Genomic DNA, 57,671 nt, shown 5'->3' with positions numbered 1-57,671 from the left:
TTTCCATAAAGGATGTAGTAGTTATAACTTATTCTTCTATTACTTCAACGGAAAAATCATTTGTAAAGTTGTTCCTAGGTTTGTCGTTTCCCCATTGTATGTAGGATATAAAATACCGCAAGTTTCCACAAAACTAGAAGAGGTGAAAATACAACTAGCGCGGTATTTCATGCGAGAAAAGGATGAATTTATTCATAAAAAAACAGAGTAGGTATAGAAAACCTACTCTTTGATTACACCTTTATTTCGATAGTATACATCTTCTAATCCGATGTTATACTTCATGTTATTATCCGTCCACTCTGGACCCAGATTACCTGGCCATCCAGATGTATTTGCTATATATTTTAGTAATGCAAAATCAGTCAAACCTTTTTGCACCCCGCGCTTATACCCTTTCATTAAATGCGGCATTGCAATTTGTGCATTTGTACGCGGATCTTTCAACTCTTCATCAGTTAAATGATCTGGTGCAAGTCCGCCACCACGGTGCAATTGAAACAATCCGAATGAAGTTCCGTTATCTCCAACACTTCTTGGATTTAACCGGCTTTCATGTTCGGCAATTGTAAGAGGTATCCATTCTGGAAGATTGACTTTCTTTGCTTCCTCTATAATAATTTGTTTCACCTGCTTTGCTTCTTCTGAATCAACATAGCTTGCCTCATTCGCTAACTTGTCCATTCCCTCAGACTTTCCTTGGAAATATAAGTACACCCCAAGAACAACTAAAAATCCTACAAAGAATTTCTTCACTACCTCTACCTCTTTCTTCGCTGAAATTTGTCCCCTTTCAGCCTTCCCTTTACAATTACCTACACTTTAGCATTCTCTTACTCTTTCATCATAGCAAATAACTATACATATTATCATCATGCTTTAGACCGATTTTGTGAAAAAACAGCTGGTAAATACGTGTAAAAATGTAACCTTCATAGACTATAACTTGTTTCTTGTATATAATTGTAAATTGAACTCTACATATAGAATAGGAGAAAACAAAATGAAAAAGTGCATAATACTCTTGTTCAGTATTTTACTTCTTATCCCTATCCACACCTCTGCACAAACGTCATCAAAACCAAAAGTACTTGTTTTATATAGTACAAAAGACGATCAAATTACAAGTAATATTCAAATCCTTAATACTCAATTAGGCCATTTTACAAACGATATAACTACGAAAAGTTTGAAAAAGGCTAATGAAAGTATTAATTCATCTTCTTATACACATATTGTCTATATCGGTGAACAAAAGGCAGAGTTTCCTACTGAAGCAAAACAACTGATAGAAAATTTCTCAGGCCCAGTATTAGTTCTGGGACAAAATGTTGAACAATTATCTAATCGCTTTTCTTTCATTACTCTAAAGGATAATGAGATACAAGTTAATAAAATCGAATATCCAATTAATAAACTAAAAAATACTTTAGAAGAAGAACGATTGATTCAATCTTTTGATACAAACGGAACTGTTCTTGCTAACGCTGTAAGCTCAAATAGCAAAAACCCACTAATCGTTCAGCATGAAACAACTTATTACGTAGCAACGCCACATCTCTTTGATTGGATGTCTCATTACGTCGGTGAAATGTTATTTTCTTACTTCGGACAAAAGCCAACGACAAATAAAGTAGAGGCTTATTTACGTCTTGAGGACGTTCATCCGGCCGCAAATATAAATCAATTAAAAGAAATTGCTGAATTACTAAAAGAGAAAAAAATTCCTTACATGATCACTGTTATTCCTGTATATACCGATCCAGAGACAGGTAAAACACTGCATTTAAAAGATAAACCCGAACTAGTCGATCTTTTACGCTCTATGCAAAAGGATGGTGCAGCAATTGTTATGCACGGTTATACGCATCAATTTTATGATAGTGAAACTGGGGAAGGTTTTGAATTTTGGGACGTAAAAACAGATCAACCAATTCGTCAACCGAAGCATGAAAAACCAAAAACAAAAGATGACTTTCCTAATATCGAAGCATATAATGCATACGTAAAAAAAGGGAAAGAATTTGAAGAAAAATATACGACTGATCATATTGAAAAAGGTATTCAAGAACTCGTAGATGCCAAACTATATCCTGTCGCATTTGAAGCACCTCATTACACGATGTCTCAAAAAGGATATGAAATATTATCAAGGTACTTTTCGACTTATGTAGGACAACTACAGTTAAGTGATACAACTTGGAAATCCATGCACTCTCCAGCATACAGAAGTACACCATCATTCTTACATGGAATGAAATTAATGCCTGAAACAGTTGGCTTTATTGAAGAAGATAAGCCACAAGCTATTGCAAAGATGAAAGCAAATGCTGTATCTGTTGCTAAATTATCCGATGGAGTTATTGGTGCATTCTATCATCCTTACTTAGGTGTGAAACCATTAAAAGAAGTATTAAAGGATCTAGAAAGCATTCCAAATATAGAATGGATTGATTTACAAAAAGAAACAAATGAAGTGAAAATGAAAGATATTCATATTACTACTAATACGGACGGCATTCACGTTGAAAAGCCAACAAGCGCAAGCGACGTAATGGATTATGTAAAACAATATGGATTCTTCCTTATACTTGGTTTCTTCATCCTTGTCTTTCTATTATTATTAAGACGTGCAAAAAAATTAGAATCCTAAAATAAAACCATCAAGCAAAATGCTTGGTGGTTTTTTTAACTTAAACCAAAACCCGGCATATAATAGCCCATTGATTATTATCATAAATTATAGAAAATATTAGAAAAAATATCCATAATAAAAAGGACAAGAGTAACACTCCTATCCTTTCAAATAAAATTGAATCGTATTTTCATATATCGTTTTTGCAACCTTATCAACAGACATGTTTTTTATAACACTGATTTCCTTAAGTACCTCTCCAATCATTCTCGGATGCGTCATAACATCTTCTTGAAATTCCCATGGTCCATCTGTTTCTACCATCATATATTCAAGTGGATAATACGAAACGATTTTTCTAATTTTCTCCTTATGTAAAACATCTGGCGTGATAGAAATGTAATAACCGTTCCTCATCATCCGTTTCATTGTTGCTTCACTTCCTTTAAACCAATGAAAGTGTGCACGTGAAACTTTATATTTCTCCAGTAAATCACATACAATATCAGCATCTTCATACACAGCATGCAATATAATTGGTAAATCATATTTACTAGCTAGTTCAACAAATCTTTGTAACACCGATATATACGAATTGATAGCAATGCACTCATCTTCTTTTCTTAAATAATACGGTAAGCCTACTTCACCAATCGCAACTATGTCCTCTACATGATCTTCAATTAATTTATAAATTTGCTCACATTCTTCTTTATAAATCAGTTGCTCTGGATGAAAACCGATTGCTGGATGTACAAAAGGATATCGCTTTGCTAAAGATAAAGTTTCTTTACATGATTGATAATTCATAGATACCGCAATAAGCCCCTTTATCTCTTTACTATTTTCCACATCTTTAAGTAATCTACTTCTCTCTTCATCCTTATATTGGTCAACATGTATATGGCTATCAATCCATTTCATATTTATTCCCCCATAAAAAAAACAAGAAAGGATCTCCCTTCTTGTTTTTTCATCTATATTATTTAACAATTAAGTTTGTTATGATATCAAATAATCCAATACATACTATGGCAACAGTAAAGTAGCTACAGAAATCTTTAATTGGAAACTTCACTACTTCTTCTTTACGCATCCCATTCTTCTCCCTTCTTACTATATCCCTAATTATTTTTATCTATTTGTATCTATTATGCAAAAAATATGACAAATTTACTATCGAATTAACTTACGTAAACCTTACAATGTTGTAAGGTTTACAAAAAGGGCCTCATCTACATACAGATGAGGCTATTAAAAAGTAGTTGGTTTTTCATTCTTCATTAACATTACAAACAGAAAGTAATACAGTGAGACTTTCTAATTACACTATATAAAACTCGTCATCTTTTAACTATCGAATTACATTACAGAAGACTTACATGTTTGTAAGCTATGTGTAATGTAATTCGATAGTTTCTCTTACTTACATCTCATACAATAAAGTTAGCAAGTAAGCCAAATAAGAAGAACACTCACATAACCAAATTACATTGCTAGTAGCTACTCTTCTTATACCTTTCACTCATGCTACTACAATGTACCCCCTTCCCCTTTATATAATAAAAAACCCTTAGTCCCTATAGACTAAGGGTTTTTTATGCACCTTAAAAATACCCATACCTAGTATTTTTGTTTTCGACAAAAAATAGGTAGGGGTATAATTCTCTATCTCATCGCTAAAAGTTTACTCTTTGCATTAATAGGAATATTTACTGCTTCAATTTCTTCAATTGCCTCGCCGTAACGTCCCTTTGCATACACCTTTAATGCTTCATCTCTCTTTAACATATGCTTAACAATCTTCTTTATTTTTTGTTCTCTTCCACGTTCGTCAAATGCAATAAATTCATATTCATACCATTCATCACCAATATGCTGACCAATTGTATTCACAACCGTATAGTATTCTTTCGTCTTATAAAGTGGATTATATTTATCGATAACCGGTCCAAGTTTCGTAGGCAGTAACATTACTACTATCACTATCATCGCTATTAGAGTAGTGATCATTTTTTTCTTCATAATAAACATTCCTCCTCTGCAGGATATATATACATCCATTTTAAAAAGAAGGAATAAAATCTACTATTGAATCTCATTACATTACACTTACATTTTTGTAAGAATTAAAAAAAGGTGAACGAATTTACTCGTTCACCTTTTAGCTCGCTTTAAAGCCACCACCAAGTACATCACGTACATCGTGAATAACAACGAAAGCATCTTCATCTACTCGACTAATAACTTGCTTTAACTTAACAAGCTCTTGTTTATTAATAACAACATATAAAACTTCTTTATTTTTACCAGTATATCCACCGCGTCCTTCTAATACAGTAACACCGCGCGTCATGTTTTTCGTAATAGCCTCACGTATTAAGTCTGGTTGATTCGAAATGATTGTAACAGCCGTTTTTGTATCCATTCCTTCTACAATGAAATCAATCACTTTTGCTCCGATGAATACTGCAACAAGTGTGTACATTGCTTTTTCTTGTCCTATTATAAATACAGAACCAGCAATTACAACAATATCAATAATAAGTACACCTTTACCAACGCTCCATCCTAAATATTGATTTGCTAACTGAGCTAAAATTGCCGATCCTCCTGATGTACCTCCAGCTTTGAACATACAACCTAATCCGACACCGACAAATAAACCAGCGAATAGAGCCGCCAATAACGTATCACTATTTACATGATACTCAATATGTTCCGTAACATATAAAAACAAGGATGTTTCTACAATCCCTAAAATTGTATAAACCATCGTTTTCTTATCAAAAAATTTATAACCAATAGCTAGTAAGATTGCATTTATAGCAAAGTTCACAATCCCCGGCGACCAATCAAATAAATAGTACGTAACAACCGTTACACCAATAATTCCACCCTCTGATAAACGGTTTGGAATTGCAAAGTAATTAATACCAATTGCGAATAATAATGAACCAATTGTAATTAGTGTTATTTCCTTTATACGTTGATTAACCATAGTTCATACCTCCCCCCATTTGACATTGTATCACTATCTTCTAGAGGTTTAGAAGTTGTTTTTATCGCGCATTTTTACCCTTAAAGATCGAGATATTATGTTTAAACAAAGGGGTGATTAATTATTCATATTTGCTCTAACTGTACGGACAAATCGCTCCACATTCCCCTTCTGAATATACTTAGCTCTAACCATTTCATGATTACAAGTACATTCGAAATGCGGACGAAAATCTATGCTATCTATATGCAAATATGAATAATCTTTAAATGTTGCGGGATAGTATGGAAATTTCCCATAAAAGAGAAGACGTCTAGTAGTAGCAGCAAAAATCCCATGTTGATACGATAGCGTAAAATTATCCTTTTCAAATATCCCTACGACAAAAGCCAAAACCTTTTCATCATCTTCTATATACTTTTTCATACTCGATAAAAGTTCATTCATGCATATCCGATACGATAAACTTAACTAAATCTATACAATTCAATCAAATTTATCTCGTTCAACTAAGGGCGCAATTCCTTAGCCAGTTCTCTTATGAACTTCTCATGTTTTCACATGAGCGCAGACTATATGTTTATCTCTTTAGAGATAGAGGATTTTCCCACCACCATAGGCTTGTGGTGTACTCTCGTCAGTTATACGAGATAGTCGTTGAACGTTCATCTTATCCATTTTGACTTAGATGATTCGAGGCGGAAGACCCATTGTTCTAGTGTTTAGGATTTAACCTTGCACGATCTGATTGATTTTTTCTGCTTTCGCGACATTCACGCTCACCATTTCTAGCCACGTTGTAGTTCAATCAGCTTTAGGGATTGCCCGCAGTTAACCCTCACTACTAGCCAATCACTTGACTAGCAGGGCTTACTGATATATTTAATTAACTTTCGTTATAATTGGTTAAATAAATCGTAACAGTTAGTTACCCTCCAAATACTATTTTTGAAAAGAATCCATGGATTATTACAGACCGGTGTAACTCCTTTATAAAGTATGAAACGCGTTTCCTGTCAAAGTTATTTCAAAAAAATAATCCGTTATGTGATTTACACATAACGGATTAAAACTAAACGGTAGAGCGTTCCACAAGTTCATATGGAATTTCCACCTTTTCCTGTTTAGAACTTTCATCACTTATTTGCCTGTAAAACATTTCAAAGGCCTTTTTACCTATTTCCTTTAAATTTTGATCAATGGTTGTAAGTTGTAACACTTGCGAAATAGGTTGATTATCAAAGCCAATAATCGCTAAATCCTCAGGAACTTGAATACCTAATTTTTCAGCTTCTGTCATAACCCCAATCGCAACTTCATCTCCCGCTACTATTAATGCTTCAGGAAGATGCTGCATCCCCTTTAATTTATGAGCCACTTTCACACCATCTTCTAATGTAAAACATTCTGTGAAAATCCATTCCTCATTCACTTCTTCATCTATAGATTGCAATTGCTGTTTATAAACATCAAAACGCTTTTGACTACTCGGTCCTAATTTCCTTCCCGTACAATAGCCAATTTTTTTATAGCCTTTCTCAATCAAATAATCCATTCCTAATTGAAAAGCTGCTGAGTGATTCGTATATACACTTGAAACATTTGAAATATCATTATCTTCACAAGCTACAATTGTCCCATAAGAAGCATACGGCTCTATCGTTTCCCATTCATTCGCACGAGAACAAATAATAAGACCATCCAATTGTTTTGTTTTTAACATATGTAAACTTTTCATTTCTTCTTTTTTATTATAATTCGTTTGGCAAAGTAGCACCCTGTAATTATGAGCTAACGCTACCTCCATCATCCCGCCCACCATCGCATCAAAACATGGATGATTAATATACGGTAAAATTACACCAACGATATTCGTTTTCCCTTTTGATAAATGAACGGCATTTGCGTTTTGTGAGTAATTCAACTTCTCAACTATCTCTATAACCGCTTTCCTTTTTTCTTCACTTACATACGGATGATCGTTCAATACTCTCGAAACAGTCGTAACTGAAACTCCCGCCATCTTTGCAATATCTTTAATATTAGCCATACACTCACCTCTACTCTTAAATTAATAAATCCCATGAACATATGTCAAATCCTCTCATCATTACACCTTCATTCGTTTTTCTTACAAAAGTGTAATTTTCCTGTAAGCTAATTCGATAGTTACTCCCCGCAATATTTCATACAATTAAGTCAGAAACAGGGCAACAATTATTCGAAAAGGAGCGGATTCATATGATGAACAAAGTAAAATCAAACAATTTTTTAAATACAATGGGCATGGTATTTTCTGCTCTAATCAACGCAAAATCTGTTGCTTCTACATTAAACAAGTAAGGAGAATTCATTATGAACAATATCACTTTTAACAAATTAGATTTTTTAGGACTAGCTAGCGGATCAGTTCTTCTTACTGCTTTTATTTACGCCGCTACGCTCGTATAAATTTCGTGTCCCCTTTCCCCTTTATTATAAATAGCAATAGAAAAGACGACCGTCTATGCCCGGTCGTCTTTTCTTATTTTTGATTTGATTGCAAAGTTTCCTTTAGCTCATCAAACTTCTCATTTAATTGATCTGTCATCATTTTCATAGCTGTCTTTCGATCTATTTGTTCTTCAGCATCAATTTGAATTGGGTCTCCAAAAATCAATTGTGCCTTTTTCCCTTTTATTAATTCTTTTAGACTTGATGGGCCAACATAAGCTGCCGGTACTAACGGGACATTAGAACGTAGCGCAATCGTAACAGCCCCAGCTTTTAATGAAACGTCTTCTGTTGATCGTGTCCCACTCGGAAAAATTCCTACTACTTTCCCTTCTTTTAATAGGCGTGACGGAATTTTGAGTGTACTCGGTCCTGGATTCGCACGATCTACAGGGAATGCATTCACATTTTTAAAGAACCAATTTTTGAACTTCCCTTCAAATAATTCTTTTTTCGCCATGTAATGAATTTGGGTCGGGTACATCCCTGTAGCTAACATTAATACATCCATAAAACTTGTATGTGTACACGCAACAACATATGGGCCACCTTCTGGTAACTTTTCTCTTCCTTGCACTTCTACTTTCCCAGCTGTTTTAAATATATATTTCAACAAAAATGTAATTGGTTTATACATTTGGTTCGTTCCTTTCTGAACATCCGAATTATAATCAGTCTCTTACAATGATTATAACACTAAGTTTTAGGAGTTGGTAATAATTTTAAGTATTAATTGTTAAATTTCAATTCTTACAAAAGTGTAATTTTCTTGTAAGCTAATTCGATAGTTACTCCCCCCAATATTTCATACAATTAAGTCAGAAAGAAACAACAACTATTCGAAAAGGAGCGGATCAATATGATGAACAAGATGAAAACGAACAATTTTTTAAATACAATGGGCATGGTATTTTCCGCTCTAATCGACGCAAAAGCTGTTGCTTCTACATTAAACAAGTAAGGAGAATTCATTATGAACAATATCACTTTTAACAAATTAGATTTTTTAGGATTAGCTAGCGGCTCTCTTCTTCTTACTGCTTTTATTTACGCTGCTACGCTTGTATAACTTTGTGTCCCCTTTCCCCTTTATATAGAAAAAGACGACCGTCTATGCCCGGTCGTCTTTTTAAATGTTTCTTTCTTTTAACTCTTTTAAAAGCTGTATCATTTCAGCTTGTTGTTTTATCTTCTTACGACCATTTCGGTTAATTGCTGCAAGCTCACAAGCAACTCCGACGGCAAAGAAAAACAATACACTTTCTAACATGTGAAATCCTCCAATTGCCTATTAAACAACTTGGCGTAATTGCTCTTCTTGTAAAATCTTCTTATTTATATTCTCTTCTTTTCTCTGACAAACGTTATTGCGAATGAGTGCTGCGATAACAAGTAAAGTCCCTACAATATCAAACATCATTATTTGATATCCTTGCATCATCATAATAATTAAAGTCGTAATAGGCACAAAGTTAATAAATAAAATACCATTAATAGATGATAAAATTTTCACACCGTAATTCCAAGCGAGTAACGCTACGATTCCCGGTAATGTCATCATAAACAATAAATCATATTTCACGATAGAAATCGTTCCCATGCTCGGAACCGATACATATCCAAGCGATGTAATGATTACAGTTATAATCCCTGTGACCGTCGTACCGAATACACACGTCAACGTAGAATAACGTAATGTTGACCAGTCGCTACACGTTTGACCACCCATCGTATAAATAACCCAACCTACAACTCCCACAAATATACACGCTAGTGAAAACATGTTATCTTTCAATGTTAAAAAGAAACTCATATCACCTTTTGTAATAACAAATACAGCTCCTACAAAAGCAATCATCATGCTCGTTATCATATACTTTTTCGGTTTCACATGCTTATATCCCCATAGAATACAAATAGAAATCATCGGCATAAGTGCTTCCATGATGGAGGCTACCATCACGCCCGGTTTTCCCATTAACATTTGACCTAAAAATATAAGTACATTATATACAGTAAACGCCATCGTTCCGAAAAAGACGAGTAACTTTCCTCTTCCCTCTAAACGAAATGCCTGTTTTCCTTCTTTCATTAACAACAATACAATCAGTACGATCGCTACCGCTCCATAGCGAATAAGCGAAAAATAAAATGGATCTATGTATTCTAACGCATGATCAGCAACCGGAAACATTGCTCCCCATGACATACTTGCAATTAAACATGCTAAAGCCCCTATTATCATTTGACCTTTTTTCACCACAATCCCCCACTTCTTTCTATTTGCACAAAGAGAATTGTAAAAGAAAAAATATATCACGTAAAATGATTCAAAATGATGTTAACTATCACTTATAATGATAGTTAACATCAAGGAGGAGCATACAATGGAATTAAGAGACTTACAAATCTTCCAAAGCGTTGCCGACCAAGGTAGTGTAAGCGGCGCCGCAAAGGAATTAAATTACGTACAGTCAAATGTAACTGCACGTATTAAACAACTAGAAAATGAGCTCAAAACACCGCTCTTTTATCGTCATAAACGAGGTATGACTTTAACAGCTGAAGGAAGAAAAATGCTCGTTTATGTTCATAAAATTTTGCAAGATGTTGATGAGCTAAAACAAGTATTTTTAGATAGTGAAACACCGTCTGGTATATTAAAAATCGGTACTGTCGAAACAGTAAGTACATTACCTACCATCTTATCTTCTTACTATAAACGCTATCCGAATGTCGACTTATCATTACAAGCAGGTCTAACAGAAGAATTGATTAGAGAAGTACTCGATCATCAACTAGATGGCGCTTTTATATCAGGGCCAATAAAACATCCACTAATCGAACAATACGATGTTAGTACCGAAAAATTAATGCTTATAACACAAAATAAAGCTTTTCATATTGAAGAATTTACAACCACGCCTCTACTCGTTTTTAACCAAGGATGTGGATACCGTTCCAAACTAGAACGATGGCTGAAAGATGAAGGTTTGCTACCAAAAAGAATTATGGAATTTAATATATTAGAGACAATATTAAATAGTGTCGCACTTGGCCTTGGAATTACGCTCGTACCACAGTCTGCTGTCCACCATCTTTCTAAAGCTGGTAAGGTGCATTGTCATGCAATCCCTGAAAAATATGGTAGTATTTCAACGGTTTTCATACGCCGTAAAGATAGCTATATGACGAATTCAATGCGTAGCTTTTTAAAAACAATTGAAGAGCATCATCATATCAATATGCTTTAAAAGACATTCTTACATGAATGTCTTTTTTTCTTACAAAAGTGTAAGCCTCCCGTAAGCTAATTCGATAGTTGCAGGCGATCATATTCCCTATAATTAAGGTATAAAGCAGGGCAACAACAATTCGAAAAGGAGCGGATACGCATGATGAACAAAATGAAATCAAACAAATTTTTAAATACAATGGGCATGGTGCTATCCGCACTTGTCGATGCAAAAGCTGTTGCAACTACATTAAACAAATAAGGAGAGATTATAATGAACAACATTACATTTAACAAATCAGACTTTATCGGACTTGCAAGTGGAGCGACTCTTCTTACAGCTTTCATTTACACACTTGCTCAAGGTCTTGTTTAATACTTTGTTTCCCCAAACCCCTTTATATATAGAAAAAGCTGCTTGTCTTATAGACAAGCAGCTTTTTAGTTTATTTCATATATAATTTGACCTGTTTTCGTCATATCATATCCGCCAATTGCTTTTAATTCATTATGAAATTCTTCCGATTGCAGAATATCTTTCACGACTTCGATCAGCCCTTCATTTTCTTTATTCTTCAAAATCACTAAATCATACTGTTCTTTCATGATTGGAACAAAGTCTACATTTACAATTTGTGAAAACTTTTCTGATCCTACTCCCACATCAGCTTTTCCATTCGCGACTTGTGTGGCAACACCAAGATGATTCGATTCTTCCCATTCATATCCACTAATACGTTCTTTATTTAAATTTTGAATGCGCAATTGTTCATCTACTAATACCCTAATGCCAGAGCCTTTTTCTCGATTTACAAATCGTATAGATGATTGGGATAAATCATCCCACGTTTTTATATTTTTAGGATTCCCCTTTTGCACATAAAACCCAACGTTCCTTGCTAATAAATTAATCATCGTACACGGTTGTCCAACTAAAATACGTTTTACGTAAGGAACATTATATGTACCCGTTTCGCCATCAAACAAATGCAAACTAACGATACTTCCTTCTCCTTGATACATTTTTATTAAACTCGTTAAACTACCTTGATATGCCCTTAATATATTTGAACTTGGCAGACGGTTTTCTATACGTTTTGCCAACATATCTAACGTTAGTTCTTGTCCACTAATAATACATGTATCCAAGCCTTTACTATCTTCGCTCTTTACAGAAGCGCCTTGTATCTTCCCTGTTTTCATTTGCTTTATATATTGTTCTAAATCCGTTGCATCAATGCGCATCTGTCTACCAATTCTATAAGAAGGCAGTTCTCCTTTTTTAATTAGATCGTATACCGTTAATTTTGATACTTTTAATCGCTTCGCTACTTCTTCCGTTGTGTAGGAATGATGATCCATAGACGATTCCTCACTTTCTTCCTTCATTGTAACAAAGAAAAGAATATTTCTCCTATATTAAAAAACAACTACATCGTTCAAATTATATTCAATTATAACTAGTTATATTTAGTTATAATTAGATATAATTAGATATAATTAAATATATCAAAACGAAAGGGGATTTTTTTATGAACAAGTTTACATTACGATCCATCGGAGCACTTATACTTTCTTTTCTTCTTATATTTAGCGTTGCATGCACAAGCGGAGATAAGAAAGGGAAATCAACTGCTAAAGAAGGAAAAACAGTAGAACTTACTATATCGGCTGCTGCAAGCTTACAAGATGCACTAAAAGAAATTGAAACAAAATATAAAGAAAAAGAACCTAATATTAAACTTTCTTTTAACTTCGGTGCTTCTGGTGCACTTCAACAACAAATTGAACAAGGTGCACCTGCTGACTTATTCTTCTCAGCAGCCGAAGATAAATTCCAAACTCTTGTTAAAAAAGGATTCATTAATGAAAAAGAAGGGAAAAATCTTCTTGGAAATGAACTCGTTCTAGTCGTCCCAAAAGATAGTTCCCTTTCAAAAATTCAAGATTTAAAAGATGAAAAAATTAAGAAAATCGCACTTGGTACACCTGAATCAGTACCTGCAGGAAAATACGCAAAGGCCTCTCTCACACACGAAAATCTATGGAATGACATTCAAAATAAAATCGTATTTACAAAAGATGTTCGCCAAGTGTTAACATATGTAGAAACAGGTAATGTCGATGCTGGTATTGTATACAAAACAGATGCTCTTATTTCAAACAAAGTAAAAATTGGCGAGACAGCGGCAGCTACTTCGCATGAGCCAATTCACTATCCTTTAGGTGTTATAAAAGAATCTAAGCATAAGAAAGAGGCGACTTCATTTTATGAGTATTTGCAGTCAAAAGATGCACAATCTATCTTTAAGAAATATGGATTTACAGTCCTATCCTAATTGCCATGAGCTTTGATGCTATTTTGTCACCAATCTTTCTATCTTTACGAGTAGCTGCATGTGCCACCATTATCGTTACCATTTTAGGAACTATAATCGGACGAGCGCTAGCACGTTCCTCCTGGAGATATAAAGTAATATTAGAAACTATTTTCTTATTACCAATGGTGCTTCCGCCAACTGTAATCGGCTTTTTTCTCATTATCATTTTTGGAAACAATAGTCCCATTGGAATGTGGATAGAATCATTGTTTCAGCAGTCTATTATGTTCACATCTACTGCTGCGATCATTGCTTCTGCAGTTGTTGCATTTCCGCTTATGTACCAATCAGCAAAAACAGGATTTTCTATCGCGAATGTACAAATTGAAGAAAGTGCTCGTGACCTTGGTGCAAGTGAGTATCAAGTTTTTCTACACGTCACACTTCCACTTGCATTTCCTGCCTTACTAAGCGGAATGATTTTGAGCTTCGTTCGTGCGCTCGGTGAGTTTGGTGCTACACTCATGTTTGCTGGGAACATTCCTGGTAAAACACAGACGATCCCAACTGCAATTTATATGGCGATTGATGCAAGTAATATGCAACTCGCTTGGACACTTGTAGTTATCACCATCAGTATGTCACTCCTATTTCTGCTATGTATCCAGCTTATCAATAAAAAAATTACCAACTCTTAAAGCAGCTTTTTTCGAAGCTGCTTATTTATTTCTTAGGAAATAAAATATACCCTCGGGAAATAACTGAATTTTACCTCTTATTTAAATATACATTTTATTTGAATTCACTTTCTAAAATAGGCAATTTCCTGTTATTATATGGAGGTGTTTCAAAAAATGAAGAAATGAAAACGCATTTATATCGTAAATTCTTCATCCTGTTTTAGCGATCGGTAATCTTCTACTCTATTAGTGGGGCATTACCGATCGTTAGAACGATATGTAATTATATTGGTATAGGAAATCGAAGGGAGTCTTGTAATGGACATTTTATTAGCGCTTCTTCCTGCAATTGCATGGGGAAACATCTTATTAGTAAGCGTAAAAATGGGCGGTGGTGCATATAGCCAAACGGTAGGTATGACAATCGGTGCTCTATTCTTCGCAACAATTATGTATGTATTTACTCAACCAGCTTTAACAATGACAGTCTTGATTGTTGGTTTTATTTCAGGTTTATTCTGGGCTTTAGGACAAGTAAACCAATTAAAAACAGTTGAAAAACTAGGTGTTTCAACTACTGTAACAATTTCTACTGGTATGCAACTTGTTGCAACTTCTATCTTTGGAGTTATCGCTTTCCGTGAGTGGACTACTACAACAACGATTGTTCTGGGAACGATTGCAATCCTATTAATCGTAGTTGGTGTTGTATTCACATCACTAGATGACAAAGAAAATGCACAACCGCCAGGACAATTGAAAAAAGGACTTCTTACTTTAATTGTTTCTACTTTCGGTTACCTTGTATATGTAATTATTATTCGTTGGTATAATATCGATGGTTGGTCTGCTATTTTACCACAAGCAGTTGGTATGTTTGTTGGTGCGGTTGTACTGACATCTAAACATAAGCCATTTAACAAATATGCAATCCGTAATGCTTTATCTGGTTTACTATGGGGAACTGGAAACTTATTCTTACTTCTTTCATTACCACGTGTCGGAGTAGCAACAAGCTTCCCATTATCTCAAACTGGAATCGTTATCTCAACATTCGGTGCCATTGTCTTCTTAGGTGAAAAGAAAACAAAACGTCAATTGATCTTTATTGCACTAGGTAGTGTTTTAATTATCGGCGGCGCTGTATTGTTAGGTATGACAAAAGCATAAACTTATAATCTATTAATCCCTGAAGCAGTTATGCTTCAGGGATTTTTTATTACAACTATTTTTTAAGTATAATATTTTTTATAACCTTATTTGTATTAACCCTCCCCCTCCATTTTCATCCTTTTCACGATAAGCCTTTTCCTTTTACAAAATTCTCTTAGAAATGGTATCGTTTTTTATAACATATCTTCACTAGAAAGGAATAAAGGATATGCTAACTAAACATCGAATTTTATTTATTGGTGCTGGTCGTATGGCAGAAGCTATATTTTCCGGATTACTTAAAACAAGCAAAGAATACATCGAAGAAATTATCGTTTCTAACCGAAGCAACGTAGAAAAGCTAAAGCAATTACAAGGGCGATATGATGTGTCTACTACAACAGATTGGAAGCAGCATGTTACATCTGTTGATACGATTGTTTTAGCAATGCCACCTTCTGCACATGAAGAATTATTAGCAGAATTATCTCCGTTACTATCGAATCAACTTGTCGTAACGGTAGCTGCTGGCATTGGTCCATCTTATTTAGAAGAAAGACTTCCCGTGGGGACACCTGTTGCTTGGATTATGCCAAATACAGCTGCTGAAGTTGGCAAGTCTATCTCCCTATATACAATGGGACAATCAGCAAACGAGATGCATCAGGAAACCTTGCAACTGCTTTTAAGAGGCATTGGTACTTCGCAACTTTGCACTGAGGAAGAAGTTCATCAGCTTACTGCCGTTACTGGAAGTGCACCAGCTTTCCTTTATTACTTTGCTGAAAGCTTAATTGAAGCAACAAAAAATTATGGAATCGATGAAGCAACTGCCAAACACCTTGTCATTCAAATGATTTCTGGCTCTGCTTCTATGCTTGAACAAACGCAAGATCCAGCTAACCTCCGCGAACAAGTAACAACACCAGGTGGTTCCACGGCTGAGGGTCTCAAAGCTTTATATGAATATAATTTTTCAGAGGGAATTCAAAAAGCAGTAGAAGCAACAAACAAAAAAGCTAGGGGGAAATAATATGAATTTAACAAGTTTAAAAGACTATACAACATTACATAACGGTGTAAAAATGCCTTGGTTCGGTTTAGGTGTTTTTAAAGTAGAAGATGGTTCAGAAGTAGTTGAATCTGTAAAAGCAGCAATTAAAAATGGCTACCGCAGCATTGATACTGCAGCAATTTATCAAAACGAAGAAGGCGTTGGACAAGCAATCCGTGAATCAGGTGTTTCACGTGAAGAATTATTTATTACATCAAAAGTATGGAATAGCGATCAAGGGTATGAAACGACACTTCAAGCATTTGAAACTACATTAGAGAAATTAGGTCTAGAATATTTAGATTTATATTTAGTACATTGGCCTGTAAAAGGGAAATATACTGAATCATGGAAAGCGTTAGAAAAGCTTTATAAAGACGGCCGTGTTCGTGCAATTGGCGTGAGTAATTTCCATATTCACCACTTACAAGACGTATTTGAAATTGCTGAAATTAAGCCAATGATCAACCAAGTGGAATACCACCCACGTTTAGCACAAGAAGAGCTACACACTTTCTGTAAAGAACATAACATCCAGCTTGAAGCTTGGTCACCATTAATGCAAGGCCAACTGCTAGACAACCCAATATTACAAGACATTGCAACAAAATATAATAAATCAACTGCACAAATTATTTTACGGTGGGATCTACAAAACGAAGTTGTAACAATCCCTAAATCTATTAAAGAGCATCGCATTATTGAAAATGCAAATATATTCGATTTTGAATTAAGTGCTGATGACATGAAAGCAATTCAAGCTCTAAATGAAGATCGTCGCGTTGGTCCAGATCCAGATAACTTTAACTTCTAATAGAAAAACCACTGCCATATGCAGTGGTTTTTCCATTAAAGAAAACTGAAAATTTAAACTATATACCATTCGGTTGACACTTCATTATCCAAGGTGTAAGATTTTGAATTATCAAAGAAACACAAAAATTAATAAAATTTATTCGTTTACTCATTGTATCAAGAGAGGTGGAGGGACTGGCCCTTTGAAACCTCGGCAACAGGTTCATTTTGAATACTGTGCCACTTCCTGCAAGCTTTATGCTTGAAAGATAGAATGAGGGACTTCGTTTATATACGGGTGCATAACTTGTACGTAAAAATCCCTCTTTCTCAATATGAAAAGAGGGATTTTTTATTTTTCATTTCCCTCATCATCATCCAAACTTAATTATTTAGGAGGAAAATCAAATGAAAAAGAAGTTTGTACCCGGTATTGCATCAGTTGTAGGAGTAAGTATTTTATTAACTGGTTGCGGTAGTTATAAAAACGAAGCAAGCGGAGCAAATGCAAAAGACGAGGCGCCTAGTAAGCAGGTTTTAAACTTATCTTCACCTACTGAAATACGAACAATGGATACAGCTCGTGCTACAGATACTGATTCTGGTCAAGTAATGAGAAACGTATTTGAAGGTTTGTATAATCTTGGTGAAGGTAACAAACCTGTTCCTGGTGTTGCAAAATCTCATGAAGTAAGTGGCGATAAGACGAAATACACATTCCACCTGCGAGATTCAAAATGGTCAAACGGCACTCCTGTTACAGCGAAAGACTTTGTCTTCGCTTGGCAAAGAGCTGTTGATCCAGCAACAGCCTCTGAATATGCATTTCTATTCTTTGATATTAAAAATGCATCAAAAATTAACAACAAAGAACTTCCATCCGATCAACTTGGTGTAAAAGCAATTGATGACCATACGTTTGAGGTAGAATTAGAACGCCCTGTTCCGTACTTTATTAGCTTAACAGCGTTCCCAACATTTCTACCAATTAACGAGGAATTCTTTAAAGCACAAGGTGATAAGTACGCTTTAGAAGACAATACAATCTTGTACAACGGAGCTTTTACACTAAGCGATTGGAAGCACGAACAAAGCTTTAAATTCAAGAAAAATCCTACCTATTGGGATAAAGATACTGTCAAACTGGAAGAAATCAATTTTAACGTCGTAAAAGAAAAATCTACAGAAGTAAATTTATTCGAGTCAAAACAATTAGACCGTATAAAACTAACATCTGACTTCGTTGATAAATATAAAAAAGATACCAACTTTAAAGAACGTCCGAACGTAGGGGTACAGTTTCTACGTATGAATCAACAAAATAAAGTACTTCAAAACGTTTCTGCACGCCAAGCAATCGATCAAACAATTGATCGAAAGTCCTTTGTAAATACATTATTAAATGACGGCTCTACACCTACCTCTAGTCTCGTGCCGAAAAACTTTGCAAAAGGACCTGACGGAACAGACTTCCGTGCTGCAAACGGCGATTTAACAAAGGTTGATACAAAATCTGCACAAGAATTATGGAAAAAGGCGAAACAAGAACTTGGATCTGAAAAAATAACGTTAGAACTATTAACAAGTGACGGTGACCTTGAGAAGAAAACTGGTGAATTCTTAAAAGGACAACTAGAAAAGAATTTAGATGGCTTAACAGTGACGATAAAACCGCAACCACGTAAACAACAAGTTTCACTTTTATTAAAAGGTGACTACGAAATTGGAATTGACGGCTGGAGCCCTGACTTTGCGGATCCAATTACATTCCTTGAGCTATTTACAACGAATAACCCTTATAACTTAGATCATTATTCTAATAAGGAGTTCGATGAAACAATAGCAAAAGTGAAAACAACTTTAGCCGGTGATGAAAAAGCTCGCTGGGAAGCATTACTAGCATCCGAGAAAATATTATTTAAAGACTCTGTTATCGCTCCTCTTTACCAAAAAGGCGAATCTTATTTAGAACGTTCTTATGTGAAAGGAATTGTGCAAGTAGACTTTGCAGGGCAATTAAACTTCAAGTGGGCAAAAATTGAAAAATAAAGTGAAACGTTAATCAGTGGGATCTTCTTCCCACACCGATTATTTTTTTAGAAAAACATATTAAAAGTAGGTTCCCCAACACGAGGGAATCTGCTTTTTTAATATATTATTCCAAGAAATTAACAATCTATTTTTATTATTGACATATAGTTCTTTCCAGTGTTAATATTCTAAATAATCAAAGAAACGAAATATTTAACCATCAAAATATAATGTCTTCTACGCTGAAACATATAACGATAGATTATAGTTCAGCATGTATATACATATAGAACACCTGATTACCTAAATGCACATATCTATAATAGGTTTTCTCTTCTTCTATAGTTACACTTCAAGACACGGACATTATGACGTTACGAACAACACATTTAGGGAGGAACGAACAATGAAGAAAAAAGTTGTACCTGTTGTTGCATCTGTTTTAGGGGCAAGTCTATTACTAACTGCTTGCGGGGGAAATAAGGATACTGCAAGCGGAGCGAAAGCAAATGATAAAGCACCTGATAAACAGGCAATTAATTTATCATTCGCTTCAGAAATTCCAACAATGGATGTTGCAAAAGCAACGGATGGGGAATCCATGAACGTAATGCGAAATGTTTTTGAAGGTTTATATGCAATGGGAGAAGATAATAAACCGATTCCTGGTGTTGCTGAGTCGGTTGACATTAGTCCCGATAAAACAAAATATACATTCCACCTGCGTGATTCAAAATGGTCAAACGGTACTCCTGTGACAGCAAAGGACTTCGTCTTCGCTTGGCAACGTGCCGTAAACCCTGATACAGCAGCTGAATATGCATTCTTATTCTTCGATATACAGAATGCGAAACAAATAAACCAAAAACAATCGCCAATTGATCAACTAGGGGTCAAAGCTCTTGATGATAAAACGTTAGAAGTACAACTAGACCGTCCTGTTCCCTACTTCTTAAGCTTAACGACATTCTCAACATTCTTACCAATTAATGAAGATTACTTAAAATCTCAAGGCAATAAATATGGTTTAGAAACAAATCATTTAATTTACAACGGTGCTTTCACATTGGATAACTGGAAACACGAGCAAAGCTTCCAATTGAAGAAGAATCCTAACTATTGGGATGCTAAAACTGTAAAATTAGAAGAAATCAACTTCAATGTCGTTAAAGATAAGTCTACAGAAGTTAACTTATATGATTCTGGACAAATTGATCGTGTTGCTTTAACTGCGGAGTTTGTTGATAAATATAAGGGCGATCCAAACTTCAAAGAACGCGCTGAAGTTGGCATTCAATTCTTACGACTCAATCAAAAAAATGAAACATTAAAAAATCAACATGCACGCCTTGCTATTAACGGAGCAATGAATAAAAAAGCATACGTAGAAACAATTTTAAATAACGGTGCTGTTCCAGCTGAAGGAATGGTTCCTGCGAAATTCGCAAAAAGTCCAGAAGGCAATGACTTCCGTAAAGAAAATGGAAACTTAGTCAAAGATGATGTGAAAACAGCGAAAGAGAACTGGAAAAAAGCGAAACAAGAACTCGGTACTGACAAAGTAACAATCGAGCTATTAACAAGTGATAATGCTTTAGCTAAAAAGACTGGGGAATATTTAAAGGGTGAACTAGAAAAGAATCTAGATGGATTAACAGTAAATCTAAAACCACAACCACGTAAACAACAGTTGAAACTGCTATTAAGTGGTGACTATGAAATCGGAATTGATGGCTGGGGCCCTGACTTCGCTGACCCAATTACATTCTTAGATTTATTTACAACAGATAGTGCTTATAACTTCGATAAATACTCTAACAAAGAGTACGATGAGCTAATCCATAAAGTGAAAACAGATTTAGCTGGCGATGAAAAGGCGCGCTTTGAAGCAATGAAGCAAGCTGAAAAAATCCTATTACAAGACGGTGCTGTCGCGCCTTTATACCAACAAGGTCGCTCTTACTTACAACGCTCTTTCATTAAAGGACTTGTAACAACTGACTTCGGCGGTGAATTTAACTACAAGTGGACAGAAGTTGCAAAATAATAAATAAAAAGGTATCCAATTGAAGGATACCTTTTTATTTTATGCTTCTTTAATTATAGAACTACTTCTCTTTACGATCCCTTTTATACATATGGTAATTCCTGCTACCAATTTTATAACTAGTACAATAAGTAATAATACGATAATATTTCTCTCTCCATTAACTTCACCAAATATTATTGTATGAGAACCTTTTGTTACGGGAAATAACCCCTAATCTAGTGATAAATATTTGCGTATCAATAATAAGAAGACAAACAAAACGATTATCAATTTTCTTCATAGCTCTCTTTTTGCATCGAACCAAAACTCATCATAAATATAAACATAAACATCAAATATGTTCTCCACGTCAAAGAAGGTATATGTCCTGACCAAAGATAGCTAATTAAATAATTAATTCCCATAATACAAGACGATATTACTAAACTAATACTTATTAGTTTCGCATATTTGAGCATATCTTTTCTCCTTACTTTTCTATCTCTTCAAATTGCAGATTTACCGGTTCTTCTAGTAGTGTTTCATAAAAGTTTTCAGCCAAATCTGTTGAAGGAATTTTTTCATCTACTTCATCAAATCGAATACTATCTAGCCACACACAGCCTTCTCCTGATAATAAAACACCAAATGCAATACCAAGCGCTCCTTCTTTTATATCTAATACAACCGAGTACGATTGCCAGTTATTCGTATTTTTAATTGGGCGATTTTGCATATTATCCATAGCGAGCGGTTCTGTATCGTTTCCGTCTACTCGCATCCACACCCCTGCCCAATCTCTTACGTTCTCACTCTTAACAAATGCTGTAAAACGTAATCTTTTACCTACATATTTATCGGCTCGGAAGATTTGCATTAATGTTGAAAATCCTCCATGCGTAACATTCTCTTTTGCTTTTATGTATGCAGATACTTTTCCTTGATGGACAACTTCATAATCTAACCCCATCTCATATTCAGCAGGATGACTTCCACTTAAGACCCACCCTTTCGGTATACCTTTTTGCATTGAAACACCCTCTCTTTCTATATAAAATGACTGGAAATACTTTCGATATTTCTTCGGTGGCAATTGAAACATTCTTTTAAAAGCTCTCGTAAATGCCTCTTGTGAGGAAAAACCGTATTGCACTGCAATATCAATAACAGCTCTCTCCGTTGACACTAAAACCTGTGCAGCATGAGTTAACCTTCTCTTTCGAATATAATCCGTTACACTCATCCCAATATACCTTTGAAAAATACGATGAAAATGGTACATCGATACCGCACTGTGAAATGCCACTCTGTCTGTTGTAAGCTCCTCATGTAAGTGATCCTCTATATACTCAATTGATTTTTTTATCATCTCTTTATATTCTTCATGCATTTTAGTACCTCCTCACAACCTTAATTTACCATATACATACAAATCAGTTTTGATTTAAATTGTGGATTAAGCTTTGTGGCTACAAGTTAATAATTTATTTTCAACACATACATAATTACATATTTTTTGGAAAAACTTGTATAGAACCAATTTACATAAGGAGGAATTTATAATGAGAATTTTACTATCAGTTTTATTAGCGCTTATGCTAGTGCCTGTATTAACAGGATGTAAAGCTCCTGCAAAAGAAGATACAACTTCTGATAAGAAAACGACTGAAGAAGCAAAAAATGAGGCTCCTGCAGATTTAAAACTTAACTTCAATGAATTTAGTTTAGATGCAGACTATCAAGATACGAAGAAAGACTATGAGGCTGATTATAAAAATGGAGCAGCTGATAAGAAAATGGAAGCAAAGCTTGAAGACCACAAATCAAATGCAAAGTTTACAGGTGACGAGGCTATTACAAAATTAAGCCCACTTCTACAAGAATTAAAATTTGATAAAGATACTCCTGACCAAGAAGTAATCGATCAAGTAGTAAACGTATTCAAACTTGATAAAGACTACCAAAAATTTGATTTAGAAGTTGTCTTCTCTGATGGAACGAAAAAAGAATATAAAAGAGAAATAAAATAAAGAAGTAGGCGATTGCCTACTTCTTTATTTTTGCATATCTTAAATCTGGTTTCGATCCAACATAATATTGAAGACCTGATACTGATCCTTTTTGTAAGTAAGAATCAGAAGGGAATATAATTGGAATTAATGGTGAATCTGTAAACATAATATCTTCTGCTTTATGCAATAAGTCAAAACGCTTATCTTCATTTTGTTCAACTTCTGCTTCTTTTACTAAAGCGTCAAACTCTTTATTATGCCATTTTGCATAGTTGTTTGGACCATCACCTGCATATAAATCTAGTTTAGTAATTGGGTCTAATAAAGAACCTCCCCATCCCATATAAGCTAATTGGAAATCACTTTGCTTATATGTATCAATGTAACTCTTCCACTCTTTATTTTCTAATTTAATATCTACACCAAGGTTTTTCTTAAACATTTCCTGCATTGCTTCTGCTACTTTTTTATGCTGTGTATCCGTTGTGAATTTTAATGTTACTTCAGGTAATGTAGACCAACCTTGTTCTTTCATACCCTCTTCTAATAATTTTTTCGCTTCTGCTGGATCAAATTTAACGTAACCACCTTTTTCTTTACGGAAATCACGACCACTTTGTGTTTTTGCTCCTTCTGGAACAAATGCATTTGCTTCTTGCGCATTGTTTTTATACAGTTTTTCAACGATAAACTTACGATCAACTGCTAATGAAAATGCTTTACGTACTTTCGCATTTGTAAATGGCTCTTTTTCTACGTTAAATGAGTAAATATAAGATGAGAATCCCGCAACACGTTTATACTCTTTATTCCCTTTTTCTTTCTCAATCATCTCTTGTGGTAAGCCACTTAATAAATCTAATTCTTTTGATTTGTACAATTGATACGCTGTTTTAGAGTCTGGAATAATACGAAACTCAATTTCTTTTAATGTTACCTTTTTATCATAGTATTCTTTATTTTTTTGTACTGTAATTGCTTGGTTATGCTTCCATTCTTTTAACGTGAATGGTCCATTTGTAATTAACTCTTTTGGATCTGTTTTTAATTTGTTGTTATCATCAATTGATTTTTTAGATAATGGAATAAATAATGAACTCGCTAATTTTTGTTTAATAGAAGCAACTGGGTGCTCAAGTGTTACCTTTAATGTTTGAGGATCAACAACTTGAATGCCCACTTGGCCTTCTTCACCTTTTCCAGTATTATATGCCTCTGCACCTTTAATGAAATACATTTCTGTCGCATTCATAGAGCCTGTTTTCGGATTTAATAATCGCTTCCATGCAAATTCAAAATCATTTGCTGTGATAGGAGAACCATCTGACCATTTAATATCTTTCTTTAAATGGATTGTATATTCAGTTCCATCCGCATTTACTTCTTCTTTCTCTGCTAATTCATTTTGATATTTCCCATCACTATCTTGCGTATATAAGCTTGAGAATAAATGCCCTATTACATAACCTGACGTGCTATCTGTTGCAATAGCGGAATCCAGTGTATATGGATCGCTACCAATATTCGTTACTAATCGATCTCCTTCTCCCTTACCAGCACTTGCTTTTTGCGTCTCTTTCTTACCACAAGCGACAGAAGTAATCGCTAAAACAGTCATAATGACAAACAGTAAAAACTTCTTCATCCTACATTCTCCTTTAACCCGAAATTTTTGGTGTTGATGCTAATAATGTTTTTGTATAAGAATGTTGTGGATTACGGAATACTTCGTCCGTATTTCCAAATTCAACAAGTTCTCCTTTATATAAGACAGCTACCTTTTCACATAAATAGTGAACCATCGGCAAATCATGTGCGATAAATAAATATGTATAGCCTTTCTCCTTTTGAATCTTTTGCAGTAAATGTACAACTTGAATTTGCAATGAAACATCTAATGCAGAAATTGGTTCATCAAGAATTAATACCTCGGGCTCACATAATAACGCCCTTGCAATAGCGATACGTTGACGTTGTCCTCCGCTAAATTCGTGCGGGTAACGATCAATATATCGCCTATCTAGTCCAACACGTTCTAGCGCATCACCTGCGACTTTATCCTTCAATCCTTTATCACCTAAACCGAATGAAATATATCCTTCCGTTACGCTATCACGTACTTTCCAGCGTGGATTTAATGCGGCTGTTGAATCTTGAAAAATGAACTGTACTTTCTGCAAGAAATCTCGCTTATGAGCTGACTTCAACTTGTGAACAACTTGACCGTTATAATCAATTTCACCAGACGTTGGGCTCTCGATCCCAGCTATGAGCTTACCGAGTGTCGTTTTCCCTGAACCACTTTCTCCAATAATGCCAAGTGTTGTTCCTTTCCGGATAGAAAGTGATATATCTTTTAACGCTGCAATTTCTTTCTTTTTACTTCCATACGTTTTCGTTACTTGCTTTACAGTAATTAAATCTGTTGTCATGAGGCATTCACCTTCTCTTTTGATTTCGCTTGGTTATGCTCTAGAACATGTTGCCAACAATGTGAACTGTGTTCTCCAGAATATGTTGTTCTCTCTGGAAAACGATGAATGCATTCTTGTATTGCTACTGGGCATCTATTTACAAATGGGCACCCAAAACTGTTCAATGTTTCAATTGATGGTGTTGTTCCCTCAATTGCTCTAAGTACCTTTTCAGCATCATCCATATTCGGAATAGCTTGCAATAAACTTTTCGTATACGGGTGCTTCGGTGAACCTATTACTTCTTGTATCGTCCCTTTTTCAACAACACGTCCCCCGTACATCACAACTACTCGATCTGCTACTTCACGTACAAGCGCCAAATCATGTGTAATTAATAAAATACTCGTATTTTGTTTTTCTTTTCGCTCTTTTAATAACCCCATAATTTGTTTTTGAATCGTTACATCTAATGCAGTTGTAGGCTCATCTGCAATAACGAGCTTTGGGTGACAAGCAAACGCAATTGCTAAACAAATACGTTGCCTCATACCTCCGCTTAATTGATGTGGGTACTGTTCAAAACGTTTCTCTGCTTCATGTATCCCTAAATCTGTTAATAAATTAATCGCAATTTCTTTTGCTTCTCTTTTCGACTTTTTCTCATGTTGCAAAATTACTTCTGTAATTTGTCTTCCTACCTTCATCGTCGGATTTAAGGAGGACAGAGGGTCTTGAAAGATAAAGGAAATATCTTTCCCTCGAATTTGATTCCACTCTGATTCTTGTAAACTTGTTAATCCTTGAGATTGGAAAGAGATACTTCCATCATCGATGTGAATAGAATCTTGATTTAGTCCGATAATAGATTGTGCTGTAACACTTTTTCCTGAACCACTCTCTCCTACAAGTGCAACGATTTCACCTTCATTAATGGAAAAGGAAACATGCTTCACAATTGCTTGCTTACTATTCTCTTTTTCAACGGCTAACGTTACGTTTTCTAAAGATAAAAGCTGTCCCATGTTTTTTCTCCTTTCGATTTCGTTTTACAATCTTCGGATCAATTGCATCTTGCAAACCATCACCAATTGCATTAAATGCAAACATAATGAGTGCAATCATGATTGCCGGGAAGAATAGCTGCCACCATTCTCCGCTCAATAATGTTCCGAGTGCATCGTTCGTCATCGTTCCCCAGCTAGCCGCTGGTGATTGCACTCCGAGTCCGATAAAGCTTAAAAATGATTCTGAGAAAATAGCTGCCGGAATTGTAAATGATAAATTTACGATAATAATACCTGTTAAATTTGGAATGATATGTCCGTATATAATCTTCATATGCGATGTACCTAATCGCTCTGCTGCAATAACAAATTCTCTTTGCTTTAAGGATAATACTTGTGCCCTAACGAGACGTGCCATGCCAATCCAGCCTGTTAATGCAAGGGCAATAATAATTGTAAAAAGCCCGGGTTTCATAACGATTAATAATAAAATAACAATTAATAAATATGGGATGCCGTATAACACTTCAATACCTCTTATAATCCACTCATCAATTAAGGTTCCAAGGCGACTACGTCCTCTCACGTATCCACTAAAACCACCGATTAGTACACCTATTCCTATATCAAGAGCCGCTGCCACTAATCCAACTGTTAGTGAAATTTTCCCACCAGCCCAAGTACGCGCCCATATGTCTCTTCCTAAATCATCGGTTCCGAACCAATGCTCGCTACTAGGAGGTAAATTAGTTGCTTCTTTCACTTGTTCACTCGCAGTAAATGACGTTAAACTTTCGCCAATTAGCGAGAAAATTATAATGAGTAATAACGTCACTGCGCCTAAAACTGCTATAGGGTTTGATATAAACTTGCGAAACACTTCCTTCTTTCGGCTAATTGTTTGCTGCTCTTTATTTATCGTTAATTCTTTTTTCTCTTCATTCGTTAATAACTGTTTATTAATTTCATAAGCTCCCATTTAAATATCCCCCCTCCTTATGTAATAGAACGAATACGCGGATCAACCATACGATGAATAATATCTGTAATGAAAATACAAGAAATTAATAATGCACTATAGAAAATCGTTGTTCCCATAATGACCGGATAATCTCGGTTAAAAATGCTATCTACAAAATATTTTCCTAGACCAGGAATGGAAAATATTTTTTCAATAACGAAAGTCCCTGTTAAAAGTCCAGCCATTAACGGTCCAACAAATGTAAGTACTGGCACAATCGCATTTCGAAGAGCATGTCTTATAATGATTTTCTTAATTGGGATACCTTTCGCTCTCGCTAGCTTAATATAATCACTCTGCAAAACTTCAATCATATTAGAGCGAACAAACCTTGTAATAACTGCGATTGGTCCTAACGCTAATGCAAAGGATGGCAATACCGTATGTTCGAATGTGCCCCAAGACGCTACAGGTAACAGTTCAAACTGTATAGCAAATACTTGTATAAATAATGGTGCTAAAATAAAACTTGGAATAGATATACCGAGAATCGCAAGTAAGCTCACACTATAATCAATTACTTTCCCATGATATAGGGCTGCAAATGTACCTGCTGCAATTCCGACTAATAATGAAATAATAAGTGCTTGTAAACCAATAATCGCTGACGGACCAAATCCTGTCGTTATAATTTCTGATACACTTTGACCTGTGGATTGAACAGATTCACCAAAATCAAAATGAACTACGCCATCTAAATAAGCGACATATTGATTCCATAACGGTTCATCGAGGTGATACTTCGCCCTCATATTTTGTATTACTTCCTCTGGAAAGATTTTTGCATCTGATGAAAATGGATCCCCAGGAATGATATGCATAATCAAAAATGTTACTGTCGTAATGACCCATAGCGTGAAAACCATAACCGATAGTTTTTTAATAACATACACTTCAATAACCCCCTAAACAAATGAATTTACTTTGTTTTATTGACATATTTGTTCCTATTACTTTTCCGCTTCTTAAAATACAAAAAGCCTTGATCTTAAAAAATAAGATCAAGGCTGAATAAACGAAGGCCCATCACTTATCTTTCAAGACTTGCTTGCTGGAATTAGCACGGTGTTCATCTTACAGAACCCGCTGCTGAGGTGTCATAGGGCCAGTCCCTCTACCTCTCTGGATAAGTAAATTGCTATATTATTATTTGGTTCAAATTGTATATTTCGAATTATAATTCTGAAAAAATGAAAAGTCAATCAAATTGGGTATATTTAGAAAAATCAGTTTTTAATCCTTTTATCGAAATTACAGTTTTCACTTATAATAAAAAGAAATACTGTTAAAGGAGTTATAAGATGGACCCCTTCCTTCTTGCTACTATAACCCTTAACAATCGTTATACTTGTCATCATCGGCTTCTATAAAGTGAAACTTTAATCAGTGGGGGGCATCCCCCACTGATTATTAGTTGAACCAATCGGGCTTTACGGGCAGTTGATCCCTACCTAACTTCTTTGCTTTCACTGAATTTTGAGGTGGGGGTCTTACTGCCCGTTAATGCGTGATAAACTCTTTATTAAAAAGAAACGTATCACTTCTTTTTATACTCCATTCGATAATATTACCGGTCAAACCATTTCTGAATTTCACGAAGAACAGAAAGTATTAGTATCCGAGGATGAAGACGGAGATGGTAAGAAGAAAAAATAACCTTGCGCGTACGCAAGGTTATTTTTTTGCCTCTGTTTGAAAACGCTTATAGTATGTTGATGCTGTTGAAAAATTAATTTCTATATCACGAATCAACGATGAGTCTTCTTCTTTAGCTAACTTTTGTAATTTTTTTATCGCTTGTTCTGCTTCATTTAAGAAACCAACATACATTTCATGTTCTTGTTCTTTCGACTTCGGTACACGAATTTCTTTACGTATATGATCTATATCTTCTAACATGCCTGTCGTTACCTTCTGCACGTCTTCTTTATATTTAGCATTCGTTATTTCCTTACCACCTTTTTCTTTTGCTACTTCCCATAACTGTAATGCTTTATTAATTTCTTTGTTCATCTTCATATCGTATTTTTCATGTACTGCAAGATATTCTTTCATCTCTTCTGTTTGTTCAGTAGATTGCTCTACCTTTTCCTTTGGTTCTTTCGTATCTTTATTTCCATTACATCCCGCTAGAAGGAGCATACCTCCCATTACGGCAATACCCAAAACCTTCTTCATCTCTTTTTCTCCTTTTATCTACAGCTACTACTCATTATAGTTTCTTTTATCTCCACTTGTTATTATACCGAGAACATCCTACTTTTTACACTTAAGACGATACCTTAATATACATGCCCACATTTTTGTCACATTATCGTCACTTTATGTAAATAACTTTTGCATCACCTTACGAAACTGTATGTGTTATTTCAAAGAAATGAAAAAAGAGCTGATTCAAAATATGTTTGAATCAGCTCTTTTTATGAATTAAGCCTCTACATTTTGTCTTTGTTGCAATTCAAACTGCTTCTCACTTCTTCTGGCCATAAATAGATAACATAATACAGCACCAATTTCACAAAGAGCGATCACAACGCCCATCGGTAATGCGGTGTTACTTCCACCAATGCCTACTAACGGTGCAACAAGTGCTCCTGAAATGAACTGTAATAAGCCTAATAAAGCTGATGCTGTTCCTGCAGCTTGTTTCTGGTTTCTCATCGCTAATGAGAAACCAGTTGTTGATACAACCCCAACACTTGATACAACAAGGAACAACGAACATAAAACACCAATTAAACCTATTCCTAGTACGATTGTCAGTAATAAAGATAGGCCACCAACAGCTGCGATAATAATACCACCAACAAATAATGTCTTCTCATTCACTTTCCCTGCTAAACGACCCGTAACCTGACTAGCAATAATAATACCGATACCGTTAATCGCAAAGAATAAGCTAAATTGCTGTGGTGATGCTCCGTATATGTTCTGCAACACAAATGGCGAGCCCGAAATGTATGCAAACATTGCCGCCGTTACTAGCCCTTGTGACAATGCATATCCCATAAACAGACGATCCTTTAACAGTTTTCCGTACGTCGCCAATGTCCCTGACAAACCACCTGTTTCTCTTTCTTCAGGAGGTAATGTTTCACGTAATACAAAAGTAGCTGATATTAACATGAATACACTAATTGCTCCAAGAACGATGAAGACACCGCGCCATGTTGTGAACTGTAGTAATTGTCCCCCGATAATCGGTGCCAAAATAGGCGCTGCTCCGTTTACTAACATAAGCAGTGAGAAAAACTTTGTCATTTCAGAACCTGAATACATATCACGTACCATTGCACGTGAAATAACAATCCCAGCCGATCCTGAAGCTCCTTGCAAGAAGCGCAATAACACTAAACTCCAAATAGATGGCGCAATAGCACAAAGTAAAGAAGAAGCAACATAAATAATAAGAGCAATAATAAGAGGTTTGCGCCTTCCATAAATATCACTAATTGAACCGACAAATAATTGCCCTACTGAAAGCCCAAGTAAACAAGCTGTCAATGTTAGCTGCGCTAGGGATGCCCCCGTTTGTAAATCGTCCGTTAATTTCGGTAAAGAAGGCAAATACATATCAATAGATAATGGCCCAATCGCCGTAAGTGTCCCTAGTACAAGAATCATCCATAACCTATTTGTCTTTACAGGCTTATATATTTCTTGATTAACTCCATTCACTTTTTCCGTTCACCCTTTCCTATAACTACTTAATCGTAACAATTATAGTTACAACATAAACATACGTCAAGTATAGTGCATTTTCCTGTTTCATACCGTAAAAAAAAGCGATAGAAATTCTATCGCTTTACTTTTTCAAATTGCTATTTGCAAATTTAGATACGGAAGACATCGCCTCTCCTGTATCTAAATACGTGATTTGAATTGGATCTCCCACTTCTGTAAACATGGCATATGGGAATTTCTTCGCTGGTACCATAAATACTTTTTGCTCATTCTCTAACAGTACGTACACAATCGTATTTTCGCCTGATTTTTCTTTATATACACGTTGTACAACGCCTTCTTTTTGTGCTTCTTTACCACTTGAAGTCGGTCTAAATGAATCCCCACTTCCACTCAGCGCATTTTTATAATTCTCAAGCGCTTCTTTTTGCGTCGAACCTGTTGCAAATATTTTCGCATTAGAAGCATAGATAACCGTATGAGCACGTACTAATCCTCCGTCATCAATAACAGGTACAATCCAAGAAGGTTTACCGTACACATTATAAATAACCGGCATTGTTCCGTGCCATTTCTCTCTCTTAAAGGAATTATCCACTACTTCTGTAGCAGCTGAACCATCCATAATTCCCTTTACTTCTTTTCCGTTATAGTAATACAACTTACCTGTACGCGCATCGATAAGCGAGTAACCTAACGCAGAATCTACTCCTTCTTTCGGAGAGGTGAAATCAGTAAAGTAATATAGCGTTCCATCCTTACCGAAGATTGGTGTAACTCCTTCTTTCGTTCCCCACTCAGTCGGAATCTTCATATCCGTTTGTGAGAATTTTGTATTCCAAAATCCGTGAATATATTTACCGAAATACGTATTTAATGTAGATGCGGTCTCGTGATTTAATACACCATCAACAAATTTAGGTGCCTTTCCTTTATCGTATCTTTTCACTTCACCTGTTTGTGCGTCTACTACTACAACGCCCTCTACCTCAAATCCAGATCTTCCTGAAATAAATTCACCATACGTCATTGTATAATATGGTTTCCCTTTATCATCAACTTCGAATTTAGGTTTCCCTTTAAAAATTAAATCCGGTTCTGCTTTTCGAACGACACGTTCTAATTTATTACCAAAAAACATGCTCGGCACATATTTCATTTTATAACCGAGGTGCAGTTTTGCTTCCGCATCGGGATTCGTACCTGACATCGTTACGTATCCTGGAATTGTTTCCGCTTTACGTGCTTTAAAAAACCCTGAAACTTCAATCGGTGCTACATATAAAGCCTCACCATTTACCATTTGTGGTGTTAATTCTCCTAGCTCAAAATAAGCTACTTTCGGAATATCCCCAAATACTTTTTTCATCTTATTCTCTGCTGTCTTTGGCGGCACTGTAAACGGCTGATCATTTTCAGTAAATGGCTCTGAAATATCTTTCTCTATCTTCACAACAGAATCATATTTCTTTTTCGTGATTACTATATCGTGTAAATAACCAAAGTAGCCGTAACTTGCGAGTAAAACAAACATGAGAAGTCCCTTTAACGTACCTTCTAATTTCCCTATTTGATTTTGTGAAAATAAAACAAGCCCAATTAAAACTGCTACTGCAACAGCATAATGAGTAAGAATTGAATCCGCTCGATCATCAATTAGCCAAAGATATTCATAGATTGCAATACCTATCCAAAATAAAACAGGAATAACTAAAATGGATGATTTCTTACCCTTTACAACCTTCTCATCCCCTTTCTTATCCACTGCTCGAAGTTTACTACCGCTTCTTGTCCATGGAATCAAAAACAAAGTGAGAATAGCTAAAATTAAAAATTTCATCAAAGGCAATGTCCCCTTTTCTTTTATTTTCCCTTTTAGTATAACAAATAAAGGGTATTCAGGTAAAAATGGGGATGATTATATTTTTTTACTACTTAATATGACTCCGCTTACTACATATAAGATAGATGCAATATAAAAAATGGTGCCAATCGTAAAGAAATCTACTAAATATCCCGTTGCAATAATTGCTACTGCTCCTCCAATCGATGTCCACACATGATATTTCCCAATCTCATAACCAGCATTTTCTTGCACAACTTTTCGTGCTAACGATGTCTTCTCCGTATTACGCTGCACAGCCCCTAAAATACCCATTAAAATTTGAAGAATGTATACATGCCATACTTCTGTTGCAATAGGAAAACAAAGCATTAATATAGCCATAGACCAGGCGTATATAATTAATAACTTTCTATCACCTACTCGATCGGACACCTTTCCTACTACCGGATATACAAGTGCTGAAGTTAAAGCAAATAAGCCATACGCCCAGCCAAATTGCGAGAAACTATTCCCAACGTTTCGAAGCAATAGTATATAAAAAGGAAATACCATACTTCCTGCCATCATAATTATGCTTTGTGAGGCTACAAATCTTCTATATGTCATTTCGTATACTCCCTATAAAATAAATTCACAAATCTCTCTTTTGGATCCGCCTCTTTTTTCTTCTGAAGAAATTCTTCTATACGAGGGTATGCTATCTTTAACTGCTCCTTCGTTGGATAAGAATAGTACGGTAAATAATAGCTACCATTATGTTTTAAAGTAACATCAATCATTTTCTGAATGACATCTTCTGTTTTCTTTATCTCACTCTCTGAGCGACCCTGGTTAATTAAAAGAACCAGCGCAAACATATCATCTTTCGCATAGGATAAAACTGCATTTTCATTCTTTTCCACATAACGAATCGTAATATTGAGCAAATTAAACTCTTCTTCATTTAATACGTTACGTAAATCATCTATGTATTCCGTGAAGAAATCTATAGGCACAAAGTATTCTTGTAACACTTCTGTTCTATTCGGATTTTCATATTCCATAAAGGCACTATCTGACCTCATAACATTATTTCGCGTCTCATACGTTCCATCTGTACGTTCAAAATAACCTCTTTGTATATCCCAAAATGTATTCTTTCCCCAATCGCTATAACGAGATAATCCGAGTAAAAATTTTGGCGCAGCTATAATATTTTCTTCTTTTAATTTACTGTACTCTCTCAACTTCTGCTGATCTTTTGCTAATACATAATCTGTCACATACATTTCTTTTAAAAATGAATGTGGGGCAACAGAAATACGCGCTAAATGCATACGTATATCCTCATCCCTTCGCACTTTATTCTTAAAATATGAAGAGTATTCCTTATAATCTAGTACCTTCGTATGCGTTTCATACAATTCATCGTTTGTTAACTTTAGCGTCACATCTAAAATGACACCAAATAACCCATAACCGCCAATGACATAGGAAAATAAATCGGCATTCTCTTCTCTACTTACATTGCGTACAGCGCCATCTGCCATTAGTAGTCGAAATGATTCGACTGTATCAATCAATGCTTCATGACGAATATCACGCCCATGTACATTTACACTTAATGAACCACCAACAGTAAAAATATTTTGAGATTGCATCACTTGAACCGCAAGACCATATGGATTGATTTTCTTTTGAATGTCATTCCATGTGACACCACTTTGCACCCTAATCCTCTTCTTCTCCGGATCAAATTCTAATATTTTATTATACCCCTTCATATCGAGCATCGTGCCGTTCGGATAATACGTCTGTCCTCCTTGGCTATGTTGCATACCTGCAATGGAAATTTTCTCTCCAGAAGCATTTGCATCTTGCACTAACTGTTTTAATGAACTTTCATCCTCAGCATTTTCAACACGTTTAATTTTCGTTGGAAGCAACTTTCCTACATCGCTCATAATAGGATGCTCCAGTTGCTCCTTGTATGTATATATAGAAGTCGCAAGTAACACTATATACGCTACAATGACAACTACTATCTTTCTTTTTTTCAAATGACACTCTCCTCTTCTATAATTCTTTCTCTTCATATTGTACCTATTTTCTTAAAAAGAAAGTATGAATAAAAAAGAGAGAAACCTTATTTTAGGCCCCTCTCTCATCAAAACTATCATTTTGCTGCTGGCAATTGTATCGGGTCAAACTTTTCATACGACGTATATTTTGCGTTCGTAATAATGTGTGCTTTATCCCCACCATTACCACCACTCATAATCATGTCTATCTTTGCTGATTCATATTTAAAATCTTTTGTAATGATATATTCTGCATCCACTTCTTCTATCTTCGCATTTTGTGCTTGTAACATTTTCTTCTGCGTTTCATCCATGCTAGTTAACATACTTTCTGTTTCTTGCCCTTTTAATGTAAATTTCAGTTTATATTTATCTCCGCTTTTCTCCATCTTCATTTTATCTAAAACTACTTCCGGTACTTCTAATTTATCTATAATATCTTGAGTCGCTTTCATTCCACCAGCGTTTAATTGCTCCTCTGGTACGGTTATAACTTCTCCTGTATTAGGGTTTTTCACCTCACCAGCAACTTTACCATCCACAGTATACACTACAACATCTGTACCAGAAATATTCATTTCAGAACGAGAATTCTTTGTCTTTGGCTCTAATTGCATCTTAGCCTTTAATATATCCATCTCTGTTCCTTCAGCTTTTACCCCTACATCATATGTCATCGTTACATGTTCTTCATTTTTAAAAGCGTCATTCGTTTTCTTGAAAACATCCTTCGCTGCTAATTCTTTTTCTTTCTGCACGGCTTCTTTTTTCGGTTCATCAGTCTTTGTTGTTTTCTCGTTACTACACCCTGCACCTAGACTGATTGCAAACACTAAACTTGAAATAAAAATAAATCTTTTCATAATGTCGCCCCCTTTCCAAAAATAATATCACCTCTTTTCCTATGAAATCTATATAATTTTTAATCTTTATTCGCTATATAGCGACATGTTTGATAAAGAGTTTAAATATGATGTAAATAACAACAACTCATTTCAGGAGGTCATTATGAAGGCGATCATTTGCACACGGTATGGACCACCTAACGTTCTCCAGCTTCAAAATATAGAGAAACCTACACCTAAAAAGAACGAAGTATTAATTAAAATTCACGCAACAAGTGTAACAACTGGAGATTGTAGAATGCGCGGCTTTAATAGCCCCCTTTTATTTTGGATTCCTATGCGGATTATATTAGGTTTTAAAAAACCAAGAAAACCTATACTCGGCGTGGAGCTAGCTGGTGAAATCGAAGAAATAGGAACAGATGTAACTCAATTTGAAAAAGGAGACCAAGTTTTTGCATTAACAGAGCTTAATGTCGGTGGTTATGCCGAGTACACATGCGTACATGAAAGTGGACTAATAACATTAAAACCTACCAATGTGACGTATGAAGAAGCGGCAGTTATTCCTTTTGGTGGAACTTCAGCATTGCATTTCCTGAGAAAGGGCCGTATAAAAAAAGGGCAACAAGTACTTATATATGGCGCATCTGGTTCAGTAGGAACAGCTGCTGTACAACTTGCTAAATATTTCGGTGCGACCGTTACGGCTGTTTGTAGTAATTCAAATCTCGAACTCGTTCAATCTTTAGGAGCTGATAAAGTAATTGATTATACGAAAGAAGATTTTACTAAGCGGTGCGAGCGCTACGATATTATATTTGATGCAGTTGGGAAGTATAAAAAATCCCTTTGTACAAATACATTAACACCCCATGGTAAATATGTATCTGTGAATGGAATGATGGCAAAGGTAAGTAAAGACGATATGATTCTATTAAAGAAACTAGTCGAAACGGAAAAACTAAAGCCCGTTATTGATAGAACTTACCGATTAGAAGAAATTGCTGAAGCCCATATATATGTGGAAAAGGGACATAAGAAGGGGAATGTTTCGATTACCTTAAAATAAAATATATTCAGAAAATAACATTGACAATTCTTTTTGTAAGATTTACTATTAGTACCATATTTAAAAACTACATACACATACTCTTATCAAGAGTGGCGGAGGGACTGGCCCGATGATGCCCGGCAACCGAGCTTATGACGTATAAGCTAAGGTGCTAATTCCTGCAAAACGAGTTTTCGTTTTGGAAGATAAGAGAGGAACCTATCTTGTCTATTCGGCACCTCTCTTATTTTTGAGAGGTGCTTTTTATTTTGGAACGTATATGAAGGGGGAATTATAGATGAAAAAAGTATTATTAAGCATTGTAAGTGGAGCAGTATTATTGTTAGGTGCATGTGGTGCTAATTCTGATAAAGAGGTAAAAGCATTAGATGATAAAAAGATTACTGTCGGCGTAACGGGTGGACCGCATGAACAAATTTTTGAAAAGGTAAAAGAAGTAGCAGCGAAAGAAGGTCTCGAAATTGATGTAAAAGTATTTAATGATTATGTAGCACCAAACGTATCTTTAGATGAAAAAAGCCTCGATGTAAATAGCTATCAAACGAAATCATATTTAGACGTATTTAAAGCGGAACGCAATATGAAATTAACAGAAGTATTTTCAACAGTGACATTCCCTATGGGCGTATATTCTAAAAGCTTAAAAGATGTAAAAGACTTAAAAGAGGGCGATGCGATTGCTGTGCCAAATGATCCAACGAATGAACTTCGAGCTTTAAAGCTATTTGAAAAAGCAGGAGTTTTAAAAGTAGATCCAAAGGCGACAGAAAAAGCGACTGCGAAAGATGTAATTGAAAATCCAAAAAACTTAAAGATTGTTGAATTAGAGGCATCTCAATTACCGACACAACTAAGTGAAGTGAAAGCAGCTGCAATTAATACAAACTTTGCATTAGGTGCAAAATTAAGCCCTGCGAAAGATTCTATCTTCCGTGAAGGAAAAGATTCACCATATGTGAACTGGGTCGTTGTTCGTACTGAAAATAAAGATGATGCTGTTGTAAATAAATTAAAGAAAGCGTATCAATCTAAAGAAATAAAAGAATTTATCGAGAAAAAATTTGATGGTTCTGTTTTACCGTCTTGGTAGGAGCTGACGATAATGATTGAATTAAAAAATGTATCCAAAGTATTCACAACAAAACAAGGGAATGTAGAAGCTCTTAAACCTACTTCCCTTCAGGTAAAAAAGGGCGAAGTATTTGGAATCATTGGATATAGCGGTGCTGGTAAAAGTACATTAATTCGATGTGTAAATTTATTAGAAAAACCAACGACAGGAAATATCATTGTAAACGACCAAGACTTAACAACTTTATCAGCAAAAGGACTCGCAAAAGCGAGACAAAAAATCGGGATGATTTTTCAAGGATTTAATTTACTTAAAACCGTTACAGTTTATGAAAATATCGCATTACCGTTACGTCTATCTGGTCTTCCCAAAAATGAAATTGAAAAAAGGGTAGAAAAGTATTTACGTATTGTCGATCTTTTTAATCGAAAAGATGCCTATCCGAGTGAACTTTCTGGTGGTCAGAAACAACGTGTTGCCATTGCACGTGCACTATCACATGAACCAGAAGTGTTATTAAGTGACGAAGCAACGAGCGCTTTAGACCCAGAAACAACGGAATCTATTCTTGATCTATTATTAAAGATTAACGAAGAAATCGGGATTACAATTTTATTAATTACACATGAAATGAATGTCATCCAGCGTATATGTGACCGAGTTGCTGTTATGGAATATGGAGCAGTAGTCGAAAGCGGGACTGTAAAGGATATCTTCACAAACCCACAACATGTAACAACGAAGAAATTCGTAAATAGTGCATTTGCAGCGAAGATTCCAGAAGACGTACAGAAAGAGCTACAAAGAACCGGAGAAATCGTAACACTTTCATTTATAGGAAACTCTTCTGGCGAACCAGCGTTAGCTATCGCTACAAAACGTTTTCAAGTGTATCCGAATATTTTATCCGGTAATATTACACAGTTAAAACATGAAGCATATGGGAAACTGATCATTCATATGCAAGGTGAAAAAACTGAAGTAGCCCGTGCTTTATCATTTTTACAAGATCAAGGGATCATCGTAGAAGGAGGTAGAACAGATTATGGGAAACAAGTCCTTTTTGGATGAATGGGGTAAAGTCATATGGGAAGCAACCATTCAAACATTTCAAATGACATCTATTTCACTATTCATCTCTATCCTTATTGCGCTACCACTTGGTGTCACACTTGTTTTAACGAGACCTGGTGGACAGCACGAAAATAAAATCATTTATCCAATTCTTAATACAATTATTAATATCATTCGCTCTCTTCCATTTATCATTCTATTATTCTTCATTTTACCTTTTACAAAGTTTCTAATGGGAACATCCATTGGCGTGCAAGGTGTTATCGTACCGCTTGTCGTATTCACAGCTCCTTATATCGCCCGATTAATGGAGACAGCTTTATTAGAAGTGGATCGTGGTGTTATTGAAGCTTACCAAGCAATGGGAGTTTCTACTATAAAAATTATTTGGCACGTTATGGTGAAAGAAGCTCGTCCCTCCCTTGTACTTGGCTTAACAATTGCAACAATCGGCCTAATTGGTGCAACAGCAATGGCTGGACTTGTAGGTGCTGGCGGTCTTGGTGATTTAGCATATCGATTCGGACATTTACGCTACGAACCTGAAGTCATGTATGCAACCGTCTTTATTTTAATTATCCTCGTTCAAGGGCTACAGTCTTTAGGCAACGGTGTTGCACGAAGATTGAAGAAAGATTAAAAAAGAAGGTATCTCACCAGGGTGAGATACCTTCTTTTTACCTTTTAAATCCACCTTCAGAATGAATAACTTGTCCCGTAATCCACTCTGCTTCTTCACTTACTAAAAACTTAATAAGTCTTGCTGCATCCTTTGGCTCACCAATTCTACCAAAAGGAAACATCGGCTTTAATCCTTGCTTTATCTCCTCGGTCATCCATCCTGTACTAGTTGGACCTGGATTAATTGCATTCACTGTTATTCCTAGATGAGCTACCTCAGCTGACAACGTACTAGTAAGAGCATCAATAGCTCCCTTCGTTGTTGCATACGCTAATTCTCCTGCCATAGGCCCTTTAAATTGTCCCGATGTCATATTCACAATTCTACCACCAGATTTCTTATCAAACCCTTGGGCAAATTGACTACTTAACAACGTAGTCGCACGAACATTTACCATGTAATGCTTATCTAATTCTTCAGCAGTCAAATTAGAGAAATCATTATTCGTAGAATACGCTGCATTATTAATTACTATATGAGGGTACCCTAATTGTTCAGTAACTTTATTTATAAGCTCTTTCGGTGCATCACTCTGAGTTAAATCTAACTCCATACTCGATACTTTCACACCGCTTTTTAGTAACTCTTCTTTTAATTGTATTTGTTCACTTTGATCAACGCCCCAAGGCATCTCTTTATCGTACGCTGTCCAATACGTAAAAAATATGTCGTATCCTGCTTCAGCTAATTCTTTACAAATCGCTGCACCTATACCATCTAGACGACTTACACCTGTAACAACTGCTATTTTATTTTTTAAGTGATTCATCATATACTCCTCCAGGTTTAAAGGACGCATACTTTATATAAGAGATATGAATTTCCCTACACATTATCCTTACAAAAGGGATGTACAAGCCAAATATGCAGTCCTTGCATGATTTACAGATAGCTAAATAAACCCTCACTTATGAGAGAAAAATTTATCTATCTAGTTTCTAATCATTATAAGCTCATCCACATATTAAGTCCTTGTCCCCTTTCCATATATCTCTATTTCTATCATACCAATATGATGTAATATTTCAAATAATAAAAAAATAAAACTCAATATTCCATGCCAACCTTCTACTAATTTTAATATATTACAATAACTAAATAATTAAAATAATTAGAAAATCACTGGTAAATACTGGCTTTATTTTTTATAATAAACTGTGGGGCTAATGTGAGAGTTATAAACGGTCTGATTATACAGACTCAACTAGTTTTAAACAAATAGGGGGAAAAAACATGTCAAAAAAGTTACTTTCTTTATTTTCTACAGTAATCGTAGCAGCGTTTGTAATAACTGGCTGTGGTCAAAGCGATACGACAAATAAAGAACAAAAAGAAAATACAACAAAAGAAAGCAAAACAGAAAAAACGGATACAACGAAAGAAAATAAACCTGAAGAAAAAAAATCCGAAGATAAAAAAAATGACGATAAAAAGCCTGAAAATACAGCTACTAGCTCAAGCGATTACTCTAAGCTGATTTCCTATATGGAAAAAGAAACAGGTGGTAAAACAAAAGTTCTTTTTGAAAATAAGGAACCACAAGTGTATAAAGCTGAAGATGTTTCAGTATCAATGAATAGCTATACATTAGTTGAATTAAATGGATTCCATACAAACTTCGACATCCCGTTTAACCGTCAAACAGAGGGCGGAGTTATTCTTGTGAACTACAGTGTAAAAAATAGTTCAGCTAAAGATATTTATTATATGCCAGCATTGGACATGTCATTTACTGGTGCGCAGAAAGCATATAGTAACTATAAAGATTTAATTCCAAAAGAAGATCAGCTACCAACTAAGCTCGCTCCAACGAATGATTACTTAGTAAAAGCAGGAGAAACTATTTCTGGTTATATCGCTTATCCATTCGGAAAAGATGATCTAGCCAAAATTTCAAGTCTCTCAACAGTCTCAGTCACAGTCCCAACTGCACAAGCTAATAAAGGAAAATTTGATGCTCCAATCGGAAGCCCTGGAAGCTTTTCATTAAGTTTAAACAAGCAAGGCGCTGAAAAGGTTGCAACAAATAACACTTTCTACCAAGATAAAGCTACAGCCAATAACATGGGCGATAAAAAAATGTTAAAAGAGAAATCAAGTATTAATAACAGCCAAGAATTAGGCTCTGTTAACGTTACATTAGACGGATACCAATTCACTCAATTTACACCAAATTCCGTCGAATCTCCACGCTTTGCAAATTTTAAAAACGGTCTTGTTCTGTTAACAGTAAAATTCAAGCTTGACAACAAAGATGCTCAAGACGTTTCACTATCTCCTATAAGCTCTACCTTAAGAGTAAATGATGGTACACAATATACGATTAATGAAGGTATGCTACTAAATTACGACTATAATGCTGCAGTTAAAACTGGAACATCTGGAGAGTTACTACAAGTCTATATATTAGATCAAGAGCAGTATGAAAAGATTTGGAAAGACAAAAGCTTTGAGATTGAGTTAGGACCTATGAGAAATAAAGAAGCTAAAGATATTTCACAAGGTAAAAAAGCTAAATTTGCATTACCGAAATAGATTACTAAATATATAATAGAAAAGGCATATAACATAGGATTGTTATATGCCTTTTCTATTTGTATAAAGGACAAAATTTTAATTTAAATGTATACATTTATCATTACCTATCCGTTGTATAAGTGTAGGGAGGAAAAGTGATGGGAAAAGAAAATATATTGACCTCCTATCTTATCAATTTAGGAGAGGAAGTGTTCAAACTACTACTAGCGAAAGGGGCTATAAAAGAAGATGCAGAAGACATCATCCAAAATACCTTCTATAAAGTATACACATTGCTAGATGATCTAACCGAGCGCAACATACGTCCATGGTTTTTCAGAGTCGCATTAAACGAATACATTGACTTGAAGAGAAAAAAGGAGCAACAAAACATCTATTTAACTGAAGAGATTTATTCAAAATTACAATATACAGACCGAGAACTGGATGCTGTTTTAAATAAATATGAGATTTTCTATCTATTAAAAGATATAAAACTAGAATATAAAGAAGCCTTCTTTTTAAAGTACTACTACAATTTTTCATATGAGGAAATCGCCCTAATACTAGATATTCAAGTAAACAGCGTTAAACAAAAATTACATCGCGCACGTAAAGCCATTCATTCAAAAATAGGAGGAAAATATTAATGGATACTTCTTTAAAAGGTGCATTAAAAAAAGCTAAAAGGAAACAGTTACTTAAAATCATCATTACTTCTATTATCGTTGTAATCATGCTTATCCCTATAATTTATAAAGTTGGCAATTACTTTGCAGCGAAAAGCTCTACGAAGCTTCATGAACGACTCTTTTTACATAACGCTATTGCAGAACCAAATGTACAAATTGATTCTCAAGTAACGAGTAATTCATCCATGTTTGGCGGCAATATTATATCAAATCGTTCTAAAAACATTAATGGTTATGTAGTCCCGTGGAATACATTAACAAGCTCCTATGGTTGGCTCCGTATCAATATCGATTCCAATGAATTAACGCCTGGTTTTTATTGGTCCGATACAGAGTTCTATGAGTACGATAAACAAACAAAGAAAAAATTTGCAACATTTTATAATCCCGCTATTAAAGAATATTTTGATGGTGTCCAAAATGAATTAGGGGAAGTTTCACAAATGAACAACTATGTTGCCGAAGTTGCTATCTCCTTCAACCAGCCCTACACACTACAAGAAATTAAAGAAAAAATTCCAGACAACTTAAACATTGTATGGCTATATATGATCTCACCAATTAGAGATGAAAGCAAAGGACCTGCTGGTATGCCCGTTTATGGATTTAATCCAGATAAGTCCCCTAAAGAAGCGTACAAAGAGTTCGTTGATTCACTTAACCAATACGATGACGATGGACATGACGAAACTATCCAGAAGTTTTTAAAATTAAACAAGGGCAAACCATTTGAACAAGTGAAAATTTCAGGTGTTATGCTAACAGGAAAAACAGAAAACTTTAAGGCATTAGAAAAACAAGACTTTATCCGCGGTGCTTCTGTAGGGGTTACTGCACAAGTTGTTCCTTATATAAAACCAGAGAAATAATAAGGAAAAGACAAGCTAAACTAATAGTAGCTAGTTAAAAGAACATACATGAAGGGAGCTACCTATTTTAGTGGAGAGCTCCCTTCATGTATTATTCACCCTCCAAACAATACATTTCCAAATACTTTATGTACAAATGAAAAATCACAATCTTTGTTCACACTTTATCCATTGTGAATCTTTTCACAATGGATATATAATAAACATGTAAATAACATATTGGAGGGATTTCAATGGTTATCAATTTTTTAAGAACTGATAAACGTGCTGCTTTCATATTATTATTTTTACGATTTTACATAGGATATGCATGGCTCGCTGCTGGGATAGGTAAAGTTTTCGGACAATCTTTTGATGCAAGTGGTTTTCTAAAGGGCGCTATTGCTCAGGCATCAGGTGACCACCCTGCCGTACAAACTTGGTGGGCAGATTTCCTTCAACACTTTGTTCTTCCAAACGCAGACCTATTTAGCTTTTTAGTTCAATGGGGAGAAATTTTAGTAGGTCTAGGTTTAATTTTAGGCGGATTAACAAAAACTGCTGCATTCTTTGGAATTATAATGAATCTTTCATTTTTACTAAGTGGAACTGTTAGTGTAAACCCAAATTTACTTATTTTAACTATGTTCATTTTAGTTGCAGGTCATAATGCTGGACGTATTGGATTAGATGGCTATGTTTTCCCTAAACTTTTCCGTAAAAACAACCATGAAGCATATAAATTAAGTAAAACTGCGTAGTAACAGTTTACTTTTAAAATATAAATAAGAAAAAGAGCCTACGTATAGGCTCTTTTTCTTATTTACTCCAAATTTAAACTCTTAACGAACCGCGAAATCCTCTAGCAGCATAGTATGAATCTGCTCCATTGTGGTACACAAAAACGTGTCCGAAGCGATAATCGCAAAATAGAGCACCTCCGAGTTCTCTAATATCTGAAGGCGTTTGTACCCAGCTTGATGATTTCATATCGAAATCCCCAAGCTGTTGCAACTCTCGATATTGTTCTTCCGTTAATAATTCAATACCCATAGCATTTGCTACATCAATAACGTTATTTTCTGGTTTATGTTTTTTTCTTGACTCTAACGCTTCAAGATCATAACAAAAACTTCTGCGACCTTTAGGACTCTCCTTTGAACAATCATAGAAAGTATACTCGTCCTTCTCTTCATCATAACCAACAACATCCGGCTCACCGCCAGTTACTTCCATTTCATGAATTGACCATAATTTTTCATTATTAGTAGCTAGCTTTGCTTCAACTTTAGCCCATTCAAGACCTTCATGGCGATTCATGTTTTTCTCAAAACGAGCTTGTAATACTTTTAATAGTTCTTCACGTTGTTCTACAGATAACTCATTTTTATTCGCTGTCATATTAGTCCTCCGAATTACGTTTCCTTATAATCATAATGGTTTGCATACAGTTTACAACAATCTGACCCGATTGCACAACGGAAAATCCCTGTACGAATATTCATTATATAGTACGAAAGCCCTCCATACTTTCTCCAAGAATATAGTGGGAAAACCACATCAAGTTCTGCTTCATAATAGCTACATTCATTCCTGGCTGATCAGAACTATATGCCATTCCTTTAAATATAATTAATTCTGTATCAACTTCCATATCTCTTAATCCTTCATATAGCTCATATGCATTTGTAATTGGAATTCTTACATCCTTTTCCCCATGTTGAATTAACGTAGGCGTACAGGCTGATTTAATATATGTCATTGGTGATGTTTTCTTATATATATCCGGATCATTCCATGGAGTATTTCCTAAATACATGCTAATAAAGTAAGGGATATCTGTATTTACATAATGGGTACCCCAGTTCGTAATTCCGCCCCCAACTGAAATAGCTTTAAATCTACTGCTAAATGTAGAACAAAAAGCTGATATATATCCTCCGTTACTCCATCCCATAACTCCTACTCTCTCTTTATCTACCATCCCTTTTTCAACTAGTGCATCCACTCCAGATATAATATCATCATAATCAACAAATCCTTGTTTTCTATAGTTTGCTTGTAAAAATTCATTACCATAACCAGAACTTCCTCTATAGTTTGGCTCTAAAACGATAAAGCCTTTTTCGATAAACTGTTCAATCGGATATTTCTCATTAAAACAGTCTGAAAATATCGGAAAGGACGCCCAATTCGGACCACCATGGATTACTACTAATAAGGGATATTTTTTATTTGCCTCAAACTCTACTGGGGTTGATAAAACACCTTCTATTTCAAGACCATCACTACTTCTCCATGAGATGATTTCCCTGTTACTTTTAAGCTTGCCTTCGAAAAAGCTATTTTCATTCGTTATTTTTTTATCATCCAAATAGATTTCAAAGGTTTCATTTGTTATAGCCTTAGTATATGTTATATGATTGCCATCCCTTGTTATAGAGGCATCCATTATAAACCCATCTACTATTTCGCTTAACATTTCTACAGTGCCATCCTCACACAGCAAGCCAATACGGTAATTCGTTTTATCCTGCCATCTAATTAAAATTCCTTTAGCTGTCCACTGTAATGGCATAACCGTACTATCAAAATTTGTTAAAGGTTGAATTATTTCTCCAGTATTCAGATCATATATCTCTACTGTACTATCTTGTATATGATTTCTATAGTAATCCTTCTCTCTTATGCTTGCTGCGTAACATATTTTATCGCCCTCGGGAGAAAAGCAGACGCTCCCTCCTAACAACTTATCCATATTCATTTTCCGTATTTCTCCAACTTCAACATCTAATATGTAGAGATCACCATTCATATAATCGTTTAAGTTTGGCGTAGCCATACATACAACCTTTTTCCCATCATTTGAAATATCAAAGTTATGTATATAAAACTCCTTACCATCCGTTAGTTGATAAACACCATTAATCTCACGTTCCTCTTTATCATTTTGTATCACTTTTTCTATCTCAATGTAGTATAAACAATTATTCCGATGTTCCTTACCTACATGGTGGAAATCTCCATATCGTTCCTTATACTTCTTTATTTCCTCACATTCTTTTGACTGTGCAACATAATAAAAACCTTTACCAGTAGGCTCCCATTTGAATGTATTAACTCCATCCTTCTCATTTGTAATTTGAACCTCACTACCACCGTCTATTGATTTAACAAAGATCTGATTTGTATTAGCTCCGTCACTGCCTGGGCTAAGGTATGCAATAGTCTTAGAATCTGGAGACCATAATGGATGTGTACTATCTATATCCCCATTTGTTAGTGGATAACTCTGTCCTTTATCTTTCTCATATATCCATACATGATTTCTATACGTATTGTCGTCCCAGTTAGCTGTCTTTTTTACAAATGCTACGTTTTTTCCATCATCACTTATGTTTGCACTTGATAAGGCCGGTAATGAAATAATCTCTTCTATACTTAAATATGTTTTTGCTTTCACTTTCATATAATAAGCCCCCCTTGTAATGTCCATGAATCTATCGTCTCTTCTTGTCGTAATAAAGGAAATTGTTCACGAATACTTAAAATGATAACAGAAAATTCAGATAAATAAAAGTGAATCTGATAAAGTAAAAATTTAATCTATAGGGTTCTATCCACTTACCAATTTTCGATGTTCTTTTTCGGCATAAAAATACCCCTTTAGATAACATATCTAAAGGGGTACGAATTCGTAAATTAATTTTAAGGCTATATTTATTAACCTACCAATCTCCTACTCAACCGTAACAGACTTAGCTAAGTTACGTGGCTTATCAACGTCACACTCGCGGTGAAGTGCTGCGTAGTATGAGATAAGTTGGAATGGAATAACTGCTACTAGCGGTGCTAGTGCTTCGTGTACAGCTGGTAATACGAAGCTGTCACCTTCCATTTCTAAGCCTTTCATTGAGATGATACATGGGTTAGCTCCGCGTGCTACTACTTCTTTCACGTTACCACGAATTCCAAGGTTTACATGCTCTTGTGTAGCAAGTGCGATAACTGGTGTACCATTTTCGATTAAGGCGATTGTACCGTGTTTTAATTCTCCTCCAGCAAATCCTTCTGCTTGGATGTAAGAGATTTCTTTTAACTTTAACGCACCTTCTAATCCTACGTAGAAGTCTACGCTACGTCCGATAAAGAAACAGTTACGAGTTGTTGCTAAAAATTGTTTTGCTAATGCGTCCATTTCTTCTTTTTGATCACAAAGTTCTATCATTGCATTTGCTACAAGTCCTAATTCGTGTGTTAAATCGAAATCAAGAACTTCGCCCTTCGCTTTAGCAATGTCCGCAGCTAAAATTGAAAGTACTGCAAGCTGTGCTGTGTAAGCTTTCGTTGATGCAACTGCGATTTCTGGTCCCGCGTATAACGGAAGTGTATAATCAGCTTCACGAGAAAGCGTAGAACCAGGTACGTTTGTAATCGTTAATGCTTTATGACCCATTTCATTCGTTTGTACAAGTACTGCACGGCTATCAGCTGTTTCACCACTTTGTGAAATGTAAATGAAGAATGGTCTTTCTGTTAATAATGGCATGTTATAAGAGAATTCACTTGCTACATGCACTTCAACTGGCATTTTTGCAAACTTCTCGATAAATTGTTTTCCAACAAGACCTGCGTGATAACTTGTTCCACATGCAATGATGTAAACACGATCGCTAGCTAAAATCGCATTGCGGATATCTTGATCTAATTCAATCTCACCATTTTCATCTTGATACTTTTGAATTATATTACGGATTACAAGTGGTTGCTCATCGATTTCTTTAAGCATGAAATGAGGGTATGTTCCTTTTTCAATATCACTTGCGTCTAATTCCGCTGTAAACGGTGCACGTTCAATCGTTTCACCTTGTAAGTTTTTAATTGTAATACTTTCTTTCGTTACAATTACAATTTCTTTATCCATTAATTCAATAAATTGATCTGTAACTTGTAACATCGCCATAGCGTCGCTAGCCACAACATTAAAGTTGTCACCAACACCTACTAATAGCGGGCTTTTGTTTTTAGCAACATAAATCATGTTTGGATTTTCAGCATCAAGTAATCCGATTGCATAAGAGCCATGTAAAAGAGATAGCGTATTACGGAACGCTTCTTCTACACTTAGTCCTGTGCTCACTTGTTGTTCCATAAGCTGTACGATAATCTCTGTATCAGTTTCACTTACGAACGTTACATCTTGTAAATATTCTTTTTTCACTAATTCATAGTTTTCAATTACACCGTTATGAACTAGTGTAAAGCGTTTTGATGTACTTTGATGCGGATGCGCGTTTACTTTGCTTGGAACACCATGTGTAGCCCAGCGTGTGTGACCGATTCCCACGCTTGCTGCTACGTTCTCATCTACGATTTCGCGAAGTTTTGCAATACGACCTTTCTCTTTGTATACAACAACACCGTTCTCTGTTTGTACTGCAATACCTGCTGAATCATATCCACGATATTCTAGCTTTTCTAAACCTTTTAATAAAATTTCCTTTGCATCTTGCTCTCCAATAAATCCTACGATTCCACACATGTTTAGTCGCCGTTACAAATGCTTACATTGCTCTGCGAACATGTAACGACATAGTCCGATACCATTTTTATTTATACTAAAAAACGGATTACATATTGCTAGCCCTGTAAGCTTGTAACGGCTTTCACCTTCCTCTCGATTGGGTTTAAGTCCGTATATACTTATACAGCTAGTTTGTATCCGTTCCTTTTCTCTCATCACACTCTCACCTTTGTCCACTAAGTCACCTTAATGATTTAAGTAAAAGCTTGCGGTTATGATGAACAACCGGGAGTCATCCGCCGAAATCTCGATAAACCCCACCTCGTCAACTACACTGCTTGTAGTTCTGGCGCTTCTATACTTTACAATATTTCCTTTGAGAAAAAGAACAAGACCATCTTATAACAAACATAGATAAACCGTCAATGAAATTTTTTTCATCGTCTATAAAACATATGAAAAAGGAGCACTTCTTGTGCTCCTTTTCAATAAATTTATTGAATTATTCAGCGCCAACTTCGGCTTTCACAACTTCTACAATGCGATGTACATATGCATCACAAACTTCTTGTGTTGGTGCTTCTGCCATTACACGAATAAGTGGTTCTGTTCCAGATGGACGAACAAGAATGCGGCCATCACCGTTCATTTCTTCCTCTACAACACGAATAATTTCTTTAATTTTTTCATTTTCTAATGCTAGTTTTTTATCTGTTACACGAACGTTTACTAGTAATTGTGGGAATTTTGTCATCTCACCTGCAAGCTCAGATAATGGTTTTTTCGTCATTTTCATGATGTTTACCAGTTGAAGTGCACTTAACATTCCATCACCAGTTGTAATGTAATCAAGTAAGATAATGTGACCTGATTGTTCTCCGCCCAGGTTATATCCACCACGCTTCATCTCTTCCATTACGTAGCGATCACCAACTGCTGTTTTATCACTTGTAATACTGTTAGCTTCAAGTGCTTTGTAGAAACCTAAGTTACTCATAACCGTTGAAACAACTGTATTGTGCTTCAGTTGACCAGTTTCTTTCATGTATTTCGCACAAATAAACATAATTTGATCGCCATCAACGATGTTTCCTTTTTCATCTACAGCGATTAAACGGTCACCGTCACCATCAAAAGCAAGACCGATATCAGCACCTTTTTCTTTTACTAATTCCGCTAATACTTCTGGATGTGTAGAACCTACTCCATCGTTAATATTCATACCGTTTGGTGAAGTTCCCATTGTTGAAATATCAGCTTCTAAATCAGCAAATAAATACGGAGCTAACGAAGACGTAGCACCATGCGCGCAATCTAAAGCGATATGTAAACCAGAGAAGTCTTCCTCTACAGTTTGTTTAATGTATTGTAAATATTTTTGTCCGCCTTCAAAATAATCACTCACTTGTCCAAGGTTAGTACCTGTCGGACGTGGTAATTCATCAACTTCTTTATCTAATAAAGCTTCGATTTCTGCTTCTTGCTCATCTGTTAATTTAAAACCGTCTGAACCGAAGAATTTAATTCCGTTATCTTGTACTGGATTATGAGATGCAGAAATCATAACACCTGCTTGTGCATCTAACGCTTTTGTTAAATAAGCAACACCCGGTGTAGAAATAACACCAAGACGCATTACTTCTGCTCCAGTTGATAATAGACCTGCTACTAAAGCTCCTTCTAACATATGTCCTGATATACGTGTGTCACGGCCGATAATTACTTTTGGACGATCTGTATCTTTTGTTAATACATAACCACCAAAACGTCCAATTTTGAACGCTAATTCAGGTGTTAACTCCTGGTTCGCAACCCCACGTACTCCATCTGTACCAAAATATTTACCCATTATGATTCGCTCCTTTTTCTGGCTCTTTTTGATTATCTACTGTTGGCTCTTGACTAGTTTCTTTTTCTTTATCTTTATTTTGTTCTTGTTCCTTTTCCGGGTCAGGCTTAGGTTCAGGTTCAGGATTTTTTGGTTTTTCAGTTTGATTATCTTGGTTATGATTTGAATCTGTTTTTTCACCGTCACCTTGTACTTCTTTATCTGGACTTTCTTTCTCCACAATTGTGACCTTAGCACTTTTTTGCTTTGGTTCTATTGAAATATTACTAGGACCGCTCACTTGAATGGAAACATCCTTTGTTCCCGGAGATACATTTTGCAGATTAATGGCTGCTGTTATTTGAGCTGCTGTTATTTTATCTACTATACTTGTTTCTCCTGAAATATCAACGCTTATCTTCCCATCTTGCGGCGAAAGTAGCTGGACCGTAACATCTTTAGAAAGTCCATTTTTTTGAATCGATATACCATCAATCGTTCTTGTTTTCGTTTGTTTTGTTTTTTGTACGCCTACTGAAACCTTCACTTGATTCGGTTTTGCACTTGTTACACCCTTTGGCAATAAAACAGAGGTATCGAATGTTGTAGACTCTGTCAATTGACTAAGATCTACTTCGACCCCCCCTATCGATTGTATATTATCCAATACATCTTTTGGACCTGCTATCGTTACTTCTCGCGGCTCAACGCTAATATTTGTAACGGCCAATCCTTCTGCTAAATTCCCCTTTTTCGTATACGTTACAGGAACAGTTTTTTCAGTATTATTGGCTGTAGTTTGCGTTGCCACATTCAACGTTACACTAATCTTAGATGGACTTGTTCTTACATTTAAACGTTTTCCTTCTTTATTGTATAATGTAACTTCGGGCGTTTTTGTAACAGTTTTATTAACACCCTTTAAATCAACATACGCTTTGGCAGCTGAAATGCTTTCAATTTCTTCTTTCGTCCCAACTACCTCAACAGTATCCGGTTTAAGGCTTGATTTTTCGAGAGTAGCCCCCGCTGGCATCTGATCCTCATTTGATAATTTCAAATCTACATGAACATATTTTCTCGCCTTTTCATGAAGAGTAACTTTAATTGTTGATGGCTGAACTGTTCCTTTCACATCATCTGGAAGCCCGTTCGTTTTTAAAGAAATCTCATAAGTTCCTTTTGGACTATCTCGCAAATCAATCGGTATGTCAAATTGTTTTTTTGCTTTTGCTGTAGCAACTGATGCTTTTGGGCCTTCTAACTTCACCTTAACGCCCTCTGCTGGAATACCACTTACAATATATTTCTCCTCATCATACTTAAGATTAATCTCATAATTAGTTAATGTTTCTTTCGTATCATTTGCAAAAGGTAATATACCTGATGTCGTATTTTTTTCAGTTAACGTCGCTGACATAAAAAGCATACACGCCAATAGTAATGAGATACCCTTTAAAAACCAATGATTCTCCATTAACTTATCCATGACGCTTTCTCCTCCAATTCCATAAAGACGAAGAAGTCGTTTTTTCGTTTCCACTAAATTCAGCTAATAACATATCCTTCAGCTGTTCTGTCTTCAAATCACGATGCAACTTACCATTTTTCGTTAAAGAAATTTGACCAGTTTCTTCAGACACAACTACTGTAATACTATCAGTAACTTCACTAACTCCCATTGCAGCACGATGTCTAGTTCCTAATTCTTTAGAAATAAACGGACTTTCTGATAATGGAAGATAGCATGCTGCTGCTTTAATGGTACTTCCTTGCATAATGACCGCTCCATCGTGAAGAGGTGTATTAGGAATGAAAATATTAATGAGTAATTCCGATGATACGTTTGCATTTAGCGGAATACCTGTTTCCACATAATCAACCATACCGGTCTCTTTTGACAAAGTAATTAATGCACCAATTCTACGTTTCCCCATATATTCCGTTGCTTTTGCTATCGCTGTTGCAACCATTTCAGACTCATCATCCTCATGGGTTCCAGTACGTGAAAATAAGCTCCCACGTCCTAGCTGCTCAAGTGCTCTTCGCAATTCTGGCTGAAAGATAATAATAACGGCTAAAAATCCCCACGTTAATACTTGTTCAGTTAGCCAAGATAGCGTATGCAATTCAAGGAAAATACTAATCATCTTAACGACAATGATAACTGTAATCCCTTTTAAAAGTTGAACAGCTTTCGTCCCTCGGATTATAAGAATTAGCTTATATATAATAAACCATACAATGGCAATATCTAATGCCGTACTAAGATATTTCAAAATGGTCGTATCTTCAAAAGGCATGCTATCCCTTCCTCCTACTTACGAGCAATTCTATCCATATATTGAAATATTGTTTTATGCTCTATCTGTATGTATTTCCAACAACTAGTTAATTATACCATACATGAAACAAACGACAATTACAAACAACCCCCTTTACCTCAAATTGGTAAGATGTCAAACATTTTTATCTTACAGTATAATATAAATCATTATTATACGCCTATTTTCAAATAAAAAAAGCAACTTCTCAGTTGCTTTTCTTACATTTATTTTAGTTTTTCACCGAATAAAGAACCCATTAAAGCAACTGCTGTTGTTGCCGTTCTATTTCGCTCATCTAAAATCGTATTTACCTCAACAAACTCAGCAGATGTAACAATATCAGCTTCTGCTAACATTTCCATTGCTAAATGGCTTTCACGATAAGATAAACCACCAATTACAGGTGTTCCAACTCCTGGTGCATCATGAGGATCAAGACCATCTAAATCTAATGATAAATGCACACCATCAGTATGAGATAAATACGCGATTGTTTCTTCCATAACAGCCGTCATACCCATACGATCAATCTCGTGCATTGAGAATACTTTAATGCCTTCATTGCGAATAAAGTCTTTTTCCCCTTCATCTAATGCACGTGCACCGATAATTACAACGTTCTCTTTTTTCACCTTTGGATATGCCCCGTATAAATCTACAAGCGCGGGATGTCCATATCCTAAACTTGCAGCAAGTGACATACCATGAATATTTCCAGATGGTGAAGTTTCTTCTGTATTTAAATCACCATGTGCATCATACCAAATAACACCTAAGTTTTTATAATGTTTCGCAACACCAGCTAATGTACCAATAGCGATACTATGGTCGCCACCTAATACAAGTGGAAAACGTCCTTCTTCTATAATATGATCTACCTTACTTGCTAATTCGTTACATACAGTTGCAACTTGTGTAAGGTTTCTTAAGCTTGTATTTACATCTACTTCTTTTTCTCTCTCTATACATATATCTCCCATATCTTTAACGTCATATCCAATTTCTTCAATTCTTTCAATTACGCCTGCATAACGGATTGCGCTTGGCCCCATATCTACCCCGCGACGCATCTGTCCTAAATCCATTGGAACTCCAATAACTGAGATTTCTTTTTTCATAGATAGTATCCCCCTTTTGTGCCTTCACTAAATATTTTAAATCTTTTATATAGTCTGACTCAACTCGACATTTTTCTGTATGGATATACAAATTATTCACTTATATCCGCTTTAAAATCCAAATGTTAAGACTATTCTATGTATAAAGTTAACTTGATGAAACAACTAACATCATTATTATTAAATAATAATAAAAAACACTCCTACATTTAGAAGTGTTTTTCTGATGCAATTTTCCACACTGCTGCAATATTCTTTGCTGTCATTTCAACATTCTCTTCTGCTACTTTATATGCCTCTTCTAACGTCATCGGACTCGCTGTAATACTAAACACTGCATCAATTCCTTTTTCATGAACAGCCGGATAATTCGGAGATACAGATCCTCCAATAGCAATGACAGGAATACGAAAATGCTTTGCACGCTCCGCAACACCTACAGGGGCCTTTCCATATGCTGTTTGTTCATCTATTCTCCCTTCACCAGTTATAATTAAGTCTGCACCTTCTATATGCTTATCAAAGTTTGTATAATCTAATACAATTTCAATTCCTCTCCGCAAGTTTCCTTTTAACACTGCAATAACAGCTGCTCCCATACCTCCTGCGGCTCCTGCGCCAGGTATTTTAGATACGTCGCAAGATAAGTATTGTTTAAGGATATTCGCATAATGCTTTAAATTCTTATCCAGCTCTTCCATCATCTCTGCATTCGCACCCTTTTGCTTCCCAAATACGAAAGATGCTCCCCTTATTCCAACTAACGGATTATCTACATCACATGCTGCTTCTATCTTTATATGCGTTAAGCGTGAATCCATTCGCGAAAAGTCAATAGCGACAATCGAACGTAACGTCCCTCCAGATGGCTCTATTACTTCCCCTTTTCCATTTATAAACCTGACCCCTAAAGCTGACAACATACCTGCTCCGCCATCATTTGTAGCACTTCCGCCAAGTCCTAAAATAATGTGCTCAGCTCCTTCGTCTAGCGCATGTAGTATAAGTTCTCCTGTTCCTTTCGTCGTTGTAATAAGTGGGTTTCGCTTTTTAACCGGAACATGTTGTAATCCTGATGCTGCTGCCATTTCAATAAACGCTGTCTTTTTATCTTTAGACATACCGTAAAAGGCTTGTACACGTTCTCCGAGCGGTCCTGTCACATGAAGGGGTATCATTCTTCCATCTGTAGCATCCACAAGTGAATCAACCGTTCCTTCACCTCCATCTCCAATTGGTATTTTTACGTACTCTGCTTTAGGAAAAATTGCTCCAAATCCTCTTTCAATAGCTTCACATACTTTTATAGCTTTTAAGCTTTCTTTATATGAATCAGATGCAATAACAACTTTCACAATTATCACCCATCCTTTATTTTTACATTTTCTTCATTTTAAACGACAAGTATGAAAGTTGTCTTTTTAAATACAAAAAAAGCTTACATCATATGATGTAAGCTTTTTTATTTAGATGGAGCCTAGCGGGATCGAACCGCTGACCTCCTGCGTGCAAGGCAGGCGCTCTCCCAGCTGAGCTAAGGCCCCTTAGTAATAAAGCGGAAGACGGGATTCGAACCCGCGACCCCAACCTTGGCAAGGTTGTATTCTACCACTGAACTACTTCCGCGAAAATGGTGAGCCATGAAGGATTCGAACCTTCGACCCTCTGATTAAAAGTCAGATGCTCTACCAACTGAGCTAATGGCTCGTAAATGGCTGGGCTAGCTGGATTCGAACCAGCGCATGACGGAGTCAAAGTCCGTTGCCTTACCGCTTGGCTATAGCCCATTAATATTTACTAGTATGGTTATCTTTTCAAAAAAATAAACCCTCTCAGGTTATTTTAAAGAAAATGGTGGAGGGGGGCAGATTCGAACTGCCGAACCCGAAGGAGCGGATTTACAGTCCGCCGCGTTTAGCCACTTCGCTACCCCTCCGACATTTAAAATATATATGGTGGAGGATGACGGGATCGAACCGCCGACCCCCTGCTTGTAAGGCAGGTGCTCTCCCAGCTGAGCTAATCCTCCAAAAGTGGTGACCCGTACGGGATTCGAACCCGTGTTACCGCCGTGAAAGGGCGGTGTCTTAACCACTTGACCAACGGGCCAAAAATTTAAAACTTTTTCCAAGCTTCCAACCGGGCTTGAACCGGTGACCTCTTCCTTACCATGGAAGTACTCTACCAGCTGAGCTATGGAAGCATAATGGCTCCGCAGGTAGGAATCGAACCTACGACCGATCGGTTAACAGCCGATAGCTCTACCGCTGAGCTACTGCGGAATAATACAAGCCTGGCAACGTCCTACTCTCACAGGGACAAGGTCCCAACTACCATCGGCGCTAGAGAGCTTAACTTCCGTGTTCGGTATGGGAACGGGTGTGACCTCTCTGCCATCATTACCAGACTTTTATCATTATACACATTCTTTTCAGAATGTCAAAAGGAATTTTAATATATATTCCTTCAAAACTAGATAACATTGCTACATATTATATGGTTAAGTCCTCGATCTATTAGTATTCGTCAGCTCCACATGTCACCATGCTTCCACCTCGAACCTATCAACCTGATCATCTTTCAGGGATCTTACTAGCTT

56 protein-coding genes, 9 tRNA genes, 2 rRNA genes, 1 pseudogene and 3 riboswitches (1 of these 71 running past the window's edge) are annotated in these 57,671 nt (G+C 35.7%); of the genes and pseudogenes, 23 read left to right on the top strand and 45 right to left on the bottom strand.

Translation table 11 applies throughout. From position 1 onward, the window contains the following. Positions 1–211 carry the 3' end of a DUF4931 domain-containing protein gene (locus ACTFOB_RS23275; protein ID WP_440029250.1) on the top strand. Its footprint begins 584 nt before the window's first position, so only the last 211 of its 795 coding nucleotides appear in the window; its start codon lies beyond the left edge, outside the window; it ends in the stop codon at positions 209–211. 11 nt (positions 212–222) lie between these two features. On the opposite strand, the gene ACTFOB_RS23270 is transcribed toward ACTFOB_RS23275, so the two are convergent. Continuing rightward, a complete protein-coding gene (locus tag ACTFOB_RS23270) occupies positions 223–756 on the bottom strand; it encodes a transglycosylase SLT domain-containing protein (RefSeq protein ID WP_440029252.1) in 534 nt (177 codons plus the stop codon). A gap of 247 nt (positions 757–1,003) precedes the next feature. On the opposite strand from ACTFOB_RS23270, the gene ACTFOB_RS23265 reads away from it, so the two are divergent. Next, positions 1,004–2,653: a DUF2334 domain-containing protein gene (locus ACTFOB_RS23265; protein ID WP_440029254.1), complete on the top strand. Its 1,650-nt coding sequence runs from the start codon at positions 1,004–1,006 to the stop codon at positions 2,651–2,653. A 141-nt stretch (positions 2,654–2,794) separates the two neighbouring features. On the opposite strand, the gene ACTFOB_RS23260 is transcribed toward ACTFOB_RS23265, so the two are convergent. From ACTFOB_RS23260 to ACTFOB_RS23240, 5 genes are all read right to left on the bottom strand, one after another. After that, positions 2,795–3,559, bottom strand: a complete 765-nt coding sequence (locus ACTFOB_RS23260; protein WP_440029256.1) for a TatD family hydrolase — start codon at positions 3,557–3,559, stop codon at positions 2,795–2,797. A 744-nt stretch (positions 3,560–4,303) separates the two neighbouring features. Next, positions 4,304–4,660 (bottom strand): YxeA family protein, encoded by a 357-nt coding sequence (locus tag ACTFOB_RS23255; RefSeq protein ID WP_440029257.1) that lies wholly within the window; start codon positions 4,658–4,660, stop codon positions 4,304–4,306. A 139-nt stretch (positions 4,661–4,799) separates the two neighbouring features. Next, on the bottom strand, positions 4,800–5,636 hold the full coding sequence (locus ACTFOB_RS23250; protein WP_144616137.1) for a YitT family protein: 837 nt from the start codon (positions 5,634–5,636) through the stop codon (positions 4,800–4,802). A 117-nt stretch (positions 5,637–5,753) separates the two neighbouring features. Continuing rightward, positions 5,754–6,083, bottom strand: coding sequence for a PH domain-containing protein (locus ACTFOB_RS23245; RefSeq protein WP_440029259.1), 330 nt, complete (start codon positions 6,081–6,083; stop codon positions 5,754–5,756). 625 nt (positions 6,084–6,708) lie between these two features. Next, positions 6,709–7,686, bottom strand: coding sequence for a LacI family DNA-binding transcriptional regulator (locus tag ACTFOB_RS23240; protein ID WP_440029261.1), 978 nt, complete (start codon positions 7,684–7,686; stop codon positions 6,709–6,711). A gap of 305 nt (positions 7,687–7,991) precedes the next feature. Between ACTFOB_RS23240 and ACTFOB_RS23235 the strand changes: the two genes are divergently transcribed. Continuing rightward, positions 7,992–8,087 carry a DUF3948 family protein gene (locus ACTFOB_RS23235; RefSeq protein WP_001060010.1) on the top strand — a complete coding sequence of 32 codons (96 nt, stop codon included), beginning with the start codon at positions 7,992–7,994 and terminating at the stop codon, positions 8,085–8,087. Positions 8,088–8,160: 73 nt separating this feature from the next. Here the strand turns inward: ACTFOB_RS23235 and ACTFOB_RS23230 are convergent, their stop codons facing one another. Next, positions 8,161–8,766, bottom strand: a complete 606-nt coding sequence (locus ACTFOB_RS23230) for a lysophospholipid acyltransferase family protein (protein ID WP_440029263.1) — start codon at positions 8,764–8,766, stop codon at positions 8,161–8,163. Positions 8,767–9,102: 336 nt separating this feature from the next. Here ACTFOB_RS23230 and ACTFOB_RS23225 point away from each other — a divergent pair, with 336 nt between their 5' ends. Further along, positions 9,103–9,198, top strand: a complete 96-nt coding sequence (locus ACTFOB_RS23225; RefSeq protein ID WP_001060007.1) for a DUF3948 family protein — start codon at positions 9,103–9,105, stop codon at positions 9,196–9,198. Between the two features lie 60 nt (positions 9,199–9,258). Here the strand turns inward: ACTFOB_RS23225 and ACTFOB_RS23220 are convergent, their stop codons facing one another. Both ACTFOB_RS23220 and ACTFOB_RS23215 read right to left on the bottom strand, forming a co-directional pair. Next, the gene (locus ACTFOB_RS23220; RefSeq protein ID WP_061677922.1) at positions 9,259–9,399 is read right to left on the bottom strand and encodes a YrzO family protein; all 141 of its coding nucleotides are present in this window, start codon (positions 9,397–9,399) and stop codon (positions 9,259–9,261) included. Between the two features lie 21 nt (positions 9,400–9,420). Continuing rightward, entirely contained in the window at positions 9,421–10,389 is a 969-nt protein-coding gene (locus ACTFOB_RS23215) for a DMT family transporter (protein WP_440029266.1), read from the bottom strand. Between the two features lie 127 nt (positions 10,390–10,516). Here ACTFOB_RS23215 and ACTFOB_RS23210 point away from each other — a divergent pair, with 127 nt between their 5' ends. Both ACTFOB_RS23210 and ACTFOB_RS23205 read left to right on the top strand, forming a co-directional pair. Then, positions 10,517–11,383: a LysR family transcriptional regulator gene (locus ACTFOB_RS23210; protein ID WP_440029268.1), complete on the top strand. Its 867-nt coding sequence runs from the start codon at positions 10,517–10,519 to the stop codon at positions 11,381–11,383. 255 nt (positions 11,384–11,638) lie between these two features. Then, the gene (locus ACTFOB_RS23205; protein WP_001060018.1) at positions 11,639–11,740 is read left to right on the top strand and encodes a DUF3948 family protein; all 102 of its coding nucleotides are present in this window, start codon (positions 11,639–11,641) and stop codon (positions 11,738–11,740) included. Positions 11,741–11,805: 65 nt separating this feature from the next. Here ACTFOB_RS23205 and ACTFOB_RS23200 read toward each other — a convergent pair whose 3' ends face one another. Next, positions 11,806–12,753 (bottom strand): substrate-binding domain-containing protein, encoded by a 948-nt coding sequence (locus ACTFOB_RS23200; protein ID WP_440029270.1) that lies wholly within the window; start codon positions 12,751–12,753, stop codon positions 11,806–11,808. 143 nt (positions 12,754–12,896) lie between these two features. On the opposite strand from ACTFOB_RS23200, the gene modA reads away from it, so the two are divergent. The 7 genes from modA (at position 12,897) to ACTFOB_RS23165 (ending at position 21,444) form a co-directional block, all read left to right on the top strand. Next, a complete protein-coding gene (gene modA, locus ACTFOB_RS23195) occupies positions 12,897–13,703 on the top strand; it encodes a molybdate ABC transporter substrate-binding protein (RefSeq protein ID WP_440029272.1) in 807 nt (268 codons plus the stop codon). 5 nt (positions 13,704–13,708) lie between these two features. Then, on the top strand, positions 13,709–14,383 hold the full coding sequence (modB, locus tag ACTFOB_RS23190) for a molybdate ABC transporter permease subunit (RefSeq protein WP_440029274.1): 675 nt from the start codon (positions 13,709–13,711) through the stop codon (positions 14,381–14,383). Between the two features lie 300 nt (positions 14,384–14,683). Further along, positions 14,684–15,535, top strand: coding sequence for a GRP family sugar transporter (locus ACTFOB_RS23185; protein WP_000353549.1), 852 nt, complete (start codon positions 14,684–14,686; stop codon positions 15,533–15,535). 211 nt (positions 15,536–15,746) lie between these two features. Then, positions 15,747–16,550: a pyrroline-5-carboxylate reductase gene (gene proC, locus ACTFOB_RS23180; RefSeq protein ID WP_440029276.1), complete on the top strand. Its 804-nt coding sequence runs from the start codon at positions 15,747–15,749 to the stop codon at positions 16,548–16,550. A 1-nt stretch (position 16,551) separates the two neighbouring features. Beyond that, positions 16,552–17,385 (top strand): aldo/keto reductase, encoded by an 834-nt coding sequence (locus tag ACTFOB_RS23175; protein WP_440029278.1) that lies wholly within the window; start codon positions 16,552–16,554, stop codon positions 17,383–17,385. A gap of 152 nt (positions 17,386–17,537) precedes the next feature. After that, a riboswitch (SAM riboswitch) is annotated at positions 17,538–17,642 on the top strand. Positions 17,643–17,774: 132 nt separating this feature from the next. Then, positions 17,775–19,415 (top strand): peptide ABC transporter substrate-binding protein, encoded by a 1,641-nt coding sequence (locus tag ACTFOB_RS23170; RefSeq protein ID WP_440029280.1) that lies wholly within the window; start codon positions 17,775–17,777, stop codon positions 19,413–19,415. Between the two features lie 388 nt (positions 19,416–19,803). Further along, positions 19,804–21,444 (top strand): ABC transporter substrate-binding protein, encoded by a 1,641-nt coding sequence (locus ACTFOB_RS23165; RefSeq protein WP_440029282.1) that lies wholly within the window; start codon positions 19,804–19,806, stop codon positions 21,442–21,444. A gap of 39 nt (positions 21,445–21,483) precedes the next feature. Here ACTFOB_RS23165 and ACTFOB_RS23160 read toward each other — a convergent pair. The 3 genes and pseudogenes from ACTFOB_RS23160 to ACTFOB_RS23150 all read right to left on the bottom strand — a co-directional run bounded on the left by ACTFOB_RS23160 (position 21,484) and on the right by ACTFOB_RS23150 (position 22,816). Further along, positions 21,484–21,727: pseudogene (locus tag ACTFOB_RS23160) on the bottom strand (hypothetical protein). Next, positions 21,714–21,905 (bottom strand): hypothetical protein, encoded by a 192-nt coding sequence (locus tag ACTFOB_RS23155; protein ID WP_440029284.1) that lies wholly within the window; start codon positions 21,903–21,905, stop codon positions 21,714–21,716. Before ACTFOB_RS23155 ends, ACTFOB_RS23160 begins: the two are co-directional and overlap by 14 nt. Positions 21,906–21,916: 11 nt before the next feature. Further along, a complete protein-coding gene (locus ACTFOB_RS23150) occupies positions 21,917–22,816 on the bottom strand; it encodes a helix-turn-helix transcriptional regulator (protein ID WP_440029286.1) in 900 nt (299 codons plus the stop codon). Between the two features lie 172 nt (positions 22,817–22,988). On the opposite strand from ACTFOB_RS23150, the gene ACTFOB_RS23145 reads away from it, so the two are divergent. Continuing rightward, complete coding sequence (locus tag ACTFOB_RS23145; RefSeq protein WP_440029288.1) at positions 22,989–23,456, top strand: YusW family protein; 468 nt, start codon at positions 22,989–22,991, stop codon at positions 23,454–23,456. Positions 23,457–23,472: 16 nt separating this feature from the next. Here ACTFOB_RS23145 and ACTFOB_RS23140 read toward each other — a convergent pair whose 3' ends face one another. The 5 genes from ACTFOB_RS23140 to ACTFOB_RS23120 are packed head-to-tail and all read right to left on the bottom strand — an operon-like array spanning position 23,473 to position 28,773. Further along, positions 23,473–25,083: a peptide ABC transporter substrate-binding protein gene (locus ACTFOB_RS23140; protein WP_151635468.1), complete on the bottom strand. Its 1,611-nt coding sequence runs from the start codon at positions 25,081–25,083 to the stop codon at positions 23,473–23,475. Between the two features lie 13 nt (positions 25,084–25,096). Then, a complete protein-coding gene (locus ACTFOB_RS23135; RefSeq protein WP_440029290.1) occupies positions 25,097–25,870 on the bottom strand; it encodes an ABC transporter ATP-binding protein in 774 nt (257 codons plus the stop codon). Beyond that, positions 25,867–26,877, bottom strand: a complete 1,011-nt coding sequence (locus ACTFOB_RS23130; RefSeq protein ID WP_440029292.1) for an ABC transporter ATP-binding protein — start codon at positions 26,875–26,877, stop codon at positions 25,867–25,869. The genes ACTFOB_RS23135 and ACTFOB_RS23130 overlap by 4 nt, the downstream gene beginning before the upstream one ends. Then, positions 26,834–27,838, bottom strand: a complete 1,005-nt coding sequence (locus tag ACTFOB_RS23125) for an ABC transporter permease (RefSeq protein WP_440029294.1) — start codon at positions 27,836–27,838, stop codon at positions 26,834–26,836. The genes ACTFOB_RS23130 and ACTFOB_RS23125 overlap by 44 nt, the downstream gene beginning before the upstream one ends. 17 nt (positions 27,839–27,855) lie before the next feature. Next, positions 27,856–28,773 (bottom strand): ABC transporter permease, encoded by a 918-nt coding sequence (locus tag ACTFOB_RS23120; protein ID WP_440029295.1) that lies wholly within the window; start codon positions 28,771–28,773, stop codon positions 27,856–27,858. 134 nt (positions 28,774–28,907) lie between these two features. Further along, positions 28,908–29,013: riboswitch (SAM riboswitch) on the bottom strand. 370 nt (positions 29,014–29,383) lie between these two features. Between ACTFOB_RS23120 and ACTFOB_RS23115 the strand changes: the two genes are divergently transcribed. After that, positions 29,384–29,536, top strand: coding sequence for a DUF3951 domain-containing protein (locus ACTFOB_RS23115; protein ID WP_098501272.1), 153 nt, complete (start codon positions 29,384–29,386; stop codon positions 29,534–29,536). Between the two features lie 18 nt (positions 29,537–29,554). Here the strand turns inward: ACTFOB_RS23115 and ACTFOB_RS23110 are convergent, their stop codons facing one another. From ACTFOB_RS23110 to ACTFOB_RS23085, 6 genes are all read right to left on the bottom strand, one after another. Then, a complete protein-coding gene (locus ACTFOB_RS23110; protein WP_440029297.1) occupies positions 29,555–30,058 on the bottom strand; it encodes a hypothetical protein in 504 nt (167 codons plus the stop codon). Between the two features lie 249 nt (positions 30,059–30,307). Next, on the bottom strand, positions 30,308–31,558 hold the full coding sequence (locus tag ACTFOB_RS23105; protein ID WP_440029299.1) for a multidrug effflux MFS transporter: 1,251 nt from the start codon (positions 31,556–31,558) through the stop codon (positions 30,308–30,310). Positions 31,559–31,685: 127 nt separating this feature from the next. Further along, entirely contained in the window at positions 31,686–33,404 is a 1,719-nt protein-coding gene (locus ACTFOB_RS23100; RefSeq protein WP_151635807.1) for a DUF3981 domain-containing protein, read from the bottom strand. A gap of 78 nt (positions 33,405–33,482) precedes the next feature. After that, positions 33,483–34,016, bottom strand: coding sequence for an MFS transporter (locus ACTFOB_RS23095; protein WP_440029301.1), 534 nt, complete (start codon positions 34,014–34,016; stop codon positions 33,483–33,485). Then, positions 34,013–35,449, bottom strand: a complete 1,437-nt coding sequence (locus tag ACTFOB_RS23090; RefSeq protein WP_440029303.1) for an FAD-binding oxidoreductase — start codon at positions 35,447–35,449, stop codon at positions 34,013–34,015. Before ACTFOB_RS23090 ends, ACTFOB_RS23095 begins: the two co-directional genes overlap by 4 nt. A gap of 116 nt (positions 35,450–35,565) precedes the next feature. Next, positions 35,566–36,333: a hypothetical protein gene (locus ACTFOB_RS23085; RefSeq protein WP_440029305.1), complete on the bottom strand. Its 768-nt coding sequence runs from the start codon at positions 36,331–36,333 to the stop codon at positions 35,566–35,568. Between the two features lie 145 nt (positions 36,334–36,478). Here ACTFOB_RS23085 and ACTFOB_RS23080 point away from each other — a divergent pair, with 145 nt between their 5' ends. The 4 genes from ACTFOB_RS23080 (at position 36,479) to ACTFOB_RS23065 (ending at position 40,176) form a co-directional block, all read left to right on the top strand. After that, complete coding sequence (locus ACTFOB_RS23080) at positions 36,479–37,387, top strand: NAD(P)-dependent alcohol dehydrogenase (RefSeq protein ID WP_440029306.1); 909 nt, start codon at positions 36,479–36,481, stop codon at positions 37,385–37,387. A gap of 80 nt (positions 37,388–37,467) precedes the next feature. Beyond that, positions 37,468–37,582: riboswitch (SAM riboswitch) on the top strand. Positions 37,583–37,667: 85 nt separating this feature from the next. After that, on the top strand, positions 37,668–38,480 hold the full coding sequence (locus tag ACTFOB_RS23075; RefSeq protein WP_440029308.1) for a MetQ/NlpA family ABC transporter substrate-binding protein: 813 nt from the start codon (positions 37,668–37,670) through the stop codon (positions 38,478–38,480). A gap of 12 nt (positions 38,481–38,492) precedes the next feature. Then, positions 38,493–39,533 (top strand): methionine ABC transporter ATP-binding protein, encoded by a 1,041-nt coding sequence (locus ACTFOB_RS23070; protein WP_440029309.1) that lies wholly within the window; start codon positions 38,493–38,495, stop codon positions 39,531–39,533. Beyond that, the gene (locus ACTFOB_RS23065; RefSeq protein WP_000527137.1) at positions 39,508–40,176 is read left to right on the top strand and encodes a methionine ABC transporter permease; all 669 of its coding nucleotides are present in this window, start codon (positions 39,508–39,510) and stop codon (positions 40,174–40,176) included. Before ACTFOB_RS23070 ends, ACTFOB_RS23065 begins: the two co-directional genes overlap by 26 nt. 37 nt (positions 40,177–40,213) lie before the next feature. Here ACTFOB_RS23065 and ACTFOB_RS23060 read toward each other — a convergent pair whose 3' ends face one another. Then, positions 40,214–40,990, bottom strand: coding sequence for an SDR family oxidoreductase (locus tag ACTFOB_RS23060; RefSeq protein WP_440029311.1), 777 nt, complete (start codon positions 40,988–40,990; stop codon positions 40,214–40,216). Between the two features lie 461 nt (positions 40,991–41,451). On the opposite strand from ACTFOB_RS23060, the gene ACTFOB_RS23055 reads away from it, so the two are divergent. The 4 genes from ACTFOB_RS23055 (at position 41,452) to ACTFOB_RS23040 (ending at position 45,036) form a co-directional block, all read left to right on the top strand. Next, a complete protein-coding gene (locus ACTFOB_RS23055) occupies positions 41,452–42,753 on the top strand; it encodes a DUF5068 domain-containing protein (protein ID WP_440029312.1) in 1,302 nt (433 codons plus the stop codon). A gap of 140 nt (positions 42,754–42,893) precedes the next feature. Further along, entirely contained in the window at positions 42,894–43,385 is a 492-nt protein-coding gene (locus tag ACTFOB_RS23050) for an RNA polymerase sigma factor (RefSeq protein WP_440029314.1), read from the top strand. Next, a complete protein-coding gene (locus ACTFOB_RS23045; protein ID WP_440029316.1) occupies positions 43,385–44,296 on the top strand; it encodes a sigma factor regulator N-terminal domain-containing protein in 912 nt (303 codons plus the stop codon). The genes ACTFOB_RS23050 and ACTFOB_RS23045 overlap by 1 nt, the downstream gene beginning before the upstream one ends. Before the next feature lie 233 nt (positions 44,297–44,529). Continuing rightward, a complete protein-coding gene (locus ACTFOB_RS23040) occupies positions 44,530–45,036 on the top strand; it encodes a DoxX family membrane protein (RefSeq protein WP_151635430.1) in 507 nt (168 codons plus the stop codon). Positions 45,037–45,109: 73 nt separating this feature from the next. On the opposite strand, the gene ACTFOB_RS23035 is transcribed toward ACTFOB_RS23040, so the two are convergent. The 20 genes from ACTFOB_RS23035 to ACTFOB_RS22940 form a co-directional block, all read right to left on the bottom strand. After that, positions 45,110–45,676 carry a DUF4256 domain-containing protein gene (locus ACTFOB_RS23035; RefSeq protein ID WP_151635428.1) on the bottom strand — a complete coding sequence of 189 codons (567 nt, stop codon included), beginning with the start codon at positions 45,674–45,676 and terminating at the stop codon, positions 45,110–45,112. A 103-nt stretch (positions 45,677–45,779) separates the two neighbouring features. Then, complete coding sequence (locus ACTFOB_RS23030) at positions 45,780–47,744, bottom strand: S9 family peptidase (protein WP_440029317.1); 1,965 nt, start codon at positions 47,742–47,744, stop codon at positions 45,780–45,782. Between the two features lie 270 nt (positions 47,745–48,014). Further along, a complete protein-coding gene (gene glmS / locus ACTFOB_RS23025) occupies positions 48,015–49,817 on the bottom strand; it encodes a glutamine--fructose-6-phosphate transaminase (isomerizing) (RefSeq protein ID WP_440029319.1) in 1,803 nt (600 codons plus the stop codon). A gap of 12 nt (positions 49,818–49,829) precedes the next feature. After that, a complete protein-coding gene (locus ACTFOB_RS23020) occupies positions 49,830–50,015 on the bottom strand; it encodes a hypothetical protein (protein WP_001208183.1) in 186 nt (61 codons plus the stop codon). 286 nt (positions 50,016–50,301) lie between these two features. Further along, positions 50,302–51,648: a phosphoglucosamine mutase gene (gene glmM / locus ACTFOB_RS23015; RefSeq protein ID WP_440029321.1), complete on the bottom strand. Its 1,347-nt coding sequence runs from the start codon at positions 51,646–51,648 to the stop codon at positions 50,302–50,304. After that, entirely contained in the window at positions 51,641–53,116 is a 1,476-nt protein-coding gene (locus ACTFOB_RS23010) for a CdaR family protein (protein WP_440029323.1), read from the bottom strand. Before ACTFOB_RS23010 ends, glmM begins: the two co-directional genes overlap by 8 nt. Then, entirely contained in the window at positions 53,109–53,930 is an 822-nt protein-coding gene (gene cdaA / locus ACTFOB_RS23005; protein WP_440029325.1) for a diadenylate cyclase CdaA, read from the bottom strand. Before cdaA ends, ACTFOB_RS23010 begins: the two co-directional genes overlap by 8 nt. Before the next feature lie 248 nt (positions 53,931–54,178). Beyond that, on the bottom strand, positions 54,179–55,072 hold the full coding sequence (gene rocF / locus ACTFOB_RS23000; RefSeq protein ID WP_000711567.1) for an arginase: 894 nt from the start codon (positions 55,070–55,072) through the stop codon (positions 54,179–54,181). 209 nt (positions 55,073–55,281) lie between these two features. After that, entirely contained in the window at positions 55,282–56,427 is a 1,146-nt protein-coding gene (locus ACTFOB_RS22995; protein ID WP_440029327.1) for a glycerate kinase, read from the bottom strand. Positions 56,428–56,543: 116 nt separating this feature from the next. Next, a tRNA-Ala gene (locus tag ACTFOB_RS22990) sits at positions 56,544–56,616 on the bottom strand. A 10-nt stretch (positions 56,617–56,626) separates the two neighbouring features. Continuing rightward, positions 56,627–56,698: transfer RNA gene (locus ACTFOB_RS22985), tRNA-Gly, on the bottom strand. 5 nt (positions 56,699–56,703) lie between these two features. Next, a tRNA-Lys gene (locus ACTFOB_RS22980) sits at positions 56,704–56,779 on the bottom strand. Between the two features lie 5 nt (positions 56,780–56,784). Further along, a tRNA-Gln gene (locus ACTFOB_RS22975) sits at positions 56,785–56,859 on the bottom strand. Positions 56,860–56,924: 65 nt separating this feature from the next. Further along, positions 56,925–57,008, bottom strand: a tRNA-Tyr gene (locus ACTFOB_RS22970). A 17-nt stretch (positions 57,009–57,025) separates the two neighbouring features. Continuing rightward, positions 57,026–57,101: transfer RNA gene (locus ACTFOB_RS22965), tRNA-Val, on the bottom strand. 5 nt (positions 57,102–57,106) lie between these two features. Then, a tRNA-Glu gene (locus tag ACTFOB_RS22960) sits at positions 57,107–57,181 on the bottom strand. Positions 57,182–57,202: 21 nt separating this feature from the next. Beyond that, positions 57,203–57,275, bottom strand: a tRNA-Thr gene (locus tag ACTFOB_RS22955). 4 nt (positions 57,276–57,279) lie between these two features. After that, positions 57,280–57,354: transfer RNA gene (locus ACTFOB_RS22950), tRNA-Asn, on the bottom strand. Between the two features lie 9 nt (positions 57,355–57,363). Next, a 5S ribosomal RNA gene (rrf, locus tag ACTFOB_RS22945) occupies positions 57,364–57,479 on the bottom strand. An 89-nt stretch (positions 57,480–57,568) separates the two neighbouring features. Beyond that, positions 57,569–57,671 (bottom strand): 23S ribosomal RNA (locus ACTFOB_RS22940); the annotation flags it as partial.

It is taken from the genome of Bacillus cereus group sp. MYBK79-1 (assembly GCF_051915365.1).
In the GTDB taxonomy this organism is placed as follows: domain Bacteria; phylum Bacillota; class Bacilli; order Bacillales; family Bacillaceae_G; genus Bacillus_A.
Note: the sequence above shows the minus strand (reverse complement) of the source record. Positions and strands in the feature narration are given on the sequence as shown.

Bases quoted from the DNA above. Each gene is read 5' to 3' on its own strand.
- ACTFOB_RS23265 (WP_440029254.1), top strand. From the start codon at position 1,004: ATGAAAAAGTGCATAATACTCTTGTTCAGTATTTTACTTCTTATCCCT.
- ACTFOB_RS23260 (WP_440029256.1), bottom strand. From the start codon at position 3,559: ATGAAATGGATTGATAGCCATATACATGTTGACCAATATAAGGATGAA.
- ACTFOB_RS23255 (WP_440029257.1), bottom strand. From the start codon at position 4,660: ATGAAGAAAAAAATGATCACTACTCTAATAGCGATGATAGTGATAGTA.
- ACTFOB_RS23250 (WP_144616137.1), bottom strand. From the start codon at position 5,636: ATGGTTAATCAACGTATAAAGGAAATAACACTAATTACAATTGGTTCA.
- ACTFOB_RS23245 (WP_440029259.1), bottom strand. From the start codon at position 6,083: ATGAATGAACTTTTATCGAGTATGAAAAAGTATATAGAAGATGATGAA.
- ACTFOB_RS23240 (WP_440029261.1), bottom strand. From the start codon at position 7,686: ATGGCTAATATTAAAGATATTGCAAAGATGGCGGGAGTTTCAGTTACG.
- ACTFOB_RS23235 (WP_001060010.1), top strand. From the start codon at position 7,992: ATGAACAATATCACTTTTAACAAATTAGATTTTTTAGGACTAGCTAGC.
- ACTFOB_RS23230 (WP_440029263.1), bottom strand. From the start codon at position 8,766: ATGTATAAACCAATTACATTTTTGTTGAAATATATATTTAAAACAGCT.
- ACTFOB_RS23225 (WP_001060007.1), top strand. From the start codon at position 9,103: ATGAACAATATCACTTTTAACAAATTAGATTTTTTAGGATTAGCTAGC.
- ACTFOB_RS23220 (WP_061677922.1), bottom strand. From the start codon at position 9,399: ATGTTAGAAAGTGTATTGTTTTTCTTTGCCGTCGGAGTTGCTTGTGAG.
- ACTFOB_RS23210 (WP_440029268.1), top strand. From the start codon at position 10,517: ATGGAATTAAGAGACTTACAAATCTTCCAAAGCGTTGCCGACCAAGGT.
- ACTFOB_RS23205 (WP_001060018.1), top strand. From the start codon at position 11,639: ATGAACAACATTACATTTAACAAATCAGACTTTATCGGACTTGCAAGT.
- ACTFOB_RS23200 (WP_440029270.1), bottom strand. From the start codon at position 12,753: ATGAAGGAAGAAAGTGAGGAATCGTCTATGGATCATCATTCCTACACA.
- modA (WP_440029272.1), top strand. From the start codon at position 12,897: ATGAACAAGTTTACATTACGATCCATCGGAGCACTTATACTTTCTTTT.
- modB (WP_440029274.1), top strand. From the start codon at position 13,709: ATGAGCTTTGATGCTATTTTGTCACCAATCTTTCTATCTTTACGAGTA.
- ACTFOB_RS23185 (WP_000353549.1), top strand. From the start codon at position 14,684: ATGGACATTTTATTAGCGCTTCTTCCTGCAATTGCATGGGGAAACATC.
- proC (WP_440029276.1), top strand. From the start codon at position 15,747: ATGCTAACTAAACATCGAATTTTATTTATTGGTGCTGGTCGTATGGCA.
- ACTFOB_RS23175 (WP_440029278.1), top strand. From the start codon at position 16,552: ATGAATTTAACAAGTTTAAAAGACTATACAACATTACATAACGGTGTA.
- ACTFOB_RS23170 (WP_440029280.1), top strand. From the start codon at position 17,775: ATGAAAAAGAAGTTTGTACCCGGTATTGCATCAGTTGTAGGAGTAAGT.
- ACTFOB_RS23165 (WP_440029282.1), top strand. From the start codon at position 19,804: ATGAAGAAAAAAGTTGTACCTGTTGTTGCATCTGTTTTAGGGGCAAGT.
- ACTFOB_RS23155 (WP_440029284.1), bottom strand. From the start codon at position 21,905: ATGCTCAAATATGCGAAACTAATAAGTATTAGTTTAGTAATATCGTCT.
- ACTFOB_RS23150 (WP_440029286.1), bottom strand. From the start codon at position 22,816: ATGCATGAAGAATATAAAGAGATGATAAAAAAATCAATTGAGTATATA.
- ACTFOB_RS23145 (WP_440029288.1), top strand. From the start codon at position 22,989: ATGAGAATTTTACTATCAGTTTTATTAGCGCTTATGCTAGTGCCTGTA.
- ACTFOB_RS23140 (WP_151635468.1), bottom strand. From the start codon at position 25,083: ATGAAGAAGTTTTTACTGTTTGTCATTATGACTGTTTTAGCGATTACT.
- ACTFOB_RS23135 (WP_440029290.1), bottom strand. From the start codon at position 25,870: ATGACAACAGATTTAATTACTGTAAAGCAAGTAACGAAAACGTATGGA.
- ACTFOB_RS23130 (WP_440029292.1), bottom strand. From the start codon at position 26,877: ATGGGACAGCTTTTATCTTTAGAAAACGTAACGTTAGCCGTTGAAAAA.
- ACTFOB_RS23125 (WP_440029294.1), bottom strand. From the start codon at position 27,838: ATGGGAGCTTATGAAATTAATAAACAGTTATTAACGAATGAAGAGAAA.
- ACTFOB_RS23115 (WP_098501272.1), top strand. From the start codon at position 29,384: ATGCGTGATAAACTCTTTATTAAAAAGAAACGTATCACTTCTTTTTAT.
- ACTFOB_RS23110 (WP_440029297.1), bottom strand. From the start codon at position 30,058: ATGAAGAAGGTTTTGGGTATTGCCGTAATGGGAGGTATGCTCCTTCTA.
- ACTFOB_RS23100 (WP_151635807.1), bottom strand. From the start codon at position 33,404: ATGAAATTTTTAATTTTAGCTATTCTCACTTTGTTTTTGATTCCATGG.
- ACTFOB_RS23095 (WP_440029301.1), bottom strand. From the start codon at position 34,016: ATGACATATAGAAGATTTGTAGCCTCACAAAGCATAATTATGATGGCA.
- ACTFOB_RS23085 (WP_440029305.1), bottom strand. From the start codon at position 36,333: ATGAAAAGATTTATTTTTATTTCAAGTTTAGTGTTTGCAATCAGTCTA.
- ACTFOB_RS23080 (WP_440029306.1), top strand. From the start codon at position 36,479: ATGAAGGCGATCATTTGCACACGGTATGGACCACCTAACGTTCTCCAG.
- ACTFOB_RS23075 (WP_440029308.1), top strand. From the start codon at position 37,668: ATGAAAAAAGTATTATTAAGCATTGTAAGTGGAGCAGTATTATTGTTA.
- ACTFOB_RS23070 (WP_440029309.1), top strand. From the start codon at position 38,493: ATGATTGAATTAAAAAATGTATCCAAAGTATTCACAACAAAACAAGGG.
- ACTFOB_RS23065 (WP_000527137.1), top strand. From the start codon at position 39,508: ATGGGAAACAAGTCCTTTTTGGATGAATGGGGTAAAGTCATATGGGAA.
- ACTFOB_RS23060 (WP_440029311.1), bottom strand. From the start codon at position 40,990: ATGATGAATCACTTAAAAAATAAAATAGCAGTTGTTACAGGTGTAAGT.
- ACTFOB_RS23055 (WP_440029312.1), top strand. From the start codon at position 41,452: ATGTCAAAAAAGTTACTTTCTTTATTTTCTACAGTAATCGTAGCAGCG.
- ACTFOB_RS23050 (WP_440029314.1), top strand. From the start codon at position 42,894: ATGGGAAAAGAAAATATATTGACCTCCTATCTTATCAATTTAGGAGAG.
- ACTFOB_RS23045 (WP_440029316.1), top strand. From the start codon at position 43,385: ATGGATACTTCTTTAAAAGGTGCATTAAAAAAAGCTAAAAGGAAACAG.
- ACTFOB_RS23040 (WP_151635430.1), top strand. From the start codon at position 44,530: ATGGTTATCAATTTTTTAAGAACTGATAAACGTGCTGCTTTCATATTA.
- ACTFOB_RS23035 (WP_151635428.1), bottom strand. From the start codon at position 45,676: ATGACAGCGAATAAAAATGAGTTATCTGTAGAACAACGTGAAGAACTA.
- ACTFOB_RS23030 (WP_440029317.1), bottom strand. From the start codon at position 47,744: ATGAAAGTGAAAGCAAAAACATATTTAAGTATAGAAGAGATTATTTCA.
- glmS (WP_440029319.1), bottom strand. From the start codon at position 49,817: ATGTGTGGAATCGTAGGATTTATTGGAGAGCAAGATGCAAAGGAAATT.
- ACTFOB_RS23020 (WP_001208183.1), bottom strand. From the start codon at position 50,015: ATGAGAGAAAAGGAACGGATACAAACTAGCTGTATAAGTATATACGGA.
- glmM (WP_440029321.1), bottom strand. From the start codon at position 51,648: ATGGGTAAATATTTTGGTACAGATGGAGTACGTGGGGTTGCGAACCAG.
- ACTFOB_RS23010 (WP_440029323.1), bottom strand. From the start codon at position 53,116: ATGGATAAGTTAATGGAGAATCATTGGTTTTTAAAGGGTATCTCATTA.
- cdaA (WP_440029325.1), bottom strand. From the start codon at position 53,930: ATGCCTTTTGAAGATACGACCATTTTGAAATATCTTAGTACGGCATTA.
- rocF (WP_000711567.1), bottom strand. From the start codon at position 55,072: ATGAAAAAAGAAATCTCAGTTATTGGAGTTCCAATGGATTTAGGACAG.